This is a genomic window from Streptomyces sp. NPDC050433 (genome assembly GCF_044458565.1).
Classification (GTDB): domain Bacteria; phylum Actinomycetota; class Actinomycetes; order Streptomycetales; family Streptomycetaceae; genus Streptomyces.
In genome coordinates, this window is sequence record NZ_JBITIB010000006.1 from 230687 (window position 1) to 285558 (window position 54872).

Consider the following 54872-nt stretch of genomic DNA (forward strand, 5'->3'; position numbering starts at 1 on the left):
GAATTCCTGCCGCATCCGCCAACCCCCTTTTAACGGAAACCTGAAATGACCGGACGTTTTCCTGGGAAGTGAAAGCGCTGGTCGACCCGATCACAGTTCGGCAAAACACGGCACTAAAATTCAGACTATGGAAAATATCGGCGTGGTCCCCCGCCCCGAAATTTCCACCCGTTTACGCAAGAAGCAACCGCAACCTAGCATCGACCTCACCTCGACCTCCAGCACACCGGGCATCAAGGGCGCGTCAATAAACCGAATCGGAAAAGGTTTCAGAAAAGACCGAACCACTCCTTGCCGCTCATGATCGGCAAGGAGTGGCGTCCGTCTCTTCGGCTGTACCGGCCAGGCGGGACGCGTCAGGCGACCCGCAGTGAGACCGGAAGCTTGTCGAAGCCCACCATCTGCGGCGGAACGGCCCAGGCCAGATCACCGTCCCTGTCGACCGATATCTCCTTGAACCGGTCGAAGAGGACGTTCAGCACGAGCCGGGTCTCCAGACGCCCGAGCGCGTTGCCGATGCAGTGGTGTGTACCGAAGCCGAACCCGAAATGGCGCCCCTCGCTGCGGCGGTGGATATCGAAGCTCTCGGGGTCGGGGAACTGCCGCTCATCACGGTTGGCCGAGCAGAAACTGGCCGCCACGTGCTGGTTGGCAGGGATCACCACGCCGCCGAGCTCGACTTCCTTCGTGGACGCCCGCAGTCCGGTGGTGATCGGTGGCCGATGGCGCAGGACTTCCTCGACCGCCTGGCCGATCAGTCCGCGGTTCTGGCGCAGTTCGGCCTGGGCGGCCGGGTTGAGATCCAGCAGGTCGATCGAGTTCGCGATGGTCATCGTCGTACTGATGTGGCCGCCGGCGAACATCACATTGGCGAAGTTGACCGTCTCGTCCTCGGTCAGCCGGTCCCCGTTGAGTTCGGCGTTGGCGAGCCGGGTGAGCATGTCGTCGCCGGGCTTGTCCCTCCTTTCGCGCACACGTTCGCGAAGGTAGGAGATCGCCTCCTGCTGAAGCTCCCCCAGCGCTTCGAGGAATCCCTCCTGCGCCATTTCCTCCGGGGTGACGTTCATAACCTTTCGCGCCCAGTCGTAAAAGAGGACGCGATCCTCCGCAGGCAGGCCGAGTATCGCAAGAATGACGGCTATCGGGACGGTGTACGCGAGGTCGGCGACCAGGTCGACCTGGTCCCGGTCACCGATCTCGTCCACAATCTCGTTCGTCAACCGCACAATTTCCGGCTCATAGGCACTGATGGAGGCGGGCGTGAAGGCCGTACCGAGAATCTGCCGCACCCGAGTGTGGCGCGGCGGGTCCATCTGCGGCAGGCTCTCCAGGCCCGACTCGGGAAATCCCATGCGGTGCATCTCGGAGGAGAAGGTGCCGGGATTGGTGAGCACATGACGGGCGTCGGTGTACCGGTAGACCACCCACCAGCCCGTGGCGGGGTCCCGGTGGACCGGATGCTCGTCGCGCATCATGCGATACCAGTCGTAGACCGCCGGGTCGTTCACATTCGGTTGCGGCGGAATCTCAAGCTCTGTTCCGGACACCCCATCACCTTTTCACCAGACGACACAGATCGGCGGGTCGGTCGATGCAGCCTTGCGGTACGGCCGCCCCGAACGCACCCTGGTCTCCCCCAGCACCCACCCCAGCACCGGTGCCGGGGTGGGCCCGTGTTCAGCTGTTGATGTCGCGGCGGTTGAACCGGCTGACGCCCAGTCCGAAGAGGACCAGGGCCGCGGCGGCGAGCACGAACATGTCGGCCCACTGGAAGCCGTGCCGCAGAGGCTGCCCACCGATGTAGTAGTGGAACGGCGAGATGTAGGCGAGCCAGTCCGCGCCGATCTGCCCCGCGAAGGCGTGCACGGTGTACGACACCACGCCGATCACGGCGCTGCTGACCAGGACGACCGCCTTCCGGCCGACGGCGGCACCCAGCCCGATGGCGAGGGCGCCGAACAGGATCGCCAGCAGCGAGAGGTTGAGGCACTGGGCGAGGAACTCGACCGGCGTGACGCTGGTCAGTTCGGCGCTGTCGCGGATCGCCAGCAGCGCCACCCACACGAGGAGGCCGACCCCCACCGCACCGGCGGACAGGGCACCGAACCGCTGGGCGGCGACCTGGGTGCGCGTGACGGGGTGGGCGAGCAGCAGGTCCAGCTGCCCGGACTCCTCCTCGGCCGCGACAGCCCGGGTACCCGCCGTCACCCCGTAGATCATGGCGAGCAGAGGGAGGACGATGCCGAAGACGCTGGCGTGCAGATAGCCGGCCGCGCTGGCATCGATGTTCAGCCCTTCCCGCAGGGCCTCGGGGAGACTCGCGGTGTTCTCGCGCTGCGAGGGGTAGGTGCTCCCGTAGACCATCCCGACCAACGCGATCCCGACTGCCCAGCCGGTGAGACTGCGGCGACCGTCGGACAGGTACTTGGCGAAGATGGCGGCGCTCATCGGTAGTCCTTTCGGAGTTCGGTTCTCGAACGGTGACGGCGCGGCCGTCAGGCGGCGGGCGCGGTCTCGGTGCGGGGCGCGTCCTCGGCGCCCGCGTAGTAGCTGTGGAACAACTCCTCGAGGGCCGGCTCGGTGGCCCGCAGACCGGTGACCGTGTGCAGGGCGACGGCCTTGACGAAGGCGTCCGGACTGCCGGAGATCTGGCCGGTCAGGGTGGTTCCCGCCTCGTCCAGTGCCAGCCGGTCGAGACCGGGCACCTCGCTGAACTGCGCGACCGAGACAGGACTTTCGAAGGTGACCTCGACGTCACGGACCGCTCCGCTGCGGAGGTTCTCGACTGTGTCGACGGCGGCGAGTCGGCCGTCGCGAATGATGCCGACGCGGTCCGCGACCGCCTCCACCTCGCTCATGATGTGGCTGGACATGAAGACGCTCTGACCGGCCTCCCTCGCCTCGGCGACCATGTCGAGGAAGGTCTGCTGGACCAGTGGGTCGAGCCCGGCGCTGGGCTCGTCAAGGATCAGCAGCTCGGGAGTGTGCATGAACGCCTGCACGAGACCGACCTTCTGCCGGTTGCCCTTGGACAGCTTCTTGATGCTGGTGCTCTGGTCCAGACCCAGCCGCTCCGCCAGCTCGTCGATTCGCGCCTGCGGGACACCGCCGCGCAACCGCCCCAGGAACTGGAGGTATCCGCGGACGTTCTGGCGGCCGTCACAGACGAAGTCGCCCGCCAGATAGCCGACTCGGGCCCGCAACGCGACGCCGTCCGTCCGCGGATGCAGCCCGAGGACGGACACCCGGCCGGCGCTCGGCCTGATCAGGTCCAGCAGCAGCCGGATCGTGGTGGACTTGCCCGCTCCGTTGGGCCCCAGATACCCGAAGACCTCTCCTCTGCGCACATCGAGGGTCAGACCGGTCAGGCCGCGGCGGGTGCCGTAGGTCTTCGTGAGCTCGCGTAGCTCAATCACGTTCTCCATTGACCCAACGTATCGAAGTTTCAGAGATCTGCAAACATTCGGAGTTTTCAACCCCCACGTATGATAGGAACTCGTCAAGAGGAGGCAGTGATGGACGACAAAGGCACACAACTGCGCGAAGGTGCCGAACGGCTGGCACTGACGCTCACGGAGAGCGGTATGCAGCGGACCACGGCGCGTGTGATGACGGCACTGCTCTTCAGCCAGCAGGAGACCATGACGGCGGCCGACCTCTGCGAGGAACTCAAGATCAGCAGCGGCGCGGTGTCGGGCGCGGTCAAGCAGCTGATCCCCACCGGCATGATCGAACGAGTGCCCGCCCCCGGCAGTCGCCGCGACCACTACCGTTTTCGCGATCACGCGTGGGCGACCCTGATGGGCAACCAGAACACCCTGCTCGACAGTATGTGGAACGCCGCCGCCGAGGGCATCAAAGCCGCGGGCAAGGAGAGCGTCGCAGGCCGTCGCCTTGACGAGATGCAGGACTTCTACGGATTCATGCAGCGGGAGATGGCCGCCCTCATCGACAAGTGGCGCGAGGGCTACGACGCCGGGCTACGCTGACGCGCCGCCGTGCGCGGTGACCTCACTGCGCGCGCGGGCCGCCCTCACAGCCAACCCCGACGCATATCCCCACCCGGAGCCTTACCGGCACGGGCCGTTCAGCGAAAGACAGGTCGAGCGACCGGTACGCGCCACAAAGCCACAGGTCAAGCACCTTTCGCGGCTGGCTCCAGGATCGCCGCGCACTCCACGTGATGCGTCATCGGGATCATGTGGGCTTGGGATCGAGTGGGAAAACCTGCAGTTCAGACGGGGTTTTCCGGCTCACCGTTGATCTTCCGGGGCGGCCGGAGCGTCATATAACCGTCGCGGCCAACAGGAACCCCTGGCATGAGCCTCCCCTCGACCAAGGCCTTGCTCACGGCACGAGGGCGTCGAGATCGATGTCGAGGGGGAACGGGACAGAGACCTTGAGCCGGCCGCGGTGGATCCCGGTTGCCACGTAGGAGCTGGTCATGGCATCGAGTTCGTAGGTGTGGACGGTGGGCGCTCCGGCCTCGTCCTCGATGCGCCAGAAGTGCGTGATCTCGGCCTTGGCGTACTTGAAGGGTTTCATGGATCGGTCACGGTCCGCCGACTCCTCCGAGACGACCTCGACAACAAGGGCGACGTCCTCGGGTGCGTACCAGGTGCGGTCAGGATCGTATGCGGCGGTGGAGACCAGGATGTCGGGCTCGGGACGGCTCTTCCGGTCGAGGCGGACGGTCATCTCGCGCTCGGCCTCGAAGCCCGCGGGAGCTGCCTGTCGCAAGGCGAAGGTGAGGTTCTCCACGAGCCGGGAGTGCCACGAGCGCTGCGGCGACATCATGAAGATCAAGGCTCCGTCGATGAGTTCGGTGTGCCGCGGCGCTTGGGGAAGGCTGTCGAGGTCGTCCGCCTCCCAGCCGCTCGGCCTGGGCGGGATCATCCATTCGGGAAGTTCGGCGGTCACGGCTTCCTCCACGCGCCTTCAGAAAATGGTCCAGGGGCCTTGATCCCGGGACACCGACACGGGCCACGCATCGACTGACAGCCTAGTTGACGGCGTCGCACGGTGAGCAAAACCTGACGCGGTGGAAGGCCACGCCCTCGGCCTGGCATGTGCCGCGGCGAGCAGCTGCGGCGACGCGCACTGCGAGCCCGTCACCCATCACGCTGCTCCCCGATGCCGGACTCCACGGCGACGAGCACGCCATCGACAGAGCGGCAGCGGCAGCGGCAGCGGCAGGCAAAGATCCTTCGGTTCTGGCAAGCGGTGGAGTACTTCAGCGGGCACCTACATGGCGCACACTCGAAGTAGGACGAGAGGTAGGATCGGTAGCATGAGTGAGACTACCGGCAAGTACTCGATCACGATGCCCCGTGACATCGCGGAAGCCGCCCGCGCTCGAGGCGGCCCTTCCGGCCTGTCCGCCTACGTAGCCGCCGCCGTCGCCCGCCAGATCGAACGCGACAACCTCAACGAACTCATCACCGTCGCCGAGGCCGAGCATGGCGCCATCACCGATGAGGAGGTCCAGGCTCTGCGCGATCAACTCCACCGGGCGCAGGCACAGGGCGGGACGAACGCCGCGTGACCCGCTCCCCCGCCCTCGCGCCGGGTGGCACCCTCGCCCTGGACAGTGAAGGGCTGGCCAAGGCCGTGCTGCGTGACCGCACGGTCACCGCGTGGCTGGCCCTCGCCCGCGCCGACGATCTGCGGGTCATCACGTCCGCGGCCACCCTCGTCGAGGTGGTCCACCCCCGGATTAACCGCCCGGCCCTGGAATGGACGCTGTCCCGCCTCGTGGTCGAGCCGGTCACCGAACCGATCGCCCGCCACGCCGGCACGCTGCTCGCCGATGCCGGGCTGCACGGGCACAAGTGCGCCATCGACGCCATGCTCAGCGCCACCGCCCTAGCCGCACCCGGCCCCGTCACCGTCCTCACTTCCGACCCGGAGGACATCGCCACACTGTGCGGCGCACGCGCCACCGTGATCAAGATCTGAGCAGTGAGCTGCCCCGCGCTTCGCAGCAGCCGACTCGAATGGCCTGAGGCGTGGTCGAGGAGATCGACGACTGGTAGATGCAGCCCCTTCGTCGATCGATGGCAGCGGCTGGCGGCCCCAAGAAGCGACATCCCACCAGTACATGAGGCGCCTATCGCTTTGTGCGACGACGACCAGTTCTCACGATCCGTCGTAGGTCAGCTCGCGCCGGAGTTCGCGCTGGAGTTCGCCGGCGGCGGCGAGGGTCTGCACCATGAACTTCACGGTGGACAGCAGTTCGCCGGTGCGCGGGTGGCGGGCGGCGAGGTCCATCGCGGAGAACGCGCCGTCGTGGATGCACAGCGCCACCTGCTCGGGTGCAGGACGGTGTCGCCCGGCCGCGCGTACGCGAGCAGCTCGCGGAACTTCGGGCGTTGGAGGGGGTGGAGGCGGCTGGAGGTCCCGCCGTCTTCCTCGAAGACGACCGGGTCCTCGATCCCGGCCTCGTCCAGGACGAGGTTCTGCCGGGCGGTCGACTGCTGGTCGGTCGAGACCCGCTCGTAGACCAGATTCGCCACCGAAGGCCCCTTCCGTACGGAGGATCGGACCCTATTTGTCGTCAAACCCTGTCAGCAATCACCATCGGATCTGATTGGATTCGGGCCGCCGCGAACCCCCGGATTGCACGGGTTCTTTGGACGCGCGGGCCGCCTGTCGTCAAACGCATTCGAGGCCGGCCCCTGGCCGGACCGGATCGAGCAGCGGTGACGTCGCTTGTCACTGTCCCCTGAGACAGCCGTCATACCTTGCTGCGGCAGCCGGCGAGGAGGAGGGCGACCATGCCCTTGGCGTCGGCCTGGCCGTAGTCGGGGCCGGTGATGCAGAGGTTTCCGATGGCGCGCAGGAGTGTGTAGGCGGCGACACCGGGGCGAAGTTCCTCGGTGGCAGCGCAGGCGTCCAGCAATGACGCGCAGGCCGGGACCAGGGTGTCGAGCATGAGGGTGTGGAGGTTCTCCAGTCCTGGGTCACCGGACCCCAGTGCCGCGCCGAGGCCGTGCTTGGTCACCAGGAAGTCCACGAACGCGTCCGTCCACAGGGTCAGAGCGGTGAATGGCGAGGCGGATTCCTCAAGAAGCCGGGGCGCGAGAGCGGTGCAGGCGTCGATCTGGTGCCGGTAGACGGCGGTGACGAGGTCCGCGCGGGTCGGGAAGTTGCGGTAGACCGTGCCGACACCGACGCCGGCGCGTTCGGCGATGTCGCGGACGGGTGCCTGGATGCCCTGCTCGACGAAGACCGCCGCAGCAGCCTCCAGTACGCCGCTGCGGGTGCGCTGAGCCTGTGCTTGGCGTACCCCGACCGACTCCGGCACGGATGGCTCCCTTTGCTCGCGGAACAATGTTCCGCTAGTTTGGCGGAACGGCGCTCCGCCAAATTATGGCATCCCGGTACTCACAGAAAGTGCAGGACCCTCATGTCCTCGTCCATGTCCTCGTCCCACTCCCTCAGCCAGCAGATCGTCTCGGTCAAGCCCATCGTTGTTCCCTCGCCCGGGCGCGGCATTGACCTTCAGGTAAAGGTCACCGCACCCCGGTCGGGCCAGAACCTGCCTGTGATCGTTTTCTCCCACGGGAACGCGTGGTCACTGGACGGGTACGAGCCCCTCGTCGACAGGTGGGCCACCGCCGGATTCGTCGTGGTGCAGCCCACCCACCTGGACTCCCGGCGCAACGCCATCGCCTGGGACGACCCGCGCTTCGCCACCATCTGGCGCGTGCGGATCACCGACCTGCACGCAATCCTCGACCACCTCGCAGACGTCCTGGCCCAGGCCGGCCTGGAGACCCGCGCCGACCGTGAGCGCACTGCCGTGGTCGGTCACTCCTGGGGCGCCCAGACCGCGGGCGCCCTCCTCGGTGCGCGCGTGCTGGACGCCGAGGGTGTTGCGGGAGAAGACTTCTCCCACTCTGCGGTTTCGGCCGGCGCGCTGATCGGGGCGACGGGAACCGGCGACACCCTCACCCCGTTCGCCGCCGAGAACCTTCCGTTCATGAAGCCGGACTTCTCCACCATGACCACCCCGGCCCTGGTCGTCGCGGGCGGCAAGGACGACTCGCAGCTCTCCACCCGCGGGCCGGAGTGGTTCACCGACGCCTACCACCTCAGCCCGGCGCCCAAGAGCCTGCTCAGCATCACCGAGGCCGAGCACACCATGGGCGGAATCGCCGGCGAGAAGGTCGCCGAGACCACCGACGAGGACCCCGCCCGTGTCGCCCTCACAGCCGACGCGATCTCCGCCTACCTCCGCGCAGCCCTCAACCTCGACGACGCCGAGTGGACCGCCCTCAACAGCACCGCCGAAGGCAGCGACGGTACGTGGAGCCTCGCCGGCAAGTGAGCTCAGCCTGACCGCCGGGACACACTCGGCGGTCAGCAGCGAGCGGGGCGGAGTTCGGCACCGAGGCGGCGCCGACGGGCACGCTGGGCCGGTTCGAGGCGCACGTTGACGCCGCCCGGCCCGTCGGCGCTTCCCTGGAGGAGTTCCAGGCCCCCGAGTTCCGCTTCCCGGTGCGCGATCTCGGGGACGGGGACGCCCTTGTCCTTGAGCGCGACGGCGAAGGTGAGCATGCCGCCGTGGTTGCCCTTGGCCGCTGCGGTGACCTGGCCTTCGAGGGTCTTCTCCCGGATGCAGTTGCGCTCGATCTGCTCCTTGAAGACCTTGTGGCACTCCGCACGGTGGAGGGCTTCGAGCTGGCTCGCCAGCTCCTGCCGGGCGGTCGATGTCCTCGCGTACCCGATCCGGATCGGCCGCTCGGTGCGGGGCGCGGGCACGACGGTGAGCGCGGGGCCGGTTTCGAGAGGACTTTTGCCAACGGTGACCTGCGGAGACGTGATTACTCCCGGGTCTTTCGCAGATCTCTCACAGATGTTCATTTGTGAGAACGACCGCGCGCGCGATGCCCGTGGCCCGAAGATGCCCGGTGCGACTGAGCTCACGCTGCGGCGGCGGCACGGTGCAGCGTGAACCAGAACGTCGGGACCGGGTTCGTGCCCGGCGTCACATCGGTCAGCTGCCACCCGGAGAACCTGGCGCTGAGTTCGTCCGCAGTGACGCCGGACCACGAGTCGTCAAACGCCCCGGGCCCGTACCCGAACATCAGCAGTCGTGCACCGGGGGCGGCACGCTTGGTGAGGCCGGCGGCGTAGGCGTCGCGGCGGTGCGGTGGAATCCCGCAGTAGCAGCTCAGGTCGAAGAACAGGTCGTACGGGCCGGGCATGCCCACCTCGTCGAGTCGGGTGGCGTCCCCGCACAGCACCGTGACGTCCGCTCCGGCGGCGTCGGCCTTCTCCCTCGCCTGCCGGACCGCGCGGTCGACCATGTCGACGGCCGCCACCCGCCAGCCGTGCCGGGCCAGGTACACCGCGTTGGTTCCGGTGCCGCAGCCGAGTTCGAGGACCTGGCCCGGCATCAGCGCGCCGGGCCCTTCTATCAGGGCCACGAGCTCGGGTGGCGTGATGCCGCTGTCCCACGGCGGCTTGCCGTCCCGGTAGAAGTCCTCCAACACGCGGCGCACAGCCGCCTCTTGGTCGAGCTCCGCAGCCGTCCGGGTCTTACTCATCGCTCCCCCTCCAAGAATCTAGAGTTCAACTCTAGTGACTGACTCTAGAGATAGACTCTCGACATGGATGCGGTCAAGGGATCCGACGGACAGAACGCCAAGCGCCCCGACAAGCGGGCCGAGCGCTCGCGGCGCACCCGCGAAAACATCGTCGCGGCAGCTCGGGACCTGTTCGTCGCGCAGGGGTACGGTGCGACAAGCCTTCAGGAGGTTGCGGATCGCGCGGGCGTGGCCGTCCAGACCGTGTACTTCGTGTTCCGAAACAAGCGCGCGCTGTTCAAGGACGTCGTCGACACGTCCATCGCGGGCGACGCCGAACCGGTCGCCACGATGGACCGCGACTGGTTCCACTCCGCATGCGCCGAGCCCACCGCGGCCGGGCAACTGCGCGCCCATGTGCGGGGCGTACGCGACATCCTCGGCCGGGTCGCCCCGATCATGCCGCTGATCGCGGCTGCGGCGGCCACGGACCCGGAGATCGCCGCGCAGTGGCCCGCCGGCCCCGATCCGCGCTACACCGTCCAGCATGCCGCAGCGAAGGCACTGACCTCCAAGCCCGACGCCCGCCCCGACGTCGATACCGCCCGCGCCGCCGACCTGCTGTACGGGCTGCTCAGTCCGGAGCTATACCTGATCTTCGTCCGCGACCGGGGCTGGTCCCCCGACGCCTGGGAGGAGTGGGCATGTGTGGCCCTCACTACCCACCTCTGTACAGACCACGAGTAGGCCACCGACCCTTCAGCGACAGCCGCCGAAGCAGAGTCCGCGACCGGCTACGGCTGCGGAAGCTGACCGGGACGCTCACTCCACTGCACCGTCGTCATCATCGTCGAGCCCGGCGGCGTCCGGGTCGCGCAGCGGCCGCAAGGCCTTGAGGTTGCGGTGCTTCAGCGGCGAGAGTCGGGCGATGTCCTCGTCCCGGACTTCGTGGCCCTCGGCGCGGAGCTGGGCGACAGCGGCGTCGATGTACCGGGTGGTCCAGGGCACCACGGCGTTGAGGACCAGACCGAGCGATCCGAGCTGGTCCTCCATGCCGTCCCGGTACGCCTGATGGAAGGTGCCGCGCTTGCCGTGGCACACGTCGCGGGCCAACTTGTGGCGGGACTCCTGCTCGGTGAGCAGGCGGTTCATCTGGCGGCGGCAGGTGTCGTCGACCGGGTCGACGACGCGGAGCATTCTGTGGAATCTGATTGTCAGGATGATGCGTGTTTGATCAGTTCCAGCGTCCATGATCGCTGTTCGTCGGTATCCGGGACGGCGAGTCTCCGGGCCTGTTCGATCTGAGTCCAGGCGGCGTTGGGTTCGACGCCGTTGAGGATCAGGAGTGCGGCGGCGAGGAGGGACGCGCGTCCGATGCCGGCGCGGCAGTGGGTGACGATGTGGGCTCCTCCCCTGAGCTGTGCGGCGAGGTCGCGCAAGGTGGGCAGGACCGTGGCGAGGGTGGGAACGGTGCGGTCGGGGATGGGGATTGCGACGAATTGCAGTCCTGCGGCCGAGGCTCTCTGGGCTTCTTCGGCGAGGCCGAGTTCGTCGACCTCGGGTCGCGTGAGCGCGCTCACCAGGATGTCGACACCGGCGATACTCAGGGCTCTCATCTCGTCTTCGAGCCAGTCCAAGCCGCGGGGCTTGGCCATGGTGCTCAGTCGGCCTGGGCCGGGCAGGTCGATGTTGAACAGGGTGGGTCGCATGTCAGCAGCACTTTCGGTCGGTGGGGCCGGTGGGTGACCGGATGGTCAGCGGCAGGGCTCGACCGGGCTCGGCGCGTGGTTCGCGTGGGGTCGGGCCGTCGGGGGTGGCCACGTCGGCGAGACGTTCGAGAAGGGCGTCCAGGCGCTCTGGCCGTCGTCGACGGCGGCGCGTTCCTCGTCGGTGAGTGGGATGCTCACGAGCATGCGCTGCAAGTTGGCTGGTCCCTGGTGAGCCGTGGCCAAGCCAAGCCTGCAGCTCGAACAAGGTCATGGGCTCCTTGGCGTTGTAGAGCTGCGTCGCGATCGTCGATCGCGCGCGGTGACTGGTGATCTGGCCGAGCACGTGCGCTCGAACCACTCCCTCAGTTCGGCGGCGTGCCGGCACACCAGCCGAAAGGCGTCGGAGTGCGGCCCGTCGGCGGTGAGCAACGGCTCCTCACCACCGTGAGGACGAGCGCCGAACGTGGGTACAGCTCGACATCGAGCACCGGCCCGCCTCTCCGGATCAGTTCCCCACCCGTGCCAACACTCCGAAGATCGCCAAGCTGCTGCTCGACTCACTGGCGGCCCAGGACGGTCTCGCGGACGTCACCGCGACGCCGTACTTCATAGAACCGGCCGACATCCCCGAAGTCGCTACGTCCTCACGCCCGAGGCACTGACCGCGTTCAACAGGGAGTTGGAGTACCACCCGGTCTTCGGCAGCGGAATCCGTACCTACCTGCCCGGTATCGATCTCGCGTGGAAGCCCGACGCCCAGCGGCATCCGGTGATGGCACGGTCCACCATCGAGGCGAATCCTCGCAGGGCGGCGTCAGTGCTCGCCTCTCTCCCTCAACGGCTCGCCCTGCGGCAGCCCTTGCCCGCTCCGCTCGACACTCTTCCCGTCCAGCGCACCCGCCCCAGGCCGACAACGAGACCCTGACGGCCATGCTCGGCGAGGCCGAGCAGACCGAGGGGCGTGAAGACGAACTACGCGGCGAGAACGAGGAGTTGGAAACGGAGCTGCGTCGCCTCCGCCGTCAGGTCAGGTCCCTCCAGGTCAGCCTGGAGAAAGTGGGCCAGTACGAGTTGACCCATACGCCCGCTGAGGAGCCCACCACACACCCGACATCGTTCGCCGAACTGCTCGAACGATTCTCCGAGTTCTCACACCTCGCCTTCACCGGCGCGTCCGGCACGGCCGGCAGAGACTTCCGCTCCTGGTGCTCCCGGCCGCCCAACGACGCCTACCCCTTCTCGGCCGGCAAGGTGAAGATGAAGGAGTCCGACACAGTGGGCAACCGTGGCGCCTGGCGCAGGGAACGCACCTTCCCCGTACCGCTCGCGGTGGACCGGTCCGGCGAGGTGTACATGGAGGCGCACATCCGTATCGGCGGCGGCAACACCGTCTCGCCACGCCTGCACTTCTACGACGACGGGCCGGGCACGGGCCGGGTTTACGTGGGCTACATCGGCCCGCACCTGACGAACACCAAAACCTGAACTGTCGAGTTCAGGAGAGCGGCTGCCCGCCCTTGACCGCCGCGACGAACGACGACCAACCAGCAACCGGGAAAATCAGCGCGGGGCCATGCGGGACCTTGCTGTCACGGACGGGCACACCGGAGGCGTACCCGTCGGACACCTCGACGCACCCGCCGCCTCCGTTCTCGCTGTAGCTCGACTTGCGCCAGGCGGTCAGAGTAGAAGCATCAGGAATCACATTCATCTTCGTAACCTTTCAGGTATTCACGGAGCAGGTCCAGCGAGTCATCGCCCGTCAGCGCCAACGAACGGGCCAGGTCAAAGCGCTCGGTGAGCTCGACCACCCTCCTTGTGGACTCTACTGCCTCTCCTGAGTCGAAGCTCTCGACCAAGGCCATCGTCCCGCCCTCTTTGAGGGTCATCAAGGTCAAGCTTCCGCCGAGCATGGGGTGCCCGCCCTTCACGAAAGGGATCACCTGAATCTCGATGCGCGGGCGCATAGCGAACCGGGCGATATGACCCAATTGCTCAACCATGCACTGCGAGTCCCGCAGCGGTCGCTTCAGAGCCGCCTCATCCATGATCGCCCAATAGGGAAGAGCGACTTCGCGCTCAAAGATGCGCTGCCTCCGAATCCTGACAGCCACACGCTCGCTCAACTTCCCTTCGGATTCACCAGGAAGCGTTTTCCGGAACAACTCTCGGGCGTAGCCCTCGGTTTGAAGAAGGCCCGGAATATGGCTGCTCGTGAAAACCTGAATCCGCTCCGCCAGCGACTCCTTGCTCACGAACGTCCGACTGTAGTCGGAGATCACCGACTCGTGCGCCAACTCCAGCAGCTCCCCCAACACCCCGTCCGTATCAAAGAACTCGTCCAGTGAGTCCACCAACGCCTCCGACGGAAGCTGCTCTCCCAACTCGACCCGCCCGAGATAGCTGTGCGAATAGCCGCCCACCTGTTCGGAGAGCTGACGTAACGACAACCCTTTCCGCTCCCGCAGTCTGCGCAGTCGCTTGCCCAGCCTCACACGCGGTGTGACCTTGCCTGATTCGCTGTTCAGCTCCACCCCGGTCGAACCTGCTTTCGTTTAATTCCCTGTCCACACAGGGCATTTGGTGACAGCCCGGATATGTCCGGTGACCCGGTCCTCGGCGAAGGTGATTCCACACCGAAAAGCCCGCCCCACGCAAGACCCCCGCGACGCTGCAACGTCCGGGGGCGTGGCCGAAGCGCAACAGGAGCCCCTCCGACAATGGCGAAGTTTATCGCCCCACCCTTCTGGGCGCCGCCGAATTCCCCATTCCCCTTTCTCCGGGGCGCTTTTGGCGTCAATCCGGACACGTGTCACCCTTCGGGAGCGGTCTGATGTCGAATCTCCCGGACACCAACCAGTTCCGCCCCGTCCGCCCCGTCGTCCTGCGCTGGAGCCGGCACCCGAGCTGCGTCGGGCTGGCCCGGCTCGAATTACGCAAGGCCCTCGGGCGGTGGGGGTTGTCGGCCCTGGAGGGCTCCGCGACCCTCGTCCTCTCCGAACTGCTCACCAACGCCGCCCGGCACGCCCGGGTCTCCCCCGGCCGGGAGATCGAGACGCACTACGTCCCGGGCCCGGACGGGCTGCAGATCGAGGTGCACGACGCCTCGGAGGACCCACCCGAGCCCCGTACCCCCAACCCGGAAGCCTCTGACGGACGGGGGCTCGTCCTCGTCGCCGCCCTCGCGGACACCTGGGGCGTGAGCGCGCGTCAGGGGCCGGGGAAGATGGTGTGGGCGAACCTGACGCTCCCCGCAAGGGCGAACGGCAGCCCGGACCATGGCTGACGAGCGGTTGCAGTGGGCCTTCCGCGTGGTGCCCGGCGATCACGTCACACTGGACGGCATCCGGCGCGAGGTCACCGGCAGCCGCGTGGAGCGGTACGCCACCGGTGGCCTGGCCGTGGTGCTCGCCTTCCGAGCCGGGTCCCCGGTACGTGTGCCTGCCACCTCTCTCGTCACGGTCATCCCGCCCGAGCGCCGGCCCGCCGAACCGCCGCCCGCCGAGGTCAACCGGGACGGGCCGCCCGTACGCGGTGTCGTCCGCGCGACGGGTCGCCTGCTCGCGGCGTGGGCACGGCGGCTGACGGGAACGGCCGACGGCGGGCACGCGTAACGCGGGGTTCCGGTACGCGCTCGCACCCGGCACCCACGCCCGGCGGGGCCGACCCCGTCAGAAGTCTCCGAGCTTGGTCCCGTCCTCGGTGCACCAGACCCGCATCGCGCTCATGAACAAGCGGCCGAACGACGCGGTCCCGGAGACCATGCCTCCTGCTGGCCGGCGGATCGCCGCTCTGCGGCAGGCCGCACAGGACAAGCACCAGCAGGCCGTCCAACGAGCGGAGGCGGGTATCCGAAGGCTGGTCAAGGAGGGCGAGGAGATCAACTTCCGGGCCGTCGCCCGCGCAGCGGGCGTCAGCTTGGGCTTTCTCTATGCCCACACCGATCTGCGCAAACGCATCGAGACCTTGCGCGGTCAGCAAAGGACCGAGAACCAGTCTCCCCCGCAGGCACCCTCGGCTGACGACGGCACAGTGATTCATGCCCTTACCGAAGCCCTCCGCCGTGAGCGCGCCACCACCGAGAGCGCGTCCAAGAGCTCGAACAACGACTGGCCGCGGCACACGGCGAGATCCCGCGCCTGCAACGCCTGATCCAGTCACATAACCCGAGACCGTGACAGCACTCGCCGGGCTCCACAGCTCACGATCCAGAACGCAATCCCAGAACACTGTGCTCCACCACACCCGAGGGAAGATCACTCTTCCCCGAAGCCCGAGCAGTCAGCTCCACGAGTCCGGCTCGGAGGTCGGTGGCTGGCTCACCGAGGACGATCGCGCTGATGATCAGCTCCATCATCAGACGGTCGTACTCGTCGCCCATGCTCCGATAGCGCTCCCCATCGGCCTCCACCACGGCAGAGGCGATCCTCCTCCCACCACCAGTCACGGGGGCAAAGGACACCTCATAGACGCCGTGACCGGTCCAACTCCGGTGCATGAAAAGGACATCGGCTTCGGCGAAGACGTTCCACTTCTCATCCATGTCCCGGGCTCGATATCCGCGCCGGATCCGGTCCCAGTCCTCGTCGGTCCAGACACGATCGGGCAACTTGGGCACCGGCCTGGGCGCGTTAATCGGATGGAGGCGCCGGAACGACTCTCGGGTGAGCGGGGCATCGGCAGTCATGACGTGATCCTACGGATGCACCACAGTTCCAACAGGACAGCGTCTTACCCTCAACTAGGCAGACGGTGAACCTCAGCCACCTTTCGGACGCGTCCGCAACTTCCTGAACAGCGACTTTGCGAGGCTCCTTCACCGTTACCCCAGATAACTCCAGGCCTTCGACTTCGACGCCAACCCGAGCATCGACGCTCATCGCTCTGGGCACCGAGGCGGCGATGAAGGGCTACCGGGTCCGCGAGGGCCTCACCTTCAACGGTACGATCATCGAAACCGGCACCGACTCCTTCCGCCTCGCCGGCACCCGCGCCCGCGCCGAAGTGCCCGCGCAGGCCGGCTGACCTCTCAGGTGGTCACGCACCACCTCATCGGCGGTCTACGAGGCGACGTGACGGTCGGCCACGTTGGCATCCGATGAGGTGGGCGGGCCGCACGCTGTCGCGGTCGGCAGGGCACCGGTGAGTAGGTGGGGCCCTCGTCCGAGTCCTATCCGGCCAGTCCCCGGAGCAGGCCCTCCAGATCGCGCTCGCCGTCGCGGGTCTGGGCACCGTGGGCCAGTCCGCCGCGGATCAACCGCTCGGCCGCGGGGCGAACGAACTGGCCCGCCCAGGCATCGTGCTCCCGCAGGAGACCCTCGGCCAGGTCCTCAGGGACGATGGCGCGCTTGGCCGCCGCGATCACACCCTCGGGCAGGGCTGCGATGTTGCGGGCGAGGCGGTCGACGATGTCGTCGAGTTCGTCAGCAGGGACGGCCCGGTTGACCCAGCCGTAGCGCTCCGCGGTTTCGGCGTCGTACAGGTCGGCACCCAGCACCGCCTCCAGGGCGCGATTGCGGCCGACCCGGCTGGCGAGGTACTGAGTGCCCCCTCCACCAGGCACGATGCCCATGAGAGCTTCGATCTGGCCGATCCCGGCGCGACCGATCGCCGCGAACGCCATGTCCGCGGCCGTGACGAACTCCGCCCCTCCTCCGCGCGCCATCCCGGCAAGCTTGACGATGGTCACCTGAGGCTGGTGCCGGAGCAGTTCCCCCAGAGCCTGGAAGACGTTGACGCCGTCCGGAAGGTCGGCCGCGAGCTCGTCGAAGGCGTCTGGCGTGTCGACGAGCGACATGTCGACGTGGGCTATGAAGAACTCCGGGCTGGCGCTGTCGAACACAATCACCCGAACCGAGTCGTCGTCCCTCAGCGCGGTCAGCAGGTGCCGGAGGTCGGCCATCAGGGCGACGTTCAGGACGTTGACCGGTGGGTTGTCGAGGGTGACGCGGGCGATGCCGTCCTCGACACTCACCCGCAGGGTCGCGTAGGCGTCGTGGTTCATGGGGATCTCCGATCGGTACCTGGTATGCATCTAGGTTCCTGATGCATACTCACCCTGCGACGGTGGGCGACCGGCGTCAATAACGCACTTCAGGCATCGCAAGGATCGCGAAGGATACCGACATGGCCATTTCTGAAACCGGCGGCGACGCCGGCATCGACATCGTCTACCGGTCCGACTGCCCCAGCCGCCCGATCCTCGACCAGATCGCTGACAAGTGGTCGATGATGGTGATGGCAGTCCTTGACAAGCCCACTCGGTTCAACGAGATCAAGCGCCGCCTTGAAGGCGTGACCCAGCGGGTCCTGACCCAGACCCTGCGCCGCCTGGAACGCAACGGGATGATCGTGCGCCGCGTGCTGCCAACCTCGCCGGTCGGGGTCGAGTACTCTCTCACCCCGCTCGGCGAATCCCTGCGGGAGCCGTTCGGCCGGTTGTACGACTGGACGGTCAACAACGCGGACGAGATCCGGGCGCACCAAATGGATTATGACCAACGGGTTCAGAGCTGAGAAGGCGTGCCCGAGAACCCCATTCCGGCGACATCGATGAAGCCAGGTGGCCACCGCACCTCCAGCAGTCACGTCGGATGTCACCGCACATCCAACCGCCATGGTCACCCCTCGTCGATCACGGGCATGACCAATCTGGTCAGGAATTCACGGATGGCGGGAGCGGTGGCGCGGGCGAGGTCCACGGCAGTCCGGAGGTCGTCGCCGATCGGGATCATGGCCAGTTGTCCGTTGGGGAGGGTGTCGGCGGCCTCTTCGGCAAGAGCGGTGGGGTGGCGTGGGTCGGTGCCCGGGAAGATGAGGGTCGGCACGGTGATCGTCGCGACTTCGGCCACGCTCCGGAAGGAACGGTCATGGCCGATAGCGGCTGCGGCCACGATGCTGGCGGGGTCCGATCGGGGGATGGCGTCGCGCACCATGGCACCGACAACGGGAGGGAAACGGGCGAGGATGGGTTCCCAACCCGCCTCGATGCCATCAGCCTCGACGCGGGCGGCGAACGCGTCGAGGAAGCGGATCTCCGCCTTCTTGGCCTCGTCGTCCTCAATGTCCTCAACCCCGATGAGCACGGCTGCCCGGACCCGGTCCGGGTATGCGGCAGCCGTCCGAAGCGTGATCGTGGAGCCCAAGCCTGCGCCGGCGAGTACGGCACTGGAGAGACCGATGTGTCCAGGAGCCGCATTACGTCCTCGACATACTGGGCCCAGGTATAGCGGGCCGGGTCCTTGCAGACCGACCGGCCGTAGCCTCGCAGGTCGGGCAGTACGACCATGAAGCGATCGGCAAGCCGTTCGGCCAGCGGAAGCATGCTCTTGTGGTCAGGGCCGCCGGCATGCATAAGAACCAGGGCCTGCCCCTCTCCGGTGACGGTGGCGTGCAGGGTACAGTCGTCGGCCGCCTGGTAGCTGATCTCTTCCATGGGTCGAATTTAGAGCGGCCACACCAGCGTTCGGTACGCCTTAATCCGCCGACAGATATCGCGATCCCGCCACTCTCGACGTCACCGCGCATCCAACTCCCCCCCCCCGGCCACCGTTGCCTCCTGACGCCCCATCAGAACAAGCGTCAGATGAGCGTCACGGCAACTCGCACTCGTCCATGCGTAGACGGGACAACCCATCCGTGATTCCCCGGCGCCCCAGTGGACGGCAGGTCAACAGCACTGCCCAGCCCTTCGTTACGGTCCACGTCGCGCACGTCGGGAAACAGGTCAGGCGCACCCGGACATGCCTGAGAGACCCAGGAAAACAGCAGCGGTTCGTGTCCCCTCGGCTGAGCAGACTTCTCAGCGGTTTGCTGATCGAGCCAATCGTTCTTGGAAACCGCCCCCACCCGTATCGCGCTGACCAGTTCCGTGTGAAATCCGCCGGCGGCAGCGTGTCTTCGCAGAGTGAGGCCCTCCTCGCTGCTCCGTGCCCGAAACCCTCGCTTCCCGGCGTCCGCCTCCAGCAGACTTCGTGGCCTTGTAGTGCGGCGTTCCGCCTGAGCGTGCACGATGGCCGATGTGATCATTAACGCGTCTGAAGGCAGGGTTCCGCTGCAACTCGCGGGCCTGTTGCGGCGGTTATGAGCCACGACCGATAACTACCTGTGTCTGCATGATGCTTCTGCGTAGTGTCCTGCGCTGCTGGCACGCAACTCGTACGCGTGTCGCATTTCTCTCAAGGGAAGGACACACGCTTCCGTGTCATCACACAGACAACAAGGGGCTCGGCGCCGGGCGCGCATCGCGGGCGGGGCCGCGCTGCTCCTGGTCGTCGAGACCGCGCTCATAGCCGGGGCCTCGCTGCCGGCCAGCGCGGCGCCCGCGCCGGAATCCGGTGCCGCGAAGGCGGTCCAGCAGTCGAAGGCCGACAATCTCGCATCGGTTCTCGCCTGGGCTGCCAAGCACGCGAAGGGCTCGATCGCCGGGGCCCTCACCGAGGCGAAGAAGACCGGCAAGAAGGTCGTCGTCACCGACGAGACCACCGAGCTGACCGCGGGCCCCGAGCGGGTCTGGAAGAGCGGCCGGTGGCAGAAGGCCGACGCCGCCCTCGTCGAAGCCCCGGACGGAAGCGTCACCGCGAAGGCGCACCCGGGCGGTCTGCGCCTGGGTGGCAAGGGCGGCACGCCGGCGACGTCGCTGCGGGCCGCGCAGGGCGACAGCGCGCGTGATCTGGTCACCCTGGGCAGCGGCGAGAGCCAGGTGACCCTGCAGTGGAAGGGCGGGTTGCCGAAGCCCGAGCTGGACGGTACCCGCGCCCGCTACCACAACGCCGTGCCCGGCGCCGACGTCATCGTCGAGGCGACCCGCACCGGCTTCGAGCAGTTCGTCGAGATCAACGAGCGGCCCACCGGCGCCTACACCTACACCCTCCCGGTCAAGGCCAGGGCCTGAAGGCGAAGGCGAACAAGGACGGTTCGGTCACCCTTCACCGACGTGAAGACCAATGCCAAGCGTGCCACCATGCCCGCCCCGGTGATGTGGGACGCCTCCCTCGACAAGCGCTCCGGCGAGCACACCAACCGCGCCCGCGTGGACATGAAGGTCGTCAACAAGGGCGCGGGCCGGCTCGACCTGGTCGTCACCCCGTCGGCGAAGTTCCTCGCCGACCCGGACACGAAGTACCCGGTCACGGTCGACCCGTCCACCTCCGCGCTGTCGAACACCTTCGACACCTACGTCCAACAGGGCGAGACGGTCGACTGGTCCAGCGACGTCGAACTCGACCTCGGCAACCCCGGCACCAAGAACCCCGACGGCACCCCGCGTAGCGCACGCTCGTTCATCACCTGGAACACCACCCCGATCCAGGACGCGCTGATCGTCGACACCAACCCGGCGCTGTGGAACTTCCACTCCGGCAACACCGACTGCACCGCCCAGAAGTGGACCGTCTGGGACACCAGCGCACCCTCCACGTCCTCGCGCTGGACCTCGCAGCCCACCTGGAACCAGGAGTACCACTCCTCCACCCAGACCACGGGCTCACCGGACTGCGCCGCCCAGCCCGACGGCTGGATCAACGCCGACGTCGACACCCTCGTCCAGTCCTGGGCCTCCGCCAAGGCCACCCGCGGCCACATGGGCCTGCGCGCCGCCACCGACGACATCCGGGCGTGGAAGCGCGTCAACTCCGCGAACAACACGGCCAACCAGCCCAAGCTGTCCGTCACCTACAACTACCGACCCTCCGACGGCACCGCCCAGCAAGCCGGCCCGCCGTTCCGCTCCCACAACGATGTGGGGCGTCAACACCCTCACACCCACACTGAGGGACAAGTTCGAGGACGCGGACGGCGACCTGGTGAGCGGCACCTTCCAGGTCTACGACGCCGCCACCGACACCCCCATCACCACGCCGGCCGGCGAAGGACTACTCGTCTCCAACTCCGTCACCCCTGGCGAGTGGGCGACAGTGCAGGTCCCGGACGGTCAGCTCGTGGACGGCAAGACGTACAAGTTCCGCACCAACGCCTACGACGGCACCCACTACAACCTCAACTGGTCACCGTGGCGCACGTTCGTGGTGGAGACAGCGGCAGCCGGCGTCCCCACCACACTTCAGCCGGGCGATTCCTACACAATCAACAACCCTGAGCTGATTGCCGACCCCGCCAAGGTGGAGGAGGTCCTTAACAGAGACGGCAACCTGGAAGCGCTGGGCATCCAGCCGCGGGTTGGCCCCTCTGCCCGGGAACCTGCCGTGACAATGGCGGAATGGGAACGCACCTATACCATTCCCAGCACGAGGTTTCCCCGCGGCCGCAAGCCTGAGAATTCAGGCTTCGACAAGTACGAGTACATCGCCGACGTCGATGAGTGCGTCAACGCTGACGATTCGGACAACAGGGCCGGGTACATAAAGAACCGTTTCTCCTACTGCCAGGAGACCTTGACGGTAATGCCTGCCATCAAGTGTGGACTGTGGCCGCCGGGATGCTACCTGCAGGGCACCTTCATATCTCGAAACACCCTCATCGGACAGGGTAAGATCGGCGGCCTGGACGGCGGCACATACACCCAGTACGTCGAATTCGACTTCAATGTCGACGTCTTCATCACCAGCGGGGACTTCAACAAGGCCGGCTCCAAGCTAGAAGCCACCTTGGAGTGCGAGGGAAGTTGGACCGCCGGAGTTCCGTCGGAAGCCAGAGACGAGGAGGCTTGTTACACCGGCCTCTATCCCGGCCGTGAGGATTCACCGAGCCAGTGGAAGTTCGACGGTGACACCAAATTCGACCTCTGGTCATCGGCGCCAAAAATGCCCGACGCCGCCAATGGCGATCAGATCGCTACGGGCCTCTTCACTCCGGTCCTCAAATTCACGGTCCCCGGCTACGATCAGTACATCCCCACAGAGGGAGAGCTCACACTGACGCCGCGCCGCCACCCTCCGGCAGTGACGGCTACCAAGTCGCCACCTCGACGGCTCCCCAACCGACCCAATAACCACCTGACACCCCATCAGAACGAGCCGAACAAGTCAGGCGCCCTTCGCGGCAGGCTCAAGAATCGCCACGCACTCCACATGCGACGTCATCGGAAACAGGTCGAACGCCCGTAGCGTCCGCGGCTTGTAGCCCGACTCGCGGAAGTACGCCAGGTCGCGGGCCAGTGCCGCCGGGTCGCAGGCCACGTAGGCGATGCGGCGGGCGCCCAGGCCCGCCAGGTGGTGGACCACCTGTTTGCCGGCGCCCGCGCGTGGGGGGTCCAGGACGATCAGGTCCGTCTCGGTGATTTGGGTGCGGGGCAGCACCGTGTCGACCTTGCCGTGTTCGATACGGACCCGGGGCAGGTCCTGGAGGTTGTACTGGGCGTCCTCCGCCGCGCGGCGGCCGGATTCGATGCCGAGCACCGCGCCCGTCTCGCCCACGCGTTGGGCGATCGCCCCCGCGAACAGGCCCACCCCGCAGTAGAGATCGAGGGCCGTCTCCCCCTTGCGGGGCATCAGGCCCTGCATCACGGCCTCCACCAGGACCTCGGGGGCCTTCGGGTGGACCTGCCAGAAGCCGCCCATGCCGATGCGCCAGGTGCGGTCGTCGGCGCGTTCGCGGACGAAGGCGCGGCCGTGGACCCGGTGCACTCCCCCGTCGTGCTCCTCCACGCGCAGGACGGAGACCGGCTTGTCCAGTTCGACCAGCGGGAGCCGGCCGCCCTTGAGGGGGGCGAGGATCACCTGGCGGTCGCCGGAGCCGGAGGCCGCGATCGCCTCGACCGAGGCCATCTGGGGCCATTCGCGCTTCTCGACGCCCAGTTCGCTGACGCCCGCGGAGGCGATCATGCAGTGGTCGACGGGCTGCACCTCGTGCGAGCGGTGTTTGCGCAGTCCGGCCCGGCCGTCGGCATCGACGGCGTACTGCACGCGCGTACGCCACTGGGGCACCTCGCCGGCGGGCAGCTTGTCGCCGGGCGCGGGCATGACCGTGCCGTCCCAGCCCGCCTCCTCCGGTGTGAGCCCGGCCAGCCGCTGAAGCTGCTCGGTGATGACCTCGCCCTTGAGGCGGCGCTGCGCGCCGGGCTTGGCGTGCTGCCAGTCGCAGCCGCCGCACATGCCGGGCCCCGCGTACGGGCACGGGGCCTCGACGCGGTCCTTGGAGGCGTCCAGGATCCTGACGGCGTCGGCACGCAGAAAGCGCGCGTTCTCGTCGCCGTCCGTCACGCGGGCGATGATCTTCTCGCCGGGCAGCGTGTGCCGTACGAAGAGCACCCGGCCGTCGTCGGTGCGGGCGACGCAGTGGCCGCCGTGCGCGACGGGGCCGACCTCGACCTCGTACTCCTCCCCGACCAGCGAAGCCTGCTCCGAAGGCTGCTGTGAAGACTGCGGTTCTGTCTGCATGACGGGCGGGGCTCCAAAACAAAGGGATACGCGGACGGCAGCCAGCCAGTCTACGTCCGGTGAGCACCCCCCACCGACACACCTCAGTGCCGGTCCGTCGGCTCCTTCTTCGGCCGCGTGTCCACCGGCCCCCGCCGTACCGAGCCCGGCGCGGTCCAGTCCGCCCGCCGCCGCGCGCGCTTCTTCGCGACCTCGGAGGACTCCAGCTGGTACGGCACCGAGGTGACCATCACGCCCGGTGTGAAGAGCAGCCGCCCTTTGAGCCGTAGCGCGCTCTGGTTGTGCAGCACCTGCTCGAACCAGTGGCCGACCACGTACTCGGGGATGAAGATGCTGACCACGTCGCGTGGATTCTCGGTGCGCAGGCCCCGTACGTACTCGATGACGGGGCGGGTGATCTCGCGGTACGGGGAGTCGAGGATCTTCAGCGGCACGTTGATGCCGCGCCGCTCCCACTCGTCCTTGAGCTGCTTCGTCTCGACAGGGTCGACGTTGATGCTCAGCGCCTCCAGCCGGTCCGAGCGGGTCAGCTTCGCGAACGCGAGGGCGCGCAGCGTCGGTTTGTGGAGCTTGGAGACCAGCACGATGGTGTGGACACGGGAGGGCCGTACGCCGTCGCCGCCCGGACCCTCGACGGCGGCGATCTCGCGCGCCACGTGGTCGTAGTGCCGGCGGATCGCGGACATCGTCCCGTAGAAGATCACCATGCCGAGCAGGGCGACCCATGCCCCGTGCGTGAACTTGGTGGCCAGAACGACGATCAGGACGAGCCCGGTGAAGAAGGCGCCGAAGGCGTTGATCGCGCGTGAGCGGATCATGTGGCGGCGTTTGGCCTTGTCGCGTTCGGTCCGCAGATGCCGGTTCCAGTGCCGGACCATGCCCGTCTGGCTGAGGGTGAAGGAGACGAAGACGCCGACGATGTAGAGCTGGATCAGCTTGGTCGAGTCCGCCCCGTACACCCACACCAGCAGGGCGGCGGCGCCGGCCAGCAGCACGATGCCGTTGGAGAAGGCGAGACGGTCGCCGCGGGTGTGGAGCTGGCGCGGCAGGTAGCGGTCCTGCGCGAGGATCGAGCCGAGCAGCGGGAAGCCGTTGTACGCGGTGTTGGCGGCCAGGAACAGTACGAGCGCGGTGGCCGCGGCGAGCAGGACGAAGAAGAAGGTGTCCGGGCCGAAGACGGCGGAGGCGACCTGGCTGATGACGGGGTTCTGGACGTAGCCCTCGCCGACCGGCACACCGTCGCGGAGCAGATCCCTGGCCGGGAACTCGGCCATCTTCACGTCGGTGGCCATGGCCAGGCCGATGATGCCGCAGAACATGGTGACCGCCAGGGTGCCCATCAGCGCGAGGGTCGTGGCCGCGTTCTTGCTCTTGGGCTTACGGAAGGCGGGGACGCCGTTGCTGATGGCCTCGACGCCGGTGAGGGCCGCGCAGCCGGAGGAGAACGCGCGCAGCAGCAGGAAGACCAGCGCGAAGCCGGCCAGTCCGCCCTCCTCCGCCTTGATCTCGAAGTGGGCGGTGGGCGCGGCCATGGTGTCGTTGAGGACGAGCCCGCGGTATGAGCCCCACACGATCATGATGAAGACGCCGGTGACGAAGACGTACGTCGGAATGGCGAAGAGCTTGCCCGACTCCCGTACGCCGCGCAGATTCATCAGCGTCAGGAGGACGATTATCCCGATCGCGCACAGGACCTTGTTCTCGATGACGAAGGGAACCGCCGAGCCGAGGTTCTCGACGCCCGAGGAGATGGACACGGCCACGGTCAGGACGTAGTCGACGAGCAGCGCGCTGGCGACGGTCAGTCCGGCCTTGGGGCCGAGGTTGGTGTTGGCGACCTCGTAGTCGCCGCCGCCGCTCGGGTAGGCGTGCACGTTCTGCCGGTAGGAGGCGACGACGGTGAACATCAGGACCACGACGGCCAGTGCGATCCAGGGGCTGAAGTGGTACGCCGACACGCCCGCGATGGAGAGCACCAGAAGGACTTCCCCCGGCGCGTACGCCACTGAGGAAAGCGGGTCGGAGGCGAAGACGGGCAGCGCGATGCGTTTGGGGAGGAGCGTTTCTCCCAGCCTGTCGCTGCGCAGCGCCCTCCCGATCAGGATCCGCTTGGGCACGTCGGTCAGTTTCGGCACGATGAGGATCGTAAGCCGTCCGGCATACGCGGTCCCAAGCACCACCCCGCCTGGGCCCGCCCAGGCCCCGGCGTCGCCTCCTGTGTCACATTCGGCGACGCCGGGACTGCGCTACGGCGTCAGACGCGCTCCGGCGCACGCTCCTCGGTGCTCCCGTACGCGGACTGTCCCGTTCCGCTCCCGTCCCCGCGGAACAGCCGCCCCGGCCACCAGAACCGGCGCCCGAGGTCCAGCGCGAGCGCGGGTACCAGCACCGTACGGACCAGGAAGGTGTCCAGCAGGACGCCGATGCCGACGATCACGCCCATCTGCGCCATCGTCACCAGCGGCAGCGCCGCGAAGACGGCGAAGGTCGCGGCGAGCACCACACCGGCCGAGGTGATGACGCCCCCAGTGCTGGTCAGGCCCTCCAGGACACCGCGCCGGTGACCGATCCGCAGCGCCTCCTCGCGGACCCGGTGCATCAGGAAGATGTTGTAGTCGATCCCCAGGGCGACCAGGAAAACGAAGCCCATGAGCGGGATCGACCAGTCGACACCGGCGAAGCCGAAGACGCTCTCGAAGAGCAGATTCGAGGCGCCGAGCGCGGCGAAGTACGACACGACGACCGTCGCGAGCAGCAGCAGCGGCGCCACCAGCGCACGCAGCAGCAGGATCAGTACGACCAGCACCACCACCAGCACCACCGGGATGACGATCCGCAGATCCCGGTCGGCGGCCCGCTGGGTGTCCAGGGTCTGCGCGGTGGCCCCGCCGACGAGCGCGTCGGCGCCGTCGACCGTCCGTACGGCGTCCCGGAGCCGGTCGACGGTGTCCTTGGCCGCCGCGCTGTCCGGGGCGTCGGTCAGCACCACCGACAGCGTGGCGAGGCGGCCGTCTGGCGTACGGTCCCCGGCCTCGACGCGCGCGACGCCCCTGAGGTCCCGTACGGCCGACTCGACGTCGGCGGCACGGTCGGCGCGTGTGACGACCTTCGCCGGGTCGGAGGCGCCCGACGGGTAGTGCGCGGAGATCAGTTCCTGCGCCACGACCGATTCGGGCTTCTCCTGGAACATCTCCGACTGCCGCAGCCCCATGTCGATGCCGAAGGCGCTGAGCGCGAGTACGCCGGTGACGCCGACCGACATCAGCCAGGACCAGCGCGGGCGCCGGGCGACCAGGGCGCCGATCCGGGACCAGACGCTGGACTCCTTGCGGGCGGGGGTGCCGAAGCGCGGGATGAACGGCCAGAAGACCCAGCGGCCGGCGATCACCAGCAGCGCGGGCAGGATCGTGATCATCGCGAGGAACGCGCAGACCACCCCGACGGCGCCGACCAGGCCCATGGAGCGCGAGGAGTTGATGTCGGCGAGCGCCAGACAGGCCAGTCCGACGGCGACGGTGCCCGCCGAGGCGAGGATCGCCGGGCCCGAGCGGCGCAGCGCGGTCCTCATGGCCTCGTGACGGTCCTCCTGGCGGTGCAACTCCTCTCGGTAGCGGGCGATGAGCAGCAGCGCGTAGTCCGTACCGACGCCGAAGACGAGCACCATCAGGATGCCCGCGCTCTGCGGATCGACGGGCAGATGGCCGTACTTGGCGAGCAGATAGGTGCCGACCTGGGTGAGTACGGCGGCGAAGCCGACGGACAGCAGCGGGAACAGCCACAGCAGCGGGCTGCGGTAGGTGATCAGCAGCAGGACGGCGACGACGAGGCCGGTCGCGATCATCAGTGTCGAGTCGAGGGTGTCGAAGACGGCGACGGAGTCGGTCAACGAGCCGGCGGGGCCGCCGACCTCGGCCTCCACGCCGGGCGGCGCGTTGGCGCCGGCGATGTCGCGGAGTTCGTCGATCTTGGCGGTGATCTCGTCCTCGTACGACAGGGGCACGACGACCATCAGGGCCTCGCCGTCGTCGGACCGTGCGGCGGGCGGCAGTTGCTCGCCCTCGGCGACGAGCGGCGCGAAGCCCGCGCGGTCCGCGTCGGCCTTCGCGGCGGCCCCCTCGCCGGTGTAGACGACGACGGCCGGCATGAGTGTGTCGGTGCGGAACTTCTCCAGTTCGGTGTTGACCTTCGCGGATTCCGCGCCACGGGGCAGGAACGCGTTCGGCCCCGTCTCCTCGACCTCTCCGAGCTTCCCGGCGAGCGGGCCGAGCGCGACGGCCAGGATCAGCCAGGCGACCAGGACGAACCACTTCCCGCGGCTGCCACCGGGGGCGGCGGCGAGCCGCTTCGGCAAGGTGGTCATGAGTAGTCTCCTCGGTGTGGAGTGAAGGGCACACTCCTCCCGCACCGCGGCGTGATGGTTTGCCGACCTGCCGCGGCGCGTGGGGTGGTGCCCCGAGTGATGGATCTCCATGAGTACGGCCGGGAGCTGCAACTCCCGGCCGTACGACTTCACTTGGGCCCGTGTCCGGGGCCGGCCCGGCTACTCGATCTCGCGCATCATCTTCTCCATCGACGCGATCGAGCCACGGGCCTGCGTCAGCTCGTCGAGCGTGCGACGGTGCAGCTCGACGTTGTCCTCCAACAACTGCGCGTACTTCATGGCGAGTTTCTTGTACTGCTCCTCGCGCGCCGCCAGCATGCGGGCGCGCCAGGTCGCCGCGACCTGCCAGACGACCACTATGAGGAACAGGAAGACGCCGCCGGCGCCGACGACTCCCGCCAGGTCCGTCCAGCCCGATTCGTTCATTTCGCGGACTCCTTCATGCTCGTTCTCTCCTCCTCGGTGAGCGTCAGCGCCGCCGAGGCGACGGACTGGGGGGTCAGGGCGAAACAGAACGGCGTCAGCTCGAAGTACTTCATCGACTTCCCGCTCTCGGACAGCTCCAGCGTCCCGACGACGAGCCCGGCCGTCTCCAGCCGCTGGAGATGCATGTGCAGCAGCGGGCGGCCGATGCCCAGTTCACGGGCGAGCCGGCTGACGTAGTTCCGGCCCTCCAGAAGCGCGCCGACGATCCGCATCCGGTGCGGATTGCCGAGCGCGGCGAGCACTTTGAGCAACTCGTCGCCGGTCGGGACCTGTTGCACCCCGGCCCCCCTTCATCAGCACCTGTCAGAGGAGGCTGACAGTAGTCGTTCGCACCTGTCAAAGAAACCTGACATATATCAGGGTCGACTGAGGGGAAGTCGGGGTCGTCTCGGGGGTCGTCTCGGGGTCTCCCCCGACGGCTCCCCGCCGTCTCCCCGACACGGGTGACGGCACGGCGGACGCGGACGCATAAGCTCAGTGCCGGGCGGTGCCCCGTACGGTTGGCCCGTCCGTGGCCCGGCGCCCGGAGAAGGAAGAATGAACCAGGTGTTTACGCAGGTCAGCTCGGCGAACAGAACTGCGGGGTAAAGAGGACGTGCACATCGTCATCATGGGCTGCGGCCGGGTGGGAGCCGCGCTCGCGACCAGCCTGGAGCGGCAGGGGCACACGGTCGCGGTCATCGACCAGGACCCCACGGCGTTCCGCCGGCTCGGCTCCGGCTTCGGCGGGCGGCGTGTCAACGGCGTCGGCTTCGACCAGGACACCCTGCGCGACGCGGGCATCGAGGACGCGGGCGCGTTCGCCGCGGTCAGCAGCGGGGACAACTCGAACATCATCGCCGCCCGGGTGGCCCGCGAGATGTTCGGCATCGAGAACGTCGCCGCGCGCATCTACGACCCCCGGCGCGCCGAGGTCTACCAGCGGCTCGGCATCCCCACCGTGGCGACCGTCCGCTGGACCGCCGACCAGATGCTCCGACGGCTGCTGCCGTCCGGCGCGGAGCCGCTGTGGCGCGACCCGAGCGGGGGCGTACAGCTCGCCGAGATCCACACGTCGGCCGCCTGGATCGGCCACAAGATCAGCACCCTCCAGGAGGAGACGGGCGTACGCGTCGCGTTCCTCACCCGGCTCGGCGAGGCCATACTGCCGACGTCGCAGACGGTGCTCCAGGAGGGCGACCTCGTCCACGTGATGATGCGGACGGACGAGATCCAGAAGGTCGAGGCGGCTTTCGCCGAGGGTCCTGAGGAGGGCGGTCACTGATGCGCGTCGCGATTGCCGGAGCCGGCGCGGTGGGTCGTTCCATCGCGGGCGAACTGCTGGAGAACGGCCACGAGGTCCTGCTGATCGACAAGGCGCCCACCGCCATCTCGGTCGAGCGGGTCCCGATGGCGGAGTGGCTGCTGGCCGACGCGTGCGAGATCACCTCCCTCGACGAGGCGGCGCTCCAGCGCTGCAACGTCGTGATCGCCGCGACCGGGGACGACAAGGTCAACCTGGTCGTCTCGCTGCTGGCCAAGACGGAGTACGGCGTGCCGAGGGTGGTCGCCCGCGTCAACAACCCGAAGAACGAGTGGCTGTTCAACGAGTCGTGGGGCGTCGACGTCGCGGTCTCCACCCCGCGGCTGATGTCGGCGCTGGTCGAAGAGGCGGTGAGCGTCGGCGATCTCGTACGGCTGCTGCGCTTCAGCCACGGCGACGCGAACCTGGTGGAGCTGACGCTGCCGCCGGAGTCGGCGGTGACGGGGACCCAGGTCGGGGACGTGGCCTGGCCGGAGGACACGTCGCTGGTGACGATCATCCGCGGCTCACGGGTGCTGACGCCGCACCCGGAGGAGACGCTGGAGGCGGGGGACGAACTGCTGTTCGTGGCGGCGCAGGCGCGCGAGGAACAACTGGAGGACCTGCTGTCGGTCCGCCGCGAGGACGCGTAGCGCTTTGCTGTTGCGGGGTGCCGGGTCCGGTCGGGCCGGGTGCGCCTGCGGCGCGCTGGGTGGGTTGCGGTGGTTGCCGGGTGCCGCTCCGGGGTCATGCCCGGACGGCATGATTTACGGCGCGTGCCCCGTTCGTTGGTCTCGGGGGAACCGGCATTCCCACGCGCCACAAATCAGCCTGAGTGTCCGACCACGCCCCCTGCGCGTCCCCCTTCAGCCCGCAGGACCGGCAGTGGGCTTGAACAGCATCACGTGGCGGCGTGAGGGGGGCGGGGTCGCAGGAGGGGTGTGTTCGGACACTCAGGCTGATTTGTGGCGCGTGAACAAGCAGGGTCAGCGGATCCAACGAGCCCTGCACGCGCCGTAAATCATGCCGTCCGGACATACCCCTCCGGAGACCCCGCCCCCGCCCGTCAGCCGACAACAGCAACCCCCTACCGCTGCTCCCGCGAAGCTTCCTCCGCCTCCATCTCAGCGAAGACGTCAATCGGCGCCGGCGCCTTCGCCAGGAACACCCACGTCAGATACACCGCCAGCAGGAACGGCGGGATCTTCAGCGACACCAGCACCCAGCCGAGCTGCGTCGTGTCCGCCCACCAGTACAGCGGGAAGAGGATCGCGCACTTCGCGAGGAGGATGAACCCCCACGCGTAACTCGCCTTCGTGTACGCCGACTTGCGCCCCGGATTCCGCGTACGCCAGGACAGGTTCTCCTTGAAGACCGGCCCCAGGATCAGCCCGATCAGCGGCACCCCCGCGACGCTGGTCGCGATGTACGCGACGGCCAGCCCCAGCGTGTAGAGCATGCCCGGCAGATAGAAGTCCTTCGCGTTGCCGGTCATCATCGCGAAGACCACGCCGAAGGCGACCCCGAAGACGCCGCTGAAGGCGTGCTTCACCGTGTCGCGGCGGATCAGCCGGACGGCGACCAGCAGCAGCGACACCGCGAGCGCGGCGATCGCCGAGACGTGCAGGTCCTTGTTGATCGTGAAGATCGTGACGAAGAGCAGTCCGGGGACGACCGTCTCCACCATTCCGCGCACGCCACCGAACGCCTCGAAGAGCGCGGCCTCCGTCACAGCCTTGGCGTCCGGGTCGTTCTGCGGGTCGGTGCCCGCGGGTGTGTCGGGGTCTGTCGTCGCGGCAGGCTTGTCGATTGACGTCACCGGCTACTCCTGTCCGAGCGGTCGGAGTTCGTATTTGGGGTTGAACAGCACCCTGCGGCCGTGGCTCATGGAGATCCGGCCGGATGCGATGAGCTTGCGGCCCGGCTCTATGCCCGCTATCGAGCGCCGTCCCAGCCACACCACGTCCAGCGGCGCGGTGCCGTCGAACAGCTCCGCCTCCAGCGCGGGCACGCCGGCCCGCGGACGCAAAGTGACCGTCCGCAACGTACCAGTCACCTTCACTATCTGGCGGTCGCCGCAGTCGCAGATGCGTGTGCAGCCCGAGGCCTGCGCGTCCTCCCGCAGCTCCTCGGACTCCAGGTCCTCCTGGGAGCTGGACAGCCTGTCGAGCATCCGGCGGAAGCGGCCGGCCGGCTTGTCAGCACTCATGGCTGAAGCGTACCGGGGTCCGCGGGCTCCGGATCATCGGTCGAACCGGTAGCCCATGCCGGGCTCGGTGACGAAGTGCCTGGGGTGCGAGGGGTCCGTCTCCAGCTTGCGGCGGAGCTGGGCCATATAGACCCGCAGATAGTTGGTCTCCGTGCCGTAGGAAGGCCCCCAGACCTCCTGGAGGAGTTGTTTCTGGCTGACGAGGCGGCCCGTGTTGCGTACGAGGACCTCCAGCAGGTGCCACTCGGTCGGGGTGAGCCGTACGTCGCGGCCCTCCCGGTGCACCTTCTTGGCCACCAGGTCGACGGTGAACCCCTCCGTCTCGACCATCGCGACGGAGTCGTCGTCGCCGGAGCCGACGGGCTCGGCGCGGCGGACGGCGGCGCGCAGCCGGGCGAGGAGTTCGTCCATGCCGAAGGGCTTGGTGACGTAGTCGTCGGCGCCCGCGTCCAGCGCCTCGACCTTCTCGTCCGAGGTCTGGCGCGCGGAGAGCACCAGGATCGGGACGCGGGTCCAGCCGCGCAGGCCCTTGATGACCTCCACACCGTCCATGTCGGGCAGGCCGAGGTCGAGGATGACGACGTCCGGGTGGCGGGCGGCGGCGAGTTCCAGGGCGGTCGCGCCGTCGGGGGCGGAGTCGACCTCGTACTTGCGGGCCTTGAGGTTGATCACGAGCGCGCGCACGATCTGTGGCTCGTCGTCGACCACGAGCACCCGCACGGGTCCTCGGGAGTCTCCCCCGGCGGGTGGCGCCATGGTGGCCTGCCTTTCTGCTGTGCCGCCGGTCATGAGACGACCTGGGCGGGTAGTTCGGGGCCGGCCGACGCGAGGCCCGGTACGGCCGTGAGATCGATGACCATGGTCAGTCCGCCGCCGGGGGTGTCCTCGGCGGTGAGGGTGCCGTCCATGGCGTCCACGAAGCCGCGGGCGACGGCGAGGCCGAGGCCAACGCCCGCCCCGCGCGGGGCGTCCCCGTGGCGCTGGAAGGGCTCGAAGATGCGTTCCTTGGCCTCGTCGGGGACGCCGGGGCCGCGGTCCACGACGCGGACCTGGACGCGGGCGCCGAGCGAGCTGGCCGCGACGGTGACGCGGGTGCCGTCGGGGCTGTACTTGACGGCGTTCTCGACGATGTTGGCCACCGCGCGCTCCAGCAGGCCGGGGTCGACGGCGACCATCGGCAGCGACTCCGGGACGTCCAGGTCGACGCTGTCCTCGGGGACGCCGCCGAGCGCCATGGGGACGACCTCGTCCAGGTCGATCTCGCGGATCAGCGGGGTGACGGTGCCGGTCTGGAGCCGCGACATGTCGAGGAGGTTGCCCACGAGGTGGTCGAGGCGGTCTGCGCCGTTCTCGATGCCTTCGAGGAGTTCGGCGTGGTCCTCGTCGGACCATTCGACGTCGTCGGAGCGGAGCGAGGTGACGGCGGCCTTGATGGCGGCCAGCGGGGTGCGCAGGTCGTGGCTGACGGCGGCGAGCAGGGCCGTACGTATCCGGTTGCCCTCCGCGAGCCTGCGGGCGCCCTCGGCCTCCCACACCAGGCGCTGGCGGTCCAGTACGACGGCGGCCTGGGCCGCGAAGGCGGAGAGGACCCGCCGGTCCTCGGCGGGCAGCACCCGGCCGGAGAGCGCCAGCGCCATGTGGTCGCCGACGGGCATGTCGACGTCGGCGGCCTCGGGGCGGTCGACGGGCCGGGGCCCGACGCTGCCGGCGCGGGTCCACGGGTCGACGTCGCTGGTGCGTTCCAGCAGCGCCACGGACTCCATGGCGAACGTCTCGCGTACGCGCTCCAGCAGGGCGTCCAGGGTCGTCTCGCCCCGCAGCACGCTGCCGGCCAGGAAGGACAGGATCTCGGACTCGGCGCGGAGTCTGGCGGCCTGGTGGGTGCGGCGGGCGGCGAGGTCGACGACGGAGGCCACGGCGACGGCCACCGCGAAGAAGATCACGATGGCGACGAGGTTCCTGGGGTCCTGGATCGTGAGGTTGTGGGTGGGCGGGGTGAAGTAGAAGTTCAGCAGGAGCGAGCCCACGGCCGCCGAGGCGAGCGCCGGGCGCAGTCCGCCGAGGAGGGCGGCGAGCACGGTCAGGAAGAGGAAGAGCAGGACGTCGTTGGCCAGGCCCAGGGTGTCGTCCAGCGCGGTGAGCAGCAGCGTCAGCAGGACGGGGGCGGCGACGCCGGCCAGCCAGCCGGAGACGATCCGGGAGCGGCCGAGGCGGGCGCCGTGCGCGACGGGCAGGCCGCGGCCCTTGGCGACCTCCTCGTGGGTGACGATGTGGACGTCCAGGTCGGGTCCCGACTCGCGGGCGACGGTGGCACCGACGCCGGGCCCGAACATGTACTGCCAGGCCTTGCGGCGGCTGGAGCCGAGCACGATCTGGGTGGCGTTGACGCCGCGCGCGAACTCCAGCAGGGCCGAGGGGACGTCGTCTCCGATGACGTGGTGGAAGGTGCCGCCGAGGTCTTCGACCAGGGTGCGCTGGACGGCCAGTTCCTTGGGAGATGCCGAGGTGAGGCCGTCGCTGCGGGCGATGTAGACGGCGAGGATCTCGCTGCCGGACCCCTTGGCCGCCATGCGGGCGGCGCGGCGGATGAGCGTACGGCCCTCGGGCCCGCCGGTGAGGCCGACGACGATGCGCTCGCGGGCCTGCCAGGTGGTGCGGATGTTGTGCTCGCCGCGGTACTGCTGGAGGTATTCGTCGACCCGGTCGGCTGTCCAGAGCAGGGCCAGCTCGCGCAGCGCGGTGAGGTTGCCGGGGCGGAAGTAGTGGGAGAGCGCGGCGTTGACCTTGTCGGGCTGGTAGATGTTGCCGTGTGCCATACGGCGGCGCAGGGCCTGGGGCGACATGTCGACAAGCTCGATCTGGTCGGCCCGTCTGACCATCTCGTCGGGGACGGTCTCGCGCTGCCGTACACCCGTTATCGACTCGACGACATCACCGAGTGATTCCAGGTGCTGGATGTTGACGGTCGAGACGACGTCTATGCCGGCCTGGAGCAGTTCCTCGACGTCCTGCCAGCGCTTGGAGTTACGGGAGCCCGGCACATTGGTGTGGGCCAGTTCGTCCACCAGGGCGACGGCGGGGCGGCGCGCGATGACCGAGTCGACGTCCATCTCGGTGAAGACGGTGCCGCGGTGCGGCAGCTCGCGGCGGTGGACCTGTTCGAGGCCCTGGAGCATGACCTCGGTGCGAGGCCGGTTGTGGTGCTCGACGAACGCGACGACGCAGTCGGTGCCGCGCTCGATACGCCGGTGGGCCTCGGAGAGCATCGCGTACGTCTTGCCAACGCCGGGTGCCGCGCCCAGATAGATCCTCAGCTTGCCGCGTCCCATGGCCCCATTGTCTTCTCACCGAGCCGCTTCGTCCCCTCGCGGCCTCCCGCCCGAACGTACAGCCAAGGATGACGCCAAAACGGACATGGGGTGGGGGGCCGGGTCCGTCTTGACACGATTCTGATGGGCGTCCTGCCAGGGGGTGTCTTGTCGATCAGGCCGGATCAGGGAGCGCCCGCAAGACACCCCCTACGGGAGCTTTACGGGAGCGGGGTGCGCTCGTGTTCCACGAGGTGGCCGTCGGCGAGTTCGAGCACCCGGTCGGCGAGGCCGAGCAGCTGCGCGTCGTGGGTGGCCACGAGCACGGTGACGCCCTCGCTGCGTACGACGGCGCGCAGCAGCTCCATCACGGCCAGGCCGGTCTCCGCGTCGAGCTGCCCGGTGGGCTCGTCGGCGATCAGCAGGGCGGGCCGGTTCGCGAGGGCGCGGGCGATGGCGACGCGCTGCTGCTGGCCGCCGGACAGCTCGCCGGGCCGCTGCGCGGCGTGGTCGCCGAGACCGACGAGGGCGAGCAGCAGCGCCACCCGCTCCTCGCGCTCGCGCGGGTCGGCCCGGCGCAGCCGCAGGGGCACGCCGACGTTCTCGGCGGCGGTGAGGATGGGCAGCAGGCCGAACGACTGGAAGATGAAGCCGATGCGGTCACGGCGCAGGGCGAGCAGCCCGTTCTCGCCGAGCGTGGCGAGGTCCGTGCCGTCGACGGTGATCTGTCCGGCGTCCGGGGAGTCGAGGCCGCCGACGAGGTTGAGCAGGGTCGTCTTGCCCGATCCGGAGCGGCCCTTGAGCGCGATCAGCTCGCCCCGCGGCACGGTGAAGGACACCCCGCGCAGCGCGTGGACGGCGGCGGCGCCGGTGCCGTACGAGCGGTGCAGGCCGGTCGCCCGCACCATGGGTTCGGCCGTCCCGGCGACGGCGGCCGTGCCGGTGCTGCTGCTCTCGGTCATGCGTCTTCCCCCGTACGGTGCGGATGGCCGGGCGTCAGTATGTGCAGGCTACACACGGCCGGGCAATGGTGACGGAGGCCGGAAACGGCGGTGGACCGTGCCCCGTCACGGGAGCGCGGCCCACCGGCGCGTACGGCGAAGAGGGTGAACCCCCGGGTCAGCGCACCTCGGTGATCTCGGGGCCGCGCTGGAGCTGCCCCATGCCGCCGGCGAAGCGTGAGCCTTCCTGCTCCTCGGCCTGCTGGACGCCCTCGGCAACCATCTGCGCGTCGTCGGGGAGCTTCAGGACGATCGGGTCGCGGGGCGCCATCGGGCCCTCGCCGCGCACGACGACCGTGTCCTTGAAGATCTGCTCCAGCAGCCCGGCGGCGTCGGGCTGCACCGCGCCCTGTCCGGAGATCACTCCGCGCAGGAACCAGCGCGGCCCGTCGACGCCGATGAAGCGCACGAGCTGTACGCCGCCGGTGCCGTCCGGGAGCTGTACGGGCACCTGGGCCCGCAGCTCCCAGCCGAGCGGGCCCTCGACCTCGTCGATGATGCCGCCCTGCTGTGTGATGCCCGAGGCGATCTCCTCGCGCACCTCGCTCCAGATGCCCTCCTTCTTGGGAGCGGCGAAGGCCTGGAGCTGTACGGCGCTGTCGCGTACGACGACGGTCGCCGCGACGATCGCGTCACCCGCCACCTCTACACGAAGCTCCATTCCGTCGACCCCGGGGACGTAGATGCCGCCCAGGTCGACCCGGCCCTCGTCGGGCTTGGAGACCTCGGAGATGTCCCACGGCCCGTCGGGCCGGGGGGCCGGGGGAAGATTCACCCGGCGGGGCGTCTCGGCCCCGTCCTCCGTGTCATCGGCGTCGATGTCGTCGACGACCTGCTCGGCCTCGCCCGCCGTGTCCTCGGCGGTACCGCTCTTCTTGCGACGTCCGAACACGTCACTGTCCTTCCCGGTCGGATACGACCGATGCGTATCGATTCCCACCCTGTGAACCGCCCACCGCGGCATGACCTCCGGTGGACCCGAAGCCCCCCTCGGCCCGTGCCGAGCCGGGAAGCTCCGCCACCTCGTGGAAGCGCACCCTCTCGACCTGCTGGACGACCAGTTGGGCAATCCGGTCGAACCGCTCGAACCGCACCGTCTCGCGCGGATCGAGATTGACCACGATCACCTTGATCTCCCCACGGTACCCGGCATCCACCGTCCCCGGGGCATTCACCAGCGCCACCCCGCAACGGGCGGCCAGCCCGGATCGTGGGTGCACGAAGGCGGCGTACCCGTCGGGCAGCGCGAGGGAAACCCCGGTGGGCAGTACGGCGCGTTCGCCCGGAGCGAGATCGGCCGCCTCGGTGGTGACCAGATCCAGCCCGGCGTCGCCGGGGTGGCCGTACGAGGGGAGGGGCACCTCCGGGTCCGTGCGGCGGATCAACACGTCAACGGGGGTGCCAGGGTTACGGCTCATGGGTTCACCTCGAAGGCGCGGGCGCGCCTGACCTGGTCGGGATCGGCCATCGCCGCCTGGATCTCCTCCTGGCGGCCGTTGTCGATGAAGTGGTCGACCTTCACCTCGACGAAGAGGGCCTGGGCGCGCACCGCGACGGGGCCGTCGGGGCCGCCGAGCCGCCCGGCCGCGGAGCAGAAGATCTTCCGGCCGCTCACGGCGGTGGCCTCGGCCGTCAGGAAAAGCACAGTGCCCACCGGTACGGGGCGGACGAAGTCCGTCTCCAGCTTGCCGGTCACGGCGACCACGCGCAGCAGCCAGCTGAGCGCGCCGAGCGACTCGTCGAGCGCGGTGGCGAGTACGCCGCCGTGTGCGAGGCCGGGGGCGCCCTGGTGGGCGGGCCGTACGGTGAACTCGGCCGTGATCGTGACGCCTTCGCCGGCCCTGGACTGGAGATGGAGCCCGTGGGGCTGCTCGTCGCCGCAGCCGAAGCAGTGCGCGTAGTGCGAACCGAGCGGTTCCCCGGGGGCCGGGGCGTCCGGGTGCCGTACCGGCGCTATGGCGTCGGCCGGCGGCGTCAGAGCCGGGGACCGGGCGGCGGAACGGGGGCTCATCCCCCCGGAGGGCACAGTACTCACAGGCGCAGACCTTACCCGCGCGGCTACCCGCCGGTCGCACCGTGCCAAGCTTGGCCCATGGAGCATTCAGCGGCGCCTTACGACGAACGTCTCACCGCACCGGGTTCATGGTGGGTGATCACCGCTCTCGTCGCCCTCTCGGGGGGTCTCATCCTGCTTCCGCTGGGCACGGTGCCGATGCTCGGGGCACTGATCGCGACGGGGCTGCTGGCGACACTGGCCGTCAGCTCGTACGGCTCCGCGCGGATCCGGGTGGTGGCGGGCTCGCTGGTCGCGGGCGACGCCCGGATCCCGGTGGCGGCGCTCGGCGACGCCGAGGTGCTGGCCGGTGAGGAGGCGCGCGCCTGGCGCATGCACAAGGCCGATCCGCGCGCCTTCATGCTGCTGCGCAGCTACATCCCGACGGCGCTGCGGGTGGAGATCACCGACCCGGCCGACCCGACGCCGTACGTCTATCTGTCGACGCGGCGCCCGAGGGCACTGGCGGCGGCGCTGGACGCGGTGCGGCAGACGCAGAAGGAAACGCCGGAGACGGCCTCCTAGCGGCCCAGTTCCCTCGGCAGCTCGGGAGGCAGCACCTCGGGCCGCTCCAGCGGCGGGAGGGCGGGCAGGGCGTCCCAGGAGACCTGCCGGGTGCGCAGATCCTTGCGGATGCGCTCGGCGACCTTCTGGGTGTCGCGGCGGTTCATCATCGCGCCGACGGCCGCGCCGATCATGAACGGGACCAGGTTCGGCAGGCTGCGGATCGTGCGCTTCATGATCTGCTGGCGCAGTTCGCGCTTCATCCGGCCGGAGAGTGCCAGGTTGAAGGTCGAGGGCTTCATGATGTCGACGCCGCGCTCCTCGGTCCACGAGGTCAGATACGCGGTGCTGCGCTGCTTGAGATTGCCGGGCGGACGCAGGCCGTAGACCTCGTGCAGCTCGGCGATGAGTTTCAGTTCGATCGCGGCGACCGCCGTGATCTCCGCGGCCAGTTCGGCGGGCATCGCGGGCGGTACGGGCATCATCGCGACGGCGCCGACACCGGCACCCACCGTGGAGCTGCTGTTCGCCGCGCCCGCGACGAGTTTGTCGGCGAGCTGCTCGGGCCCCAGGCCCGGGAACTGCCTGCGGAGCGTGGCCAGATCACGGACAGGAACGCGCGGGGCGTTGTCGATGATCCGGTCCGCGAGATGCGCGAGCCCCGCCCTGGCGCCCGCGCCGCCCTTCTGTATGCCCCGCCTGACCCTGCCCGGGCGACGGGCCCCGGTCACCGGCCCGTCGTGGTCGCTCCCGGCTGATGCGAGCGAGGCCGGGAGGCCTCGCCCGTCGTCGTCGGACACGCCGGGTTGGGGCAGGGGAGCGGAGTGCTCGGCAGCGGGCGTGGTGCCTTCTGCCGGGCCCGAGCCGCTCCGGTGCGCCTCCGGCGCGCTCTTGCGCCGGAAACGCCGTTTCCTGGACGGTGTGTCACCTGCCACGGCCGACCGCTCCTCAGTCGCAGTCGCGGCAGATCGGCTGGCCGTTCTTCTCGCGGGACAGCTGGCTGCGGTGGTGCACGAGGAAGCAGCTCATGCAGGTGAACTCGTCGGCCTGCCTGGGCAGTACGCGAACCGACAGCTCCTCGTTGGAGAGGTCGGCCCCCGGCAGCTCAAGTCCCTCGGCCTGCTCGAACTCGTCCACGTCGACCGCGGACGTCGACTTGTCGTTCCGACGGGCCTTCAGTTCCTCAAGGCTGTCGGAATCGACGTCGTCATCGGTCTTGCGTGGAGTGTCGTAATCCGTTGCCATGTCGCTTCTCCCCCTCTGGGTGTCTTCGGTGTCTCAGCGCGTAACGCGTGAGAGGCCGGACTTGTGCCCGACCTGAGGCGGAGATTTTGCCTCACATCAAGGTCTGTTACTCAATCGACACCCAACCGGAGTCTTCCGGAGTGATCGGCTTTGGGTGGCGAACCGGACCGTACACGGTCCGAATGTCGTACTTCACGGGCGCCACCCCGTGTACTTCCCGTGATCCCGACCCCCGGAAACCCGGATTTTCCCGGCTTTACGGAAGGGGCTTGATCACAGAGAGTGCGAGGCTTGAATTCGCCCCTGTGATCGATCACACACGGCCCAACCGGGAACGGGTCCCGAAAATTCCGCGCAAAGCGAACTTCGCTCGGATCGGGACGAAAACTCAGACCGGCAGAGTGACACGCATCACGAGCCCGCCTCCCTCGCGCGGCTCCGCGATGATACGGCCCCCGTGGGCCCGCGCGACCGAGCGGGCGATCGACAGACCGAGGCCGACGCCCTTGTCGCTGCCGGTCCGCTCCGTACGGAGGCGGCGGAACGGTTCGAAGATGTTGTCGATCTCGTACGCGGGAACGACCGGCCCCGTGTTCGACACCAGCAGCACCGCCTCCCCGTGCTGGACCGTGGTCGTGACCTCGACCCAGCCCTCCTCCTTGATGTTGTAGCGCACCGCGTTCTGTACGAGGTTGAGCGCGATCCGCTCCAGCAGGACGCCATTGCCCTGGACGACCGCCGGCTGGCACTCGCCACGGATCTCGACACCCTTCGCCTCCGCCTCGCCGCGCGTCTGGTCGACAGCGCGGGTGGCGACCTCGGCGAGGTCGACGGGCTTTCGCTCGACGAGCTGGTTGTCGCTGCGGGCGAGCAGCAGCAGGCCCTCCACCAGCTGTTCGCTGCGTTCGTTGGTGGCCAGGAGCGTTCTGCCGAGCTGCTGGAGCTCCACAGGAGCCGCCGGATCGGATAGGTGGACCTCCAGCAGTGTGCGGTTGATCGCCAGGGGCGTACGCAGCTCGTGGGAGGCGTTCGCGACGAAGCGCTGCTGCGCCGTGAAGGCCCGCTCCAGGCGTTCCAGCATCTCGTCGAAGGTGTCGGCCAGCTCCTTCAGCTCGTCGTCCGGGCCGTCCAGTTCGATCCTGCGGGACAGGTCGGAGCCGACCACGCGGCGCGCGGTGCGGGTGATCCGGCCCAGCGGCGACAGGACCCGGCCGGCCATCGCGTAACCGAACGCGAAAGCGATGATGGACAGGCCCGTGAGGGCGAACAGCGAGCGGGTGAGCAGGTCGTCGAGCGCCTGCTGGCGCTGGGCGGACATGCACGCCTTGAGTGACCCGTTCAGCTGGTCGTTGTTGACGGCCTCGTTGAGACCGGGGCAGGTGGGGCTCGTGAGCTGGACGTTGACACCGGTCACCTTCAGGGTCAGCTCGCTGCCCTCGTTGATGGCCTGTGCCGCCAGCAGATAGATGATCGAGAGCAGCAGGATGCCGGCGATCAGGAACATCCCGCCGTACAGCAGCGTCAGACGTATCCGGATCGTCGGCCGGACCCAGGGCAGCGCCTGGTCGGGCCGTCTGGGGTCCCAGGTCGGTTTCGGGGGCGCCGAGGGCGGCGCCGGGGTGGTGGCCACGGGCATCAGATCCGGTAACCGGAGCCGGGCACGGTGACGATCACGGGCGGCTCGCCGAGCTTGCGGCGCAGCGTCATGACCGTGACGCGCACGACATTGGTGAAGGGGTCGGTGTTCTCGTCCCAGGCCTTCTCCAGCAGCTGCTCGGCGGAGACCACGGCGCCCTCGCTTCGCATCAGCACTTCGAGGACGGCGAACTCCTTGGGCGCGAGCTGGATCTCCTTGCCGTCCCTGAAGACCTCGCGGCGGTTCGGGTCGAGCTTGATGCCCGACCGCTCCAGGACGGGCGGCAGCGGGACGGTCGTACGGCGGCCGAGCGCCCGGACGCGGGCGGTCAGCTCGGTGAAGGCGAAGGGCTTGGGGAGATAGTCGTCGGCGCCCAGCTCCAGGCCCTCGACCCGGTCGCTGACGTCGCCGGACGCCGTGAGCATCAGTACGCGGGTGGGCATGCCCAGCTCGACGATCTTGCGGCAGACGTCGTCGCCGTGGATCAGCGGGAGGTCGCGGTCGAGCACGACGACGTCGTAGTCGTTGACCCCGATCCGCTCCAGGGCCGCGGCGCCGTCGTACACGACGTCGACGGCCATGGCCTCCCGGCGCAGCCCGGTGGCCACCGCATCGGCGAGCAGCTGCTCGTCCTCGACGACGAGTACGCGCACGTCGCTGTCCTTCCTCTGGGGCCCATCGCCGGAGATCCGGGGAACCGGGCAGGTCGTAGCACTGGTTGTGCGGGCCCATCCTGCCCGCTACGTGCATAAACCGGCGGTAAGACAATGCCGACCGCCGGGCATACGGAAGGAATACGGAAGATTCTTGAATGTGGAGAGGTTTCTCGTGCACAAGCCCTGGGGATGACGAGTGCACACCCGAGATCACGCCCTTACGTGGCATGCCACTACCCGCTCTGTCCCCCAGAGGGAGTGGTGCGTGATCGACCGCCGTCGGCACTTCCAGGTGCCACTTGACCACGACGTCGGCACACCCCCGTGCCATCGACCCACGCCGAGGGGGCGCAATGGACGCATTCACCGCAGGTCTTCTGCAGCGTATAAAGGCCACCGAATCCGATCTCACACGGGCTCGTGAGACGGGCGACGACTTCCTCGCGGAGGTCGAGCAGGAAGAGCTTGAGGACCTGCACCGCCTCGCCGCGGAGCACGGCGTTCAGTTCGGCGCCGCGAACGTGTGACCCGTACGTGAAGGACCCCGGCACCGCGGGACGGTGCCGGGGTCCTTGCCTGTCCGGGTCAGTCGTGCCAGGCGCCGTACTCCTCCAGCAGCGCCTGGAGCGGTTCGAAGACGCCGGGGGTGGCCGCCACCGCGAGGTCGCCGTCGGCCGGGGCGCCGGGACGGCCGCCGGTGAGCGCGCCCGCCTCGCGTGCGACGAGATCGCCGGCCGCGAGGTCCCAGGGGTGCAGCCCGCGCTCGTAGTAGCCGTCGAGCCGGCCGGCGGCGAGGTCGCAGAGGTCGACGGCCGCGGAGCCACCGCGCCGGATGTCCCGCAGCTGCGGGATCAGCCGTGCCGCGACGGCCGCCTGGTGGGTGCGGACGGTGGTGACGTAGTTGAAGCCGGTGGAGACCAGCGCCTGCTCCAGCGGAGGCGCGGGACGGCAGTTCACGGGGCGGTCGTTGAGGTACGCGCCACCGCCGAGCACGGCCCGGAAGGTCTCGCGCCGCATCGGGGCCTCGACGACGCCGACGAGGGTGACGCCGTCCCGCTCGGCGGCGATGGAGACGGCCCAGGTCGGCAGCCCGTAGAGGTAGTTGACCGTGCCGTCCAGCGGGTCGATCACCCAGCGGACACCGCTGCTGCCGGCCGAACTGGCGCCCTCCTCACCGAGGAAGCCGTCGTCGGGGCGGTTCTCCGCCAGAAATCCCGTGATCAGCTTCTCGGCCGCGAGGTCCATCTCCGTGACGACGTCGATGGGGCTGGACTTCGTCGCGGCCACGCCCAGGTCGGCGGGCCGCCCGTCCCGCAACAGCGCCCCGGCCCGGCGCGCGGCCTCCAGGGCGAGGGTGAGGAGTTCGGCGGAGAGGGGGTCGGTGTCAACGTCTGATGTCGACAAGGGCACTGGTACTCCTAAGGAAGGCACCGGGCGATGGGACGGGCGGGCGAGGCGACAGCCCCTAAGGGCTGTCGGCGCCCGCAGCAGCGGGGTGGGGGGTTCGGGCGGGGCAGCAGCCGATCGGGCAGACGTCGTGGCTCGCGCCGAGCGCCCCGAGCGCGCACCGTTCCACCGCGCTCCCCCGCTCTGCCGCCGCGCGCTCCAGGAGCAGGTCGCGTACGGCGGCCACGAACCGCTCGTCGGCGCCCACCGTCGCCGAGCGCCGGACCGGCAGGCCGAGTTCGGCCGCCTTCGCCGTGGCCTCGGTGTCGAGGTCGTACAGCACCTCCATGTGGTCCGAGACGAACCCGATGGGCACCATGACGACCGCGGGGGCCCCCGCGCCGTGCACGGCCTCCAGGTGGTCGCAGATGTCCGGCTCCAGCCACGGGATGTGTGGCGCCCCGCTGCGCGACTGGTAGACGAGCTGCCAGGGGTGCTCGACGCCGGTCTCCTCGCGCACCGTCTCGGCGATCAGCCGCGCCACGTCGAGGTGCTGGGCGACGTACGCGCCGCCCTCGCCGTGGTCCTCGACGGGGCCCGAGGTGTCGGCGGCGGCCAGCGGGACGGAGTGGGTGGTGAAGGCGAGGTGCGCCCCAGCACGTACGTCCTCGGGGAGGTCGGCGAGGGACGCGAGCACGCTCTCGGCCATGGGCCGTACGAAACCGGGGTGGTTGAAGTAGTGCCGCAGCTTGTCGACGCGGGGCGGCTCCAGGCCCTCGTCCGCGAGCGTCGCGAGCGCGTCCGCGAGGTTCTCGCGGTACTGGCGGCAGCCGGAGTACGAGGCGTAGGCGCTGGTGGCCAGGACGGCGACGCGGCGTCTGCCGTCCTTGGTCATCTCCCGCAGGGTGTCGGTCAGATAGGGCGCCCAGTTGCGGTTGCCCCAGTAGACGGGCAGTTCCAGGCCGTTCTCGGCGAAGTCCGTACGCAGGGCCCGGAGCAGGACGCGGTTCTGTTCGTTGATCGGGCTGACGCCGCCGAACAGGAAGTAGTGCTGCCCGACTTCCTTGAGCCGCTCCTTCGGAATGCCCCGGCCACGTGTCACGTTGGCCAGGAACGGAACGACGTCGTCCGGGCCTTCCGGGCCGCCGAAGGACAGCAGGAGCAGGGCGTCGTAGGGAGAAGTCGCAAGCTGTTCGGGCATGCGTCGATCCTGCCATCCGCCACCCGGCGGCGGTGAACCGAGGCACACCGGAGGCCCACCGGGCCGTAAGCTGTCTGCGCCTGTTCATTCCTTACCGCCAGTGCCCGGCGGGCGTACGCGCCGGCTCTCGCGACCGTGCCCACCGGAGCGCCCGTGCCCAGTCCCTACCGCGCGATCTTCACCGCGCCCGGCACTCGGAGTTTCAGCGCGGCCGGTCTTGTCGGCCGGATGCCGCTGTCCATGATGGGCATCGGTGTCGTGACGATGATCTCCCAGCTCACCGGGCGTTACGGGCTGGCTGGCGCGCTGGCGGCGACGCTGGCGATGTCCGCCGCCGGGATGGGCCCGATGATCTCCCGGCTGGTGGACCGGCACGGCCAGCGGCGGGTGCTGCGGCCCGCCGCGCTGACCGCCGTGACGGCCGTCACCGGACTCCTGGTGTGTGCCCAGCGGTCGGCCCCGGAGTGGACGCTGTTCGTGTTCGCCGCGGGCGCGGGCTGTGTGCCGAGCGTGGGGTCGATGGTCCGGGCCCGGTGGGCGGAGCTGTACCGGGGGTCGCCGCGTGAGCTGCATGCCGCGTACTCGTGGGAGTCGATCGTCGACGAACTGTGCTTCATCTTCGGCCCGATCGTCGCGATCGGTCTGTCGACGGCGTGGTTCCCCGCGGCGGGTCCGCTCCTGGCCGCGGTGTTCCTGCTGGTGGGGGTCTTCTGGCTGACGGCGCAGCGGGCCACCGAGCCCGTACCGCAGTCCCGCGAGCACCACACCGGGGGCACAGCGCTGCGCTCCCCCGGTCTCCAGGTGCTGGTGGTGACGTTCGTCGCGACCGGCGCGATCTTCGGCGCCATCGACGTGGTGACCGTGGCCTTCGCGGAGGAGCGCGGCAACAAGACGGCGGCGAGTCTGGTGCTCGCGGTCTACGCGCTCGGCTCCTGCCTCGCCGGTGTCGTCTTCGGGCTGCTGCATCCGCGGGGCAGTGCGTCCAGGAGGTGGCTGGTGGGCGTCGGTGTGATGGCCGTGAGTATGATCCCCCTCCAACTGGCCGGGAGTCTGCCGCTTCTGGCCGTGGCGCTCTTCGTCGCCGGCCTGTCGGTCGCCCCCACGATGGTGACGACGATGGCCCTCGTCGAGGCGCACGTACCTCGTACCAAGCTCACCGAGGGCATGACCTGGACCAGTACCGGGCTGGCCGTCGGAGTGGCGCTCGGTTCGTCCGCCGGGGGATGGGTGGTGGACGCCTCCGGGGCGCGGGCGGGGTTCGCTGTGCCCGTCGTGGCGGGGGTGGCCGCGGCCCTGGTGGCGCTGCTGGGCCACCGCCGACTGCGGGAGCGGCGGCCAACGGACGGGGAGGGGCGCGGGGTTGATGACCAGCACCGGTACAGGCGCGACGGCGAGGACCGCGACAAACACCTGGCGTAACTGGGCGGGGAACGTGAGCGCCCGTCCCACCCGCGCGTTCTCCCCCGCCTCCGTGGAAGAGGTCGCCGACGCGGTCCGTACGGCCGCCGCGGACGGGCTGCGGGTCAAGGCGGTCGGTACGGGTCACTCGTTCACGTCCGCGGCGGCCACCGACGGCCTGCTGATACGGCCCGAACTGCTCACCGGTATCCGTGAGATCGACCGGACGGCCGGCACCGTCACCGTGGCGGCGGGCACCCCGTTGCGGCGCCTGAACGAGGCCCTGGCCAGGGAGGGCCTGTCGCTCACGAACATGGGCGACATCATGGATCAGACCGTCGCCGGTGCGACGTCCACGGGCACGCACGGCACCGGGCGTGAGTCGGCCTCGATCGCGGCGCAGATCCGGGCGCTGGAACTCGTCACGGCGGACGGCTCCGTGCTGACGTGCTCGCCGACCGAGAATCCGGAGATCTTCGCGAGCGCCCGGATCGGCCTGGGCGCGCTGGGAGTCGTGACGGCGATCACCTTCGCCGTGGAGCCGGTCTTCCTGCTTCGCGCACGCGAGGAGCCGATGCACTTCGACCGCGTGACGGCCGACTTCGACGCGCTCGTCGCCGAGAACGAGCACTTCGAGTTCTACTGGTTTCCGCACACCGGCAACTGCAACACCAAGCGCAACAACCGCAGCCAGGGCCCGGCCGCCCCTCCCGGCACGGTCGCCGGCTGGATCGAGGACGAACTGCTCTCCAACGGGCTCTTCCAGGTGGCCTGTTCGGTCGGCCGGGCGGTGCCGAGGACCATCCCCGCTATCGCCAGAATCTCCAGCCGCGCGCTCTCGGCCCGCACGTACACGGACATTCCTTACAAGGTCTTCACGACCCCGCGCCGCGTGCGTTTCGTGGAGATGGAGTACGCCCTGCCGCGCGAGGCAGCGGTGGGCGCGCTGCGCGAGGTCAAGGCGATGGTCGAGCGTTCACCCCTGCGGGTGAGTTTCCCGGTGGAGGTACGGACGGCCCCCGCCGACGACATCCCCCTGTCGACGGCGTCCGGGCGGGAGACGGCGTACATCGCGGTGCATCTGTACCGGGGCACGCCCTACCGCTCGTACTTCACGGCGGCGGAGCGGATCATGACCGCGCACGGCGGCCGGCCGCACTGGGGCAAGGTGCACACGCGGGACGCGGCGTATCTGGCCGGGGTCTATCCGCGCTTCGAGGAGTTCACGGCGGTACGGGACCGGCTGGACCCGGAGCGGCTGTTCGGGAATCCGTATCTGCGGCGGGTCATCGGCGGGTAGCGCCGTCTGTCCTCAACCGCCGGACGGGCCCGGCGCCGGGGCCGTGGACGCCGGGGGCGGGACGGTCTGGCCGCCGGGGTCGCCGTCACCCGATCCGGCGGATCCGCCGTCCGGTTGTGTGGGGTCGGGCGACGGGGCGGTCGAAGGGCCGCCGGTCTCCGGGGTGTTCGGGTTCTGCCCGTCGCCCGGTGCGGTCGGGGCGGGGGTGCCGGTGCCCGCATCCGGGTCAGGGGCGGTGCCCGTGCCGCTGCCGGTGCCGCTACCCGTGCCGCCGCTGCCGTCGCCGGAGGGGGTCGATCCGCCGTCCGACGGCTGATCCGGTTCGGCGGGTGAGGAGTCGCGGTCGGTGTCCCCGCCCCGCACGACGGAGCTGAAGGTCGTCCCTTTGCCGCCGCTCAGGTCCTGGCCGGCGGCCAACTCGTAACCGGTGACGCACACCATCGCCACGGCGAAGACGACCGTCGCCGCGGCGACGGGCCGCTTCCAGCCGCGCACCCGTGTGCCGTACGTGGTGGCTCCCCCGAACTCGTCCTGGGCGGCGGCCTCTTGAGGGGACCGGTCGAAGGGGGCCTGCTCGGGGACGGGGGCCGGCTCGGAGTCGTACACCTGGCGCGTCCTCGGCTTCACCTGGACCGAGACCTCGCGGATCTGGTCGCCGGTGCGCCGGAACAGATGCTGGAAGACCGTGCCGCCGCAGGTGGCGATCACGCTCACCACTCCGGCGCCGATGATCGTGCCGTACACCCCGAGTTTGGAGGCGAACACCGCCGCCGCGATGGCCGCGAGAGCACTGCCCGCGACTTGCGGCACGCTCAGTTCGAGCCGTTGCGTCGCGGTCCGCTCGCCGGTCCGTATGCCCGGATTCCGCCTCTGATCCATCTCCAGCCTCTGCTTGCCCATCTGTGCCACGGTGCACCAGGAAGGGACATTTGAGCGAATCGGATAGTTCCGCTTCTGGAGATTGTGTGAATTGGGACACGTGTGCCGGATACGGACACCCTCTCAACTGCCGCACCCCCGGAGAACTTCGGTGGCGTGGCAGTCCACCCCGATGGCCCGAATGGAGTACTGTGGCGAGCCCTGGGGCCGGACTCCCTCAAAGCGTCCGGGCCTTCGGGAGGGGGCCGAAGTGGCACTCGATCCGGCGGCGCGATGGCACCGCACGGGCGCCTGCTACACAGCGTGACCAGGTCTGTCACTCTGCGTCGCAAACAGGCAACCGTGTCATGAAGGCGTTCCAGGGCCCATGCCCGACACGCCGGGCAACTCGGCAAGGTTGTGGCAGGCTGCACCCGGGCAAGTCACACTCGACTAGCGGAAGCAGCGACGCACGTGACGTCGGCAGGCACCACCCGGGAGGTCCCCATGCCCGAACTGCGTGTCGTGGCCGTCTCCAACGACGGCACACGACTGGTGCTCAAGGCTGCCGACAGCACGGAGTACACGCTCCCCATCGACGAGCGGCTGCGCGCCGCCGTACGCAATGACCGGGCCCGCCTCGGCCAGATCGAGATCGAGGTGGAGAGCCACCTCAGGCCCCGTGACATCCAGGCGCGGATACGATCGGGAGCCTCCGCCGAAGAGGTCGCCCAGATGGCCGGGATCCCGGTCGACCGGGTCCGGCGCTTCGAGGGCCCCGTGCTGGCCGAGCGCGCCTTCATGGCCGAGCGCGCCAGGAAGACGGCGGTGCGCCGCCCCGGCGAGAACACCGGTCCCCAGCTGGGCGAGGCGGTCAACGAGCGGCTGCTCATGCGCGGTGCCGAGAAGGAGACCGCGCAGTGGGACTCGTGGCGCCGCGACGACGGCACCTGGGAAGTCCTGCTCGTCTACCGGGTCGCGGGCGAACCGCACTCGGCGAGCTGGACGTACGATCCGCCCCGGCGGCTCGTGCAGGCCGTGGACGACGAGGCGCGCTCGCTGATCGGCGAGACGGACGACTCGCTCGCCGTCGGCACGAAGGAGCCGAGCTTTCCCTTCGTACCGCGCATCGCGCGACTGCCGAGGGATCGTGAACGCCCGCTCGACCGCGCGCTGGAGCGGCAGACGGAGCGGCCGTCCGCGCCGGAGCCCGACGAGGACACGAGTGAGCGCGACACCCTGACCAGCCTGCTGGAGGCGGTGCCGAGCTTCCGTGGCGACATGGTCGTCCCGGAGCGGCCTTCGCCGCCCGAGCCACCGGCCATCGAGCCCGGCCAGGTGGACGACGAGGAGGAGCCGGTGGCACCGGCCGCGTCGGCGGGTGCGGGGTCCGCGTACGCGGATGTGCTGATGCCACGTTCGGTGGCGGGGCACCGCGACCGGCTGACCGGCACGACGGACCGTCAGGCGGAGGCCGACGGCGTACGGCCCAACCGCCGTGCCGCCGTGCCGAGCTGGGACGAGATCGTGTTCGGTACGCGTCGCAAGAAGCAGGACTGACGGGACAGACGGGACTGACGTCATGGGCCGGGGCGGCCCATGACGTCAGCACGCCGCGCCTCATTGCGGGTCGGGGCCCGTCGCCACCGGGCGTGCGGTGTCCGCCGTCCACTCCGACCAGGAGCCGGCGTACAGCGCTGCCGGGATGCCCGCGATCTCCAGCGCCACCAACTGGTGCGCCGCGGACACCCCCGAGCCGCAGTAGACGCCGATCGCGGGGCCGGTGCCGGGGCCGGTGCCGTCGGCCGTCGCGCCCAGGGCCTTGAACCGGGCGGCGAGCGTCGCGGCCGGGAGGAAACGGCCGTCGGCGTCCACGTTCTCGGAGGTGGGCGCCGACACCGCGCCCGGAATGTGCCCGCCGACGCGGTCCAGCGGTTCGACGTCGCCCCGGTAGCGCTCCGCCGCCCGCGCGTCGAGCAGCAGCCCCTCGCGGGCCAGCGCGGCGGCACCGTCCGCGTCGAGGAGCGGCAGCGCACCGGGTACGGGGCTGAAGTCACCCTCCTCCGGCGCCGGGATCTCGGTGGTCAACGGGCCGTCCCAGCCTGCGAGTCCGCCGTCCAGCACCGTCACGTCCCGGTGCCCGGTCCAGCGCAGCATCCACCAGGCGCGGGCCGCCGCCCAGCCCAGACCGGCGTCGTAGACGACGACAGGCGTGCCGGATGAGACGCCCGCGCGGCGCATCGACGCGCCGAACGCGCCGACGTCGGGCAGCGGATGACGACCGCCGGCGCCGGGCGGGGCGGACAGTTCCGCTTCGAGGTCGACGAAGACGGCGCCGGGCAGATGGCCGGCGTCGTACTCCGGGCGGCCGGGCGGGGCGCCGGGGACGTAGCGGACGTCGAGCAGGACGGGCGGCCGGGGTCCGGCCGTCGCGTCGGCGAGTTCGGACGCGGAGATGATGGCAGTCGTCATGCGTGCCATCCTCGCGCACCGGCACGGCCGTTCGGCCCCGACCCGTTGCGTGAGACCGCCGCGACGCGACGTCCACGTCAAAACGGTCAACCTCCTGCTAGATCACGCCAAAAGCGGCGCGGCCGGGGCGCGCGGCGGGACGGTGGGTGGAACCATCTGTCCTCCACATGTCCATCACGATCACAGCCGTCCGCGAACGGTTCGAGGAGAGTGCGACGATGACCACGGCAGCGATCCGGCGCAGACCCGGCACGCCGTGCTGGGTGAGTCTGATGGTGCACGGCCTTGGCACGACGCAGGACTTCTACGGGGCGTTGTTCGGCTGGAGCTTTGTCCAGGTGCCGGGGGCCCAGCAGTTCGGCCCCTATGTGCGGGGGATCCTGGACGGGAACGAGGTCGCCGGAATCGGCCAACTGCCGCCGGATCGACGGCTGCCGCTGGCGTGGACGACATACCTCGCGACGAACGACGCCGACGCGACGGCCGAGGCGATCAGGGGCTGCGGCGGCACCGTCGGGGTGGGGCCGCTGGACGCGGGCGAGGAGGGGCGCATCGCGATGGCATCGGATCCGGCCGGCGCGCTCTTCGGTATCTGGCAGGCGCAGGCGCACACCGGCACGGCGGTGGCCGGGCCGCACGGGACGCCGGTCTGGAACGAGTTGGTGACCGGCGAGGCCGTGTGGGTGAGCACCTTCTACCAGTCGGTCTTCGGGTACGAGTTGGAGACGGCCGGCCGGGACGAGAACGACGGTGACGACGGCGGCGACGACGTGGTGACGCTGCGCCTCGACGGGCGGCCGGTGGCGACGCTGCATGGGCTGGGCGATGGACTGGGCCGGATCCGGGGGTCGTACTGGATGACGTACTTCGAGGTGGACGACACGGACGTCGCGGTGCGGCGTGTCGTCGAGTTGGGCGGACATGTCATCGACCCGCCGCGGGAGACGGCAGCGGGACGGGTCGCGACCGTGGCGGATCCGGAGGGCGCGGTCTTCAGCGTGGTGCGGTCGGCGACTCGCTGAGCCGTGGGAGTGGCGGTCGACGAGCAGGACAGCGGAAACGTCGCCTGTTCTGCTGTCCCGGTCGACCGAAAGGGCAACTCGCCACAGAGATCCCGGCGGCTCCGTCCGGTCAACTCGAGTCATTCGCTGCAATCTTGCGGGGGCGGCTCCCCCGATGGTGATAGCCGATGCTCCGGACGCCGCGCAGTTGGTCTCTCCGATGCCATCACCTGTACCGGGCAGGTCAACGCGCTTCCCCGGTGGACTCGGCCGCGACCACCTGGTCCGCGATGCCCCTGTCCGGCTCGGGGCCCTCACTGGCCCGGCCACCGCCACTGATCCACGAACGAGCTAGGTCAAGTAGTCAACCAGGGCCGCACGGGCCCCGGAGGACAGCCACTCCGTGTCCAGTTCGCTCAAGGTGAGCCGCAGGGTCTCTTCCCTCATGACCGGGATCGCCGCCACCAGGAGGTCCTCGCCGCCGAACAGTGGCTCCACGAACTGGAAATATCCCGCGCCGCTCACGGATTCGTTGGAGCTCCGCAGGACCGTCTCGACGAAATCGAAACTCCTCGCCACGAGATCGTCGTCACGGCCCTTCTCCAAGAGCGCCGGCCGCAGCAGACCTAGGAAGACATCCGAAAGGAAGTCATAGAGGTCAAACCATTCCATACTGCCTGACACGGCCCGGGCCGCTGGCACCCCGGCCGCGGCCTCAATGATGTGCCGAGACTCCGGAACCACCCGGAGCAGCAGACCTGGAATCTCTCGCCTGCCCAATTCCGGCATTTCTGCACCTCTCAATGAGACCTCGTAGCGGGCGGCCGGGTCCGGGCCGGGTGGGTTTCGGTGCGCCGGCCGGCGTGCCTGACTCCGCCCGCGGCCGGCATCCGCCCCACGCTCCGCCTGTGCTATCCGGCCGCAGGTGCGACGTCTGTGGTGGCCCCCGTGCTGAGGTCCGCAGGGGTCGGGAGGTCACGGGGCTCCAGCTTGCCCGGATCCCGGTCGTGCGCGACGCTTCCACCCGCTTCACCGCCCTCGAACTGCGTGCGGTACAACTCCGCGTAGCGCCCCTCCGCACGGAGAAGGTCTTCGTGTGTGCCCCGTTCCACGATCCGGCCGTCCTCGACCACGAGGATCAGATCAGCGGCCCGTACGGTGGAGAGCCGGTGCGCGATCACGACGGCGGTACGGCCTTCCAGAGCTTCGGCGAGCGCCGCCTGGACCGCGGCCTCAGAGGTGTTGTCGAGATGCGCGGTCGCCTCGTCGAGGATCACGACACGCTGACGGGCGAGCAACAGCCGGGCGATGGTCATGCGCTGGCGTTCACCGCCTGAGAGCCGGTAGCCGCGCTCGCCGACGACGGTGGCGAGCCCGTCGGGCAGTGACCGGACGAGACCGTCGAGGCGGGCCCGGCGCAGGACGTCCCACAGCTCGTCGTCGGTGGCTTCGGGCCGGGCGAGCAGCAGGTTCGCGCGAACTGACTCGTGGAAGAGGTGACCGTCCTGGGTCACCATGCCGAGCGTGTCGCGGAGGGACCGGGCCGACAGGTCGCGTACATCGACACCGCCGATACGGACGGTGCCCGCGTCGGTGTCGTAGAGGCGTGGGAGCAGTTGCGCGATGGTCGACTTGCCCGCGCCGGACGAGCCCACGAGGGCGACCGTCTGGCCGGGCTCGGCGCGGAACGAGATCCCGTGGAGCACCTCGGCGCCGCCGCGGGTGTCGAGCGAGGCGACCTCTTCCAGCGAGGCCAGGGAGACCTTGTCGGCGGAAGGGTAACCGAAGCGTACGGCGTCGAACTCGACGGAAACCGGCCCGTCGGGAACCGGCCGCGCGTCGGATCGCTCCACGATGAGGGGCTCGAGACCGAGGATCTCGAAGACCCGCTCGAAGCTGACGAGGGCGCTCATCACCTCGACGCGGGCGCCGGCGAGCGCGGTCAGCGGCGCGTACAGGCGGACGAGAAGCAGGGAGAGCGCGACCACCGCGCCGGGGTCGAGGCTGCCGCGCAGGGCGTACGAGCCGCCGAGCCCGTAGACGAGCGCCAAGGCCAGGGCGGAGACGAGTGTCAGGGCGGTGATGAACGTGGACTGCGCCATGGCCGTACGGACCCCGATGTCCCGTACCCTGCGGGCCCGCGCCGCGAACTCGGCGGACTCGTCGTCGGGCCGCCCGAACAGCTTGATCAGGGTTGCGCCCGGGGCCGAGAACCGCTCAGTCATCCGGTTGCCCATCGCGGCGTTCAGGTCGGCGGCCTCCCGCTGAAGCCTCGCCATACGCGTGCCCATCCGGCGCGCGGGCACCACGAACACGGGCAGCAGGACGAGCGCGAGGAGCGTGATACGCCAGGAGAGGGTGAGCATCACCGCGAGGGTCAGTAGCAGGGTCACCACATTGCTGACGACACCGGAGAGCGTGTTGCTGAAGGCGCGCTGTGCACCGATCACATCGTTGTTGAGCCGGCTGACCAGGGCTCCGGTACGGGTACGGGTGAAGAACGCGACAGGCATGCGCTGGACGTGGTCGAAGACCGCGATCCGCAGATCCAGGATCAGCCCCTCGCCGAGGGTCGCGGAGAGCCGGCGGCCGAGGAGGCCGAGACCGGCTTCGGCGAGGGCGATGAGCGCGATCAGCAGAGCGAGCCGGACCACGAGGCGCTCGTCGCCGCCGGACACGATCGCGTCGACAACGCGGCCCGCGAGGACGGGAGTCGCGACCGCGAGCAGCGCGGTGGCGACCCCGAGCAGGACGAACTGGATGATACGGCGGCGGTGCGGCCGGGCGAAGCCGCCGATTCTCCGGAGGGTGGCGCGGGCGAACGGTCTGCGCTCGGAGCGGGCGTTCATGACGTTGTGCAACTGCGTCCAGGCTGTGGTCTCCATACTCATGAGAGGACCGTAGAACCTCAACCAACC

At 69.2% G+C, this 54872-nt stretch carries 59 protein-coding genes and 3 pseudogenes (1 of these 62 cut by a window edge); 21 read left to right on the plus strand and 41 right to left on the minus strand.

Features of this window, described 5'->3' with window-relative positions; all coding sequences use genetic code 11:
* From ACIBLA_RS10120 to ACIBLA_RS10135, 4 genes are all read right to left on the minus strand, one after another.
* Positions 1-15 carry the beginning of an AAA family ATPase gene (locus ACIBLA_RS10120; RefSeq protein ID WP_363241373.1) on the minus strand. 2835 nt of this gene lie to the left of the window's left edge, so 15 of the gene's 2850 nt are visible here — the first part of the coding sequence; it begins with the start codon at positions 13-15; its stop codon lies beyond the left edge, outside the window.
* 341 nt (positions 16-356) lie between these two features.
* Complete coding sequence (locus ACIBLA_RS10125) at positions 357-1547, minus strand: cytochrome P450 (protein WP_399198341.1); 1191 nt, start codon at positions 1545-1547, stop codon at positions 357-359.
* Positions 1548-1677: 130 nt separating this feature from the next.
* Entirely contained in the window at positions 1678-2448 is a 771-nt protein-coding gene (locus ACIBLA_RS10130; protein ID WP_363241371.1) for an ABC transporter permease subunit, read from the minus strand.
* Between the two features lie 47 nt (positions 2449-2495).
* Positions 2496-3425 carry an ABC transporter ATP-binding protein gene (locus ACIBLA_RS10135; protein ID WP_363241370.1) on the minus strand — a complete coding sequence of 310 codons (930 nt, stop codon included), beginning with the start codon at positions 3423-3425 and terminating at the stop codon, positions 2496-2498.
* A gap of 90 nt (positions 3426-3515) precedes the next feature.
* On the opposite strand from ACIBLA_RS10135, the gene ACIBLA_RS10140 reads away from it, so the two are divergent.
* Positions 3516-3989 carry a helix-turn-helix domain-containing protein gene (locus tag ACIBLA_RS10140; RefSeq protein WP_363241369.1) on the plus strand — a complete coding sequence of 158 codons (474 nt, stop codon included), beginning with the start codon at positions 3516-3518 and terminating at the stop codon, positions 3987-3989.
* A gap of 358 nt (positions 3990-4347) precedes the next feature.
* Here ACIBLA_RS10140 and ACIBLA_RS10145 read toward each other — a convergent pair whose 3' ends face one another.
* The gene (locus tag ACIBLA_RS10145; RefSeq protein WP_363241368.1) at positions 4348-4920 is read right to left on the minus strand and encodes a Uma2 family endonuclease; all 573 of its coding nucleotides are present in this window, start codon (positions 4918-4920) and stop codon (positions 4348-4350) included.
* A 370-nt stretch (positions 4921-5290) separates the two neighbouring features.
* On the opposite strand from ACIBLA_RS10145, the gene ACIBLA_RS10150 reads away from it, so the two are divergent.
* Both ACIBLA_RS10150 and ACIBLA_RS10155 read left to right on the plus strand, forming a co-directional pair.
* On the plus strand, positions 5291-5545 hold the full coding sequence (locus ACIBLA_RS10150; RefSeq protein WP_363241367.1) for a CopG family transcriptional regulator: 255 nt from the start codon (positions 5291-5293) through the stop codon (positions 5543-5545).
* Entirely contained in the window at positions 5542-5958 is a 417-nt protein-coding gene (locus ACIBLA_RS10155) for a PIN domain-containing protein (RefSeq protein WP_363241366.1), read from the plus strand. Before ACIBLA_RS10150 ends, ACIBLA_RS10155 begins: the two co-directional genes overlap by 4 nt.
* Before the next feature lie 180 nt (positions 5959-6138).
* On the opposite strand, the gene ACIBLA_RS10160 is transcribed toward ACIBLA_RS10155, so the two are convergent.
* The 3 genes and pseudogenes from ACIBLA_RS10160 to ACIBLA_RS10170 all read right to left on the minus strand — a co-directional run bounded on the left by ACIBLA_RS10160 (position 6139) and on the right by ACIBLA_RS10170 (position 7306).
* Complete coding sequence (locus tag ACIBLA_RS10160; protein ID WP_363241488.1) at positions 6139-6306, minus strand: hypothetical protein; 168 nt, start codon at positions 6304-6306, stop codon at positions 6139-6141.
* 50 nt (positions 6307-6356) lie between these two features.
* Positions 6357-6515: pseudogene (locus tag ACIBLA_RS10165) on the minus strand (recombinase family protein); the annotation flags it as partial.
* Positions 6516-6736: 221 nt separating this feature from the next.
* The gene (locus tag ACIBLA_RS10170) at positions 6737-7306 is read right to left on the minus strand and encodes a TetR/AcrR family transcriptional regulator (protein WP_363241365.1); all 570 of its coding nucleotides are present in this window, start codon (positions 7304-7306) and stop codon (positions 6737-6739) included.
* Positions 7307-7420: 114 nt separating this feature from the next.
* Between ACIBLA_RS10170 and ACIBLA_RS10175 the strand changes: the two genes are divergently transcribed.
* A complete protein-coding gene (locus tag ACIBLA_RS10175) occupies positions 7421-8332 on the plus strand; it encodes a chlorophyllase (RefSeq protein ID WP_363241364.1) in 912 nt (303 codons plus the stop codon).
* A gap of 32 nt (positions 8333-8364) precedes the next feature.
* Here the strand turns inward: ACIBLA_RS10175 and ACIBLA_RS10180 are convergent, their stop codons facing one another.
* Together ACIBLA_RS10180 and ACIBLA_RS10185 are read right to left on the minus strand one after the other, a co-directional pair.
* A complete protein-coding gene (locus ACIBLA_RS10180) occupies positions 8365-8766 on the minus strand; it encodes a hypothetical protein (protein ID WP_399198342.1) in 402 nt (133 codons plus the stop codon).
* Between the two features lie 161 nt (positions 8767-8927).
* Complete coding sequence (locus tag ACIBLA_RS10185; protein ID WP_363241362.1) at positions 8928-9554, minus strand: class I SAM-dependent methyltransferase; 627 nt, start codon at positions 9552-9554, stop codon at positions 8928-8930.
* Positions 9555-9617: 63 nt separating this feature from the next.
* Between ACIBLA_RS10185 and ACIBLA_RS10190 the strand changes: the two genes are divergently transcribed.
* The gene (locus ACIBLA_RS10190; RefSeq protein WP_363241361.1) at positions 9618-10280 is read left to right on the plus strand and encodes a helix-turn-helix domain-containing protein; all 663 of its coding nucleotides are present in this window, start codon (positions 9618-9620) and stop codon (positions 10278-10280) included.
* Between the two features lie 75 nt (positions 10281-10355).
* Here the strand turns inward: ACIBLA_RS10190 and ACIBLA_RS10195 are convergent.
* The 3 genes and pseudogenes from ACIBLA_RS10195 to ACIBLA_RS10205 all read right to left on the minus strand — a co-directional run.
* Positions 10356-10799 (minus strand): annotated as a pseudogene (locus tag ACIBLA_RS10195) (Tn3 family transposase); the annotation flags it as partial.
* Entirely contained in the window at positions 10748-11242 is a 495-nt protein-coding gene (locus ACIBLA_RS10200; RefSeq protein ID WP_363241360.1) for a tyrosine protein phosphatase, read from the minus strand. The gene ACIBLA_RS10200 and the pseudogene ACIBLA_RS10195, both read right to left, overlap by 52 nt.
* A gap of 45 nt (positions 11243-11287) precedes the next feature.
* Positions 11288-11446 carry a hypothetical protein gene (locus ACIBLA_RS10205; protein ID WP_399198343.1) on the minus strand — a complete coding sequence of 53 codons (159 nt, stop codon included), beginning with the start codon at positions 11444-11446 and terminating at the stop codon, positions 11288-11290.
* A 726-nt stretch (positions 11447-12172) separates the two neighbouring features.
* On the opposite strand from ACIBLA_RS10205, the gene ACIBLA_RS10210 reads away from it, so the two are divergent.
* Positions 12173-12727 carry a hypothetical protein gene (locus ACIBLA_RS10210; protein ID WP_399198344.1) on the plus strand — a complete coding sequence of 185 codons (555 nt, stop codon included), beginning with the start codon at positions 12173-12175 and terminating at the stop codon, positions 12725-12727.
* Positions 12728-12737: 10 nt separating this feature from the next.
* Here the strand turns inward: ACIBLA_RS10210 and ACIBLA_RS10215 are convergent, their stop codons facing one another.
* Together ACIBLA_RS10215 and ACIBLA_RS10220 are read right to left on the minus strand one after the other, a co-directional pair.
* Entirely contained in the window at positions 12738-12953 is a 216-nt protein-coding gene (locus ACIBLA_RS10215) for a DUF397 domain-containing protein (protein WP_363241358.1), read from the minus strand.
* Positions 12937-13776, minus strand: coding sequence for a DUF5753 domain-containing protein (locus ACIBLA_RS10220; RefSeq protein ID WP_363241357.1), 840 nt, complete (start codon positions 13774-13776; stop codon positions 12937-12939). The genes ACIBLA_RS10215 and ACIBLA_RS10220 overlap by 17 nt, the downstream gene beginning before the upstream one ends.
* Positions 13777-14075: 299 nt before the next feature.
* Here ACIBLA_RS10220 and ACIBLA_RS10225 point away from each other — a divergent pair, with 299 nt between their 5' ends.
* The 3 genes from ACIBLA_RS10225 to ACIBLA_RS10235 all read left to right on the plus strand — a co-directional run bounded on the left by ACIBLA_RS10225 (position 14076) and on the right by ACIBLA_RS10235 (position 15394).
* Positions 14076-14528, plus strand: a complete 453-nt coding sequence (locus ACIBLA_RS10225; RefSeq protein WP_399198345.1) for an ATP-binding protein — start codon at positions 14076-14078, stop codon at positions 14526-14528.
* On the plus strand, positions 14521-14856 hold the full coding sequence (locus ACIBLA_RS10230; protein WP_399198346.1) for a hypothetical protein: 336 nt from the start codon (positions 14521-14523) through the stop codon (positions 14854-14856). Before ACIBLA_RS10225 ends, ACIBLA_RS10230 begins: the two co-directional genes overlap by 8 nt.
* A 112-nt stretch (positions 14857-14968) precedes the next feature.
* Positions 14969-15394 carry a DUF6262 family protein gene (locus ACIBLA_RS10235; RefSeq protein WP_363245085.1) on the plus strand — a complete coding sequence of 142 codons (426 nt, stop codon included), beginning with the start codon at positions 14969-14971 and terminating at the stop codon, positions 15392-15394.
* 49 nt (positions 15395-15443) lie between these two features.
* Here ACIBLA_RS10235 and ACIBLA_RS10240 read toward each other — a convergent pair whose 3' ends face one another.
* Positions 15444-15929, minus strand: a complete 486-nt coding sequence (locus ACIBLA_RS10240; RefSeq protein WP_363245086.1) for a hypothetical protein — start codon at positions 15927-15929, stop codon at positions 15444-15446.
* 242 nt (positions 15930-16171) lie between these two features.
* Between ACIBLA_RS10240 and ACIBLA_RS10245 the strand changes: the two are divergent.
* Positions 16172-16267, plus strand: a pseudogene (locus ACIBLA_RS10245) (ATPase); the annotation flags it as partial.
* Between the two features lie 145 nt (positions 16268-16412).
* Here ACIBLA_RS10245 and ACIBLA_RS10250 read toward each other — a convergent pair.
* Positions 16413-17246, minus strand: coding sequence for an enoyl-CoA hydratase/isomerase family protein (locus ACIBLA_RS10250; RefSeq protein ID WP_399198347.1), 834 nt, complete (start codon positions 17244-17246; stop codon positions 16413-16415).
* Positions 17247-17368: 122 nt separating this feature from the next.
* Between ACIBLA_RS10250 and ACIBLA_RS10255 the strand changes: the two genes are divergently transcribed.
* Positions 17369-17758, plus strand: a complete 390-nt coding sequence (locus tag ACIBLA_RS10255; protein ID WP_363245088.1) for a helix-turn-helix domain-containing protein — start codon at positions 17369-17371, stop codon at positions 17756-17758.
* Between the two features lie 104 nt (positions 17759-17862).
* On the opposite strand, the gene ACIBLA_RS10260 is transcribed toward ACIBLA_RS10255, so the two are convergent.
* On the minus strand, positions 17863-18387 hold the full coding sequence (locus tag ACIBLA_RS10260; RefSeq protein WP_399198348.1) for an alpha/beta fold hydrolase: 525 nt from the start codon (positions 18385-18387) through the stop codon (positions 17863-17865).
* Positions 18388-19442: 1055 nt separating this feature from the next.
* Between ACIBLA_RS10260 and ACIBLA_RS10265 the strand changes: the two genes are divergently transcribed.
* The gene (locus ACIBLA_RS10265) at positions 19443-20135 is read left to right on the plus strand and encodes a hypothetical protein (RefSeq protein WP_399198349.1); all 693 of its coding nucleotides are present in this window, start codon (positions 19443-19445) and stop codon (positions 20133-20135) included.
* A gap of 42 nt (positions 20136-20177) precedes the next feature.
* Positions 20178-21338 carry a DNRLRE domain-containing protein gene (locus ACIBLA_RS10270; protein WP_399198350.1) on the plus strand — a complete coding sequence of 387 codons (1161 nt, stop codon included), beginning with the start codon at positions 20178-20180 and terminating at the stop codon, positions 21336-21338.
* Between the two features lie 886 nt (positions 21339-22224).
* Here the strand turns inward: ACIBLA_RS10270 and ACIBLA_RS10275 are convergent.
* The 5 genes from ACIBLA_RS10275 to ACIBLA_RS10295 form a co-directional block, all read right to left on the minus strand.
* Positions 22225-23577, minus strand: coding sequence for a TRAM domain-containing protein (locus ACIBLA_RS10275; protein WP_363245091.1), 1353 nt, complete (start codon positions 23575-23577; stop codon positions 22225-22227).
* Positions 23578-23660: 83 nt separating this feature from the next.
* Positions 23661-25712, minus strand: a complete 2052-nt coding sequence (locus ACIBLA_RS10280; RefSeq protein WP_363245093.1) for an APC family permease — start codon at positions 25710-25712, stop codon at positions 23661-23663.
* Positions 25713-25831: 119 nt separating this feature from the next.
* Positions 25832-27937 carry an MMPL family transporter gene (locus ACIBLA_RS10285; RefSeq protein WP_399198351.1) on the minus strand — a complete coding sequence of 702 codons (2106 nt, stop codon included), beginning with the start codon at positions 27935-27937 and terminating at the stop codon, positions 25832-25834.
* A 180-nt stretch (positions 27938-28117) separates the two neighbouring features.
* Positions 28118-28384 (minus strand): hypothetical protein, encoded by a 267-nt coding sequence (locus tag ACIBLA_RS10290; protein ID WP_363245096.1) that lies wholly within the window; start codon positions 28382-28384, stop codon positions 28118-28120.
* Complete coding sequence (locus ACIBLA_RS10295; RefSeq protein WP_363245097.1) at positions 28381-28722, minus strand: winged helix-turn-helix domain-containing protein; 342 nt, start codon at positions 28720-28722, stop codon at positions 28381-28383. Before ACIBLA_RS10295 ends, ACIBLA_RS10290 begins: the two co-directional genes overlap by 4 nt.
* 317 nt (positions 28723-29039) lie before the next feature.
* Here ACIBLA_RS10295 and ACIBLA_RS10300 point away from each other — a divergent pair, with 317 nt between their 5' ends.
* Both ACIBLA_RS10300 and ACIBLA_RS10305 read left to right on the plus strand, forming a co-directional pair.
* Complete coding sequence (locus tag ACIBLA_RS10300) at positions 29040-29708, plus strand: TrkA family potassium uptake protein (RefSeq protein WP_363245098.1); 669 nt, start codon at positions 29040-29042, stop codon at positions 29706-29708.
* Complete coding sequence (locus ACIBLA_RS10305; RefSeq protein WP_363245099.1) at positions 29708-30379, plus strand: TrkA family potassium uptake protein; 672 nt, start codon at positions 29708-29710, stop codon at positions 30377-30379. The genes ACIBLA_RS10300 and ACIBLA_RS10305 overlap by 1 nt, the downstream gene beginning before the upstream one ends.
* A gap of 434 nt (positions 30380-30813) precedes the next feature.
* Here the strand turns inward: ACIBLA_RS10305 and ACIBLA_RS10310 are convergent, their stop codons facing one another.
* From ACIBLA_RS10310 to ACIBLA_RS10345, 8 genes are all read right to left on the minus strand, one after another.
* Entirely contained in the window at positions 30814-31545 is a 732-nt protein-coding gene (locus ACIBLA_RS10310) for a DUF3159 domain-containing protein (protein WP_363245100.1), read from the minus strand.
* A gap of 3 nt (positions 31546-31548) precedes the next feature.
* On the minus strand, positions 31549-31935 hold the full coding sequence (locus ACIBLA_RS10315; protein ID WP_363245101.1) for an OB-fold nucleic acid binding domain-containing protein: 387 nt from the start codon (positions 31933-31935) through the stop codon (positions 31549-31551).
* A 33-nt stretch (positions 31936-31968) separates the two neighbouring features.
* Positions 31969-32691, minus strand: coding sequence for a response regulator (locus tag ACIBLA_RS10320; RefSeq protein WP_363245145.1), 723 nt, complete (start codon positions 32689-32691; stop codon positions 31969-31971).
* Positions 32692-32720: 29 nt separating this feature from the next.
* A complete protein-coding gene (locus ACIBLA_RS10325; RefSeq protein WP_363245102.1) occupies positions 32721-35264 on the minus strand; it encodes a sensor histidine kinase KdpD in 2544 nt (847 codons plus the stop codon).
* Between the two features lie 200 nt (positions 35265-35464).
* Positions 35465-36205: an ABC transporter ATP-binding protein gene (locus ACIBLA_RS10330; RefSeq protein ID WP_399198352.1), complete on the minus strand. Its 741-nt coding sequence runs from the start codon at positions 36203-36205 to the stop codon at positions 35465-35467.
* A 157-nt stretch (positions 36206-36362) separates the two neighbouring features.
* Complete coding sequence (locus ACIBLA_RS10335; protein ID WP_363245104.1) at positions 36363-37136, minus strand: DUF3710 domain-containing protein; 774 nt, start codon at positions 37134-37136, stop codon at positions 36363-36365.
* A gap of 1 nt (position 37137) precedes the next feature.
* Complete coding sequence (gene dut, locus ACIBLA_RS10340) at positions 37138-37662, minus strand: dUTP diphosphatase (protein WP_363245105.1); 525 nt, start codon at positions 37660-37662, stop codon at positions 37138-37140.
* Positions 37659-38255 (minus strand): PaaI family thioesterase, encoded by a 597-nt coding sequence (locus tag ACIBLA_RS10345; RefSeq protein ID WP_399198353.1) that lies wholly within the window; start codon positions 38253-38255, stop codon positions 37659-37661. Before ACIBLA_RS10345 ends, dut begins: the two co-directional genes overlap by 4 nt.
* A gap of 81 nt (positions 38256-38336) precedes the next feature.
* Between ACIBLA_RS10345 and ACIBLA_RS10350 the strand changes: the two genes are divergently transcribed.
* Positions 38337-38822, plus strand: coding sequence for a DUF3093 domain-containing protein (locus tag ACIBLA_RS10350; protein ID WP_399198354.1), 486 nt, complete (start codon positions 38337-38339; stop codon positions 38820-38822).
* On the opposite strand, the gene ACIBLA_RS10355 is transcribed toward ACIBLA_RS10350, so the two are convergent.
* From ACIBLA_RS10355 to ACIBLA_RS10370, 4 genes are all read right to left on the minus strand, one after another.
* The gene (locus ACIBLA_RS10355; RefSeq protein WP_363245109.1) at positions 38819-39736 is read right to left on the minus strand and encodes a hypothetical protein; all 918 of its coding nucleotides are present in this window, start codon (positions 39734-39736) and stop codon (positions 38819-38821) included. The genes ACIBLA_RS10350 and ACIBLA_RS10355 overlap by 4 nt on opposite strands.
* A gap of 13 nt (positions 39737-39749) precedes the next feature.
* On the minus strand, positions 39750-40046 hold the full coding sequence (locus tag ACIBLA_RS10360) for a DUF4193 domain-containing protein (protein WP_023538148.1): 297 nt from the start codon (positions 40044-40046) through the stop codon (positions 39750-39752).
* Positions 40047-40434: 388 nt separating this feature from the next.
* Positions 40435-41676 carry a HAMP domain-containing sensor histidine kinase gene (locus ACIBLA_RS10365; RefSeq protein ID WP_363245111.1) on the minus strand — a complete coding sequence of 414 codons (1242 nt, stop codon included), beginning with the start codon at positions 41674-41676 and terminating at the stop codon, positions 40435-40437.
* 5 nt (positions 41677-41681) lie between these two features.
* A complete protein-coding gene (locus tag ACIBLA_RS10370; RefSeq protein WP_023538150.1) occupies positions 41682-42335 on the minus strand; it encodes a response regulator transcription factor in 654 nt (217 codons plus the stop codon).
* Positions 42336-42691: 356 nt separating this feature from the next.
* Here ACIBLA_RS10370 and ACIBLA_RS10375 point away from each other — a divergent pair, with 356 nt between their 5' ends.
* Positions 42692-42865, plus strand: a complete 174-nt coding sequence (locus ACIBLA_RS10375) for a hypothetical protein (RefSeq protein ID WP_363245113.1) — start codon at positions 42692-42694, stop codon at positions 42863-42865.
* A 58-nt stretch (positions 42866-42923) separates the two neighbouring features.
* On the opposite strand, the gene ACIBLA_RS10380 is transcribed toward ACIBLA_RS10375, so the two are convergent.
* Both ACIBLA_RS10380 and ACIBLA_RS10385 read right to left on the minus strand, forming a co-directional pair.
* Entirely contained in the window at positions 42924-43748 is an 825-nt protein-coding gene (locus tag ACIBLA_RS10380) for an inositol monophosphatase family protein (protein ID WP_363245114.1), read from the minus strand.
* A 55-nt stretch (positions 43749-43803) separates the two neighbouring features.
* The gene (locus tag ACIBLA_RS10385; protein WP_363245115.1) at positions 43804-44925 is read right to left on the minus strand and encodes a ferrochelatase; all 1122 of its coding nucleotides are present in this window, start codon (positions 44923-44925) and stop codon (positions 43804-43806) included.
* A 153-nt stretch (positions 44926-45078) separates the two neighbouring features.
* On the opposite strand from ACIBLA_RS10385, the gene ACIBLA_RS10390 reads away from it, so the two are divergent.
* Together ACIBLA_RS10390 and ACIBLA_RS10395 are read left to right on the plus strand one after the other, a co-directional pair.
* Positions 45079-46344: an MFS transporter gene (locus ACIBLA_RS10390; protein ID WP_399198355.1), complete on the plus strand. Its 1266-nt coding sequence runs from the start codon at positions 45079-45081 to the stop codon at positions 46342-46344.
* A complete protein-coding gene (locus tag ACIBLA_RS10395) occupies positions 46289-47623 on the plus strand; it encodes a D-arabinono-1,4-lactone oxidase (protein ID WP_399198356.1) in 1335 nt (444 codons plus the stop codon). The genes ACIBLA_RS10390 and ACIBLA_RS10395 overlap by 56 nt, the downstream gene beginning before the upstream one ends.
* 12 nt (positions 47624-47635) lie before the next feature.
* Here ACIBLA_RS10395 and ACIBLA_RS10400 read toward each other — a convergent pair whose 3' ends face one another.
* Positions 47636-48523 carry a hypothetical protein gene (locus tag ACIBLA_RS10400; protein WP_399198357.1) on the minus strand — a complete coding sequence of 296 codons (888 nt, stop codon included), beginning with the start codon at positions 48521-48523 and terminating at the stop codon, positions 47636-47638.
* Between the two features lie 465 nt (positions 48524-48988).
* Here ACIBLA_RS10400 and sepH point away from each other — a divergent pair, with 465 nt between their 5' ends.
* On the plus strand, positions 48989-50041 hold the full coding sequence (gene sepH / locus ACIBLA_RS10405) for a septation protein SepH (protein ID WP_363245119.1): 1053 nt from the start codon (positions 48989-48991) through the stop codon (positions 50039-50041).
* Between the two features lie 60 nt (positions 50042-50101).
* Here sepH and ACIBLA_RS10410 read toward each other — a convergent pair whose 3' ends face one another.
* Positions 50102-50953 carry a sulfurtransferase gene (locus ACIBLA_RS10410; RefSeq protein ID WP_399198358.1) on the minus strand — a complete coding sequence of 284 codons (852 nt, stop codon included), beginning with the start codon at positions 50951-50953 and terminating at the stop codon, positions 50102-50104.
* A 218-nt stretch (positions 50954-51171) separates the two neighbouring features.
* Between ACIBLA_RS10410 and ACIBLA_RS10415 the strand changes: the two genes are divergently transcribed.
* On the plus strand, positions 51172-51975 hold the full coding sequence (locus ACIBLA_RS10415; protein ID WP_399198370.1) for a VOC family protein: 804 nt from the start codon (positions 51172-51174) through the stop codon (positions 51973-51975).
* Between the two features lie 330 nt (positions 51976-52305).
* Here ACIBLA_RS10415 and ACIBLA_RS10420 read toward each other — a convergent pair whose 3' ends face one another.
* Positions 52306-52743, minus strand: coding sequence for a hypothetical protein (locus ACIBLA_RS10420; protein WP_363245121.1), 438 nt, complete (start codon positions 52741-52743; stop codon positions 52306-52308).
* Positions 52744-52865: 122 nt separating this feature from the next.
* On the minus strand, positions 52866-54839 hold the full coding sequence (locus ACIBLA_RS10425; protein ID WP_363245147.1) for an ABC transporter ATP-binding protein: 1974 nt from the start codon (positions 54837-54839) through the stop codon (positions 52866-52868).
* Positions 54840-54872: the final 33 nt, after the last annotated feature.

Excerpts from the sequence above, each read along its gene's own strand:
- ACIBLA_RS10285 (WP_399198351.1), bottom strand. The coding sequence starts at position 27,937 with ATGACCACCTTGCCGAAGCGGCTCGCCGCCGCCCCCGGTGGCAGCCGC.
- sepH (WP_363245119.1), top strand. The coding sequence starts at position 48,989 with ATGCCCGAACTGCGTGTCGTGGCCGTCTCCAACGACGGCACACGACTG.
- ACIBLA_RS10225 (WP_399198345.1), top strand. The coding sequence starts at position 14,076 with ATGTCGAATCTCCCGGACACCAACCAGTTCCGCCCCGTCCGCCCCGTC.
- ACIBLA_RS10410 (WP_399198358.1), bottom strand. The coding sequence starts at position 50,953 with ATGACGACTGCCATCATCTCCGCGTCCGAACTCGCCGACGCGACGGCC.
- ACIBLA_RS10230 (WP_399198346.1), top strand. The coding sequence starts at position 14,521 with ATGGCTGACGAGCGGTTGCAGTGGGCCTTCCGCGTGGTGCCCGGCGAT.
- ACIBLA_RS10135 (WP_363241370.1), bottom strand. The coding sequence starts at position 3,425 with ATGGAGAACGTGATTGAGCTACGCGAGCTCACGAAGACCTACGGCACC.
- ACIBLA_RS10205 (WP_399198343.1), bottom strand. The coding sequence starts at position 11,446 with ATGCTCGTGAGCATCCCACTCACCGACGAGGAACGCGCCGCCGTCGAC.
- ACIBLA_RS10395 (WP_399198356.1), top strand. The coding sequence starts at position 46,289 with ATGACCAGCACCGGTACAGGCGCGACGGCGAGGACCGCGACAAACACC.
- ACIBLA_RS10215 (WP_363241358.1), bottom strand. The coding sequence starts at position 12,953 with ATGAATGTGATTCCTGATGCTTCTACTCTGACCGCCTGGCGCAAGTCG.
- ACIBLA_RS10415 (WP_399198370.1), top strand. The coding sequence starts at position 51,172 with ATGACCACGGCAGCGATCCGGCGCAGACCCGGCACGCCGTGCTGGGTG.
- ACIBLA_RS10185 (WP_363241362.1), bottom strand. The coding sequence starts at position 9,554 with ATGAGTAAGACCCGGACGGCTGCGGAGCTCGACCAAGAGGCGGCTGTG.
- ACIBLA_RS10240 (WP_363245086.1), bottom strand. The coding sequence starts at position 15,929 with ATGACTGCCGATGCCCCGCTCACCCGAGAGTCGTTCCGGCGCCTCCAT.
- ACIBLA_RS10425 (WP_363245147.1), bottom strand. The coding sequence starts at position 54,839 with ATGGAGACCACAGCCTGGACGCAGTTGCACAACGTCATGAACGCCCGC.
- ACIBLA_RS10290 (WP_363245096.1), bottom strand. The coding sequence starts at position 28,384 with ATGAACGAATCGGGCTGGACGGACCTGGCGGGAGTCGTCGGCGCCGGC.
- ACIBLA_RS10400 (WP_399198357.1), bottom strand. The coding sequence starts at position 48,523 with ATGGGCAAGCAGAGGCTGGAGATGGATCAGAGGCGGAATCCGGGCATA.
- ACIBLA_RS10275 (WP_363245091.1), bottom strand. The coding sequence starts at position 23,577 with ATGCAGACAGAACCGCAGTCTTCACAGCAGCCTTCGGAGCAGGCTTCG.
- ACIBLA_RS10255 (WP_363245088.1), top strand. The coding sequence starts at position 17,369 with ATGGCCATTTCTGAAACCGGCGGCGACGCCGGCATCGACATCGTCTAC.
- ACIBLA_RS10330 (WP_399198352.1), bottom strand. The coding sequence starts at position 36,205 with ATGACCGAGAGCAGCAGCACCGGCACGGCCGCCGTCGCCGGGACGGCC.
- ACIBLA_RS10235 (WP_363245085.1), top strand. The coding sequence starts at position 14,969 with ATGAACAAGCGGCCGAACGACGCGGTCCCGGAGACCATGCCTCCTGCT.
- ACIBLA_RS10420 (WP_363245121.1), bottom strand. The coding sequence starts at position 52,743 with ATGCCGGAATTGGGCAGGCGAGAGATTCCAGGTCTGCTGCTCCGGGTG.
- ACIBLA_RS10345 (WP_399198353.1), bottom strand. The coding sequence starts at position 38,255 with ATGAGCCCCCGTTCCGCCGCCCGGTCCCCGGCTCTGACGCCGCCGGCC.
- ACIBLA_RS10315 (WP_363245101.1), bottom strand. The coding sequence starts at position 31,935 with ATGAGTGCTGACAAGCCGGCCGGCCGCTTCCGCCGGATGCTCGACAGG.
- dut (WP_363245105.1), bottom strand. The coding sequence starts at position 37,662 with ATGAGCCGTAACCCTGGCACCCCCGTTGACGTGTTGATCCGCCGCACG.
- ACIBLA_RS10150 (WP_363241367.1), top strand. The coding sequence starts at position 5,291 with ATGAGTGAGACTACCGGCAAGTACTCGATCACGATGCCCCGTGACATC.
- ACIBLA_RS10375 (WP_363245113.1), top strand. The coding sequence starts at position 42,692 with ATGGACGCATTCACCGCAGGTCTTCTGCAGCGTATAAAGGCCACCGAA.
- ACIBLA_RS10350 (WP_399198354.1), top strand. The coding sequence starts at position 38,337 with ATGGAGCATTCAGCGGCGCCTTACGACGAACGTCTCACCGCACCGGGT.
- ACIBLA_RS10200 (WP_363241360.1), bottom strand. The coding sequence starts at position 11,242 with ATGCGACCCACCCTGTTCAACATCGACCTGCCCGGCCCAGGCCGACTG.
- ACIBLA_RS10250 (WP_399198347.1), bottom strand. The coding sequence starts at position 17,246 with ATGAACCACGACGCCTACGCGACCCTGCGGGTGAGTGTCGAGGACGGC.
- ACIBLA_RS10305 (WP_363245099.1), top strand. The coding sequence starts at position 29,708 with ATGCGCGTCGCGATTGCCGGAGCCGGCGCGGTGGGTCGTTCCATCGCG.
- ACIBLA_RS10385 (WP_363245115.1), bottom strand. The coding sequence starts at position 44,925 with ATGCCCGAACAGCTTGCGACTTCTCCCTACGACGCCCTGCTCCTGCTG.
- ACIBLA_RS10130 (WP_363241371.1), bottom strand. The coding sequence starts at position 2,448 with ATGAGCGCCGCCATCTTCGCCAAGTACCTGTCCGACGGTCGCCGCAGT.
- ACIBLA_RS10140 (WP_363241369.1), top strand. The coding sequence starts at position 3,516 with ATGGACGACAAAGGCACACAACTGCGCGAAGGTGCCGAACGGCTGGCA.
- ACIBLA_RS10320 (WP_363245145.1), bottom strand. The coding sequence starts at position 32,691 with ATGGCGCCACCCGCCGGGGGAGACTCCCGAGGACCCGTGCGGGTGCTC.
- ACIBLA_RS10210 (WP_399198344.1), top strand. The coding sequence starts at position 12,173 with ATGCTCGGCGAGGCCGAGCAGACCGAGGGGCGTGAAGACGAACTACGC.
- ACIBLA_RS10190 (WP_363241361.1), top strand. The coding sequence starts at position 9,618 with ATGGATGCGGTCAAGGGATCCGACGGACAGAACGCCAAGCGCCCCGAC.
- ACIBLA_RS10360 (WP_023538148.1), bottom strand. The coding sequence starts at position 40,046 with ATGGCAACGGATTACGACACTCCACGCAAGACCGATGACGACGTCGAT.
- ACIBLA_RS10325 (WP_363245102.1), bottom strand. The coding sequence starts at position 35,264 with ATGGGACGCGGCAAGCTGAGGATCTATCTGGGCGCGGCACCCGGCGTT.
- ACIBLA_RS10175 (WP_363241364.1), top strand. The coding sequence starts at position 7,421 with ATGTCCTCGTCCCACTCCCTCAGCCAGCAGATCGTCTCGGTCAAGCCC.